The organism is Roseivivax sp. CAU 1761 (genome assembly GCF_054482755.1).
The window spans coordinates 1-40,905 of sequence record NZ_JBTLRM010000035.1; the positions used below are offsets into that span (position 1 = coordinate 1).

At 70.6% G+C, this 40,905-nt stretch carries 45 protein-coding genes and 1 pseudogene; 11 read left to right on the forward strand and 35 right to left on the reverse strand.

Translation table 11 applies throughout. The features are described from left to right. Positions 1 to 182 (forward strand): hypothetical protein (locus ACXYMW_RS16695; protein WP_459036467.1); only part of this gene is annotated, 182 nt, incomplete at its 5' end. Between the two features lie 99 nt (positions 183 to 281). Here the strand turns inward: ACXYMW_RS16695 and ACXYMW_RS16700 are convergent. Further along, positions 282 to 539, reverse strand: coding sequence for a BolA family protein (locus ACXYMW_RS16700; RefSeq protein WP_459036468.1), 258 nt, complete (start codon positions 537 to 539; stop codon positions 282 to 284). Positions 540 to 614: 75 nt separating this feature from the next. On the opposite strand from ACXYMW_RS16700, the gene ACXYMW_RS16705 reads away from it, so the two are divergent. After that, positions 615 to 1,244 (forward strand): J domain-containing protein, encoded by a 630-nt coding sequence (locus tag ACXYMW_RS16705; RefSeq protein ID WP_459036469.1) that lies wholly within the window; start codon positions 615 to 617, stop codon positions 1,242 to 1,244. 133 nt (positions 1,245 to 1,377) lie between these two features. On the opposite strand, the gene msrB is transcribed toward ACXYMW_RS16705, so the two are convergent. The 4 genes from msrB to ACXYMW_RS16725 all read right to left on the reverse strand — a co-directional run bounded on the left by msrB (position 1,378) and on the right by ACXYMW_RS16725 (position 3,886). Next, entirely contained in the window at positions 1,378 to 1,860 is a 483-nt protein-coding gene (gene msrB / locus ACXYMW_RS16710; RefSeq protein ID WP_459036470.1) for a peptide-methionine (R)-S-oxide reductase MsrB, read from the reverse strand. Between the two features lie 89 nt (positions 1,861 to 1,949). Beyond that, positions 1,950 to 2,435, reverse strand: a complete 486-nt coding sequence (locus ACXYMW_RS16715) for a fasciclin domain-containing protein (protein ID WP_459036509.1) — start codon at positions 2,433 to 2,435, stop codon at positions 1,950 to 1,952. 204 nt (positions 2,436 to 2,639) lie between these two features. Beyond that, complete coding sequence (locus tag ACXYMW_RS16720) at positions 2,640 to 3,344, reverse strand: anti-sigma factor (RefSeq protein WP_459036471.1); 705 nt, start codon at positions 3,342 to 3,344, stop codon at positions 2,640 to 2,642. Further along, complete coding sequence (locus tag ACXYMW_RS16725; protein WP_459036472.1) at positions 3,341 to 3,886, reverse strand: sigma-70 family RNA polymerase sigma factor; 546 nt, start codon at positions 3,884 to 3,886, stop codon at positions 3,341 to 3,343. Before ACXYMW_RS16725 ends, ACXYMW_RS16720 begins: the two co-directional genes overlap by 4 nt. Before the next feature lie 189 nt (positions 3,887 to 4,075). On the opposite strand from ACXYMW_RS16725, the gene cobS reads away from it, so the two are divergent. Together cobS and ACXYMW_RS16735 are read left to right on the forward strand one after the other, a co-directional pair. Next, positions 4,076 to 5,062 (forward strand): cobaltochelatase subunit CobS, encoded by a 987-nt coding sequence (gene cobS / locus ACXYMW_RS16730; RefSeq protein ID WP_459036510.1) that lies wholly within the window; start codon positions 4,076 to 4,078, stop codon positions 5,060 to 5,062. Position 5,063: 1 nt separating this feature from the next. Then, positions 5,064 to 5,402, forward strand: a complete 339-nt coding sequence (locus ACXYMW_RS16735; RefSeq protein WP_459036473.1) for a hypothetical protein — start codon at positions 5,064 to 5,066, stop codon at positions 5,400 to 5,402. A 21-nt stretch (positions 5,403 to 5,423) separates the two neighbouring features. Here ACXYMW_RS16735 and ACXYMW_RS16740 read toward each other — a convergent pair whose 3' ends face one another. From ACXYMW_RS16740 to mgtE, 3 genes are all read right to left on the reverse strand, one after another. Then, the gene (locus ACXYMW_RS16740) at positions 5,424 to 6,191 is read right to left on the reverse strand and encodes a M48 family metallopeptidase (protein WP_459036474.1); all 768 of its coding nucleotides are present in this window, start codon (positions 6,189 to 6,191) and stop codon (positions 5,424 to 5,426) included. 124 nt (positions 6,192 to 6,315) lie between these two features. Beyond that, positions 6,316 to 6,876, reverse strand: coding sequence for a 5-formyltetrahydrofolate cyclo-ligase (locus ACXYMW_RS16745; protein WP_459036475.1), 561 nt, complete (start codon positions 6,874 to 6,876; stop codon positions 6,316 to 6,318). After that, positions 6,873 to 8,270 (reverse strand): magnesium transporter, encoded by a 1,398-nt coding sequence (gene mgtE, locus ACXYMW_RS16750; protein WP_459036476.1) that lies wholly within the window; start codon positions 8,268 to 8,270, stop codon positions 6,873 to 6,875. The genes ACXYMW_RS16745 and mgtE overlap by 4 nt, the downstream gene beginning before the upstream one ends. 141 nt (positions 8,271 to 8,411) lie before the next feature. Between mgtE and guaD the strand changes: the two genes are divergently transcribed. Then, on the forward strand, positions 8,412 to 9,719 hold the full coding sequence (gene guaD / locus ACXYMW_RS16755) for a guanine deaminase (RefSeq protein ID WP_459036477.1): 1,308 nt from the start codon (positions 8,412 to 8,414) through the stop codon (positions 9,717 to 9,719). A gap of 5 nt (positions 9,720 to 9,724) precedes the next feature. Here guaD and ACXYMW_RS16760 read toward each other — a convergent pair whose 3' ends face one another. The 3 genes from ACXYMW_RS16760 to ACXYMW_RS16770 all read right to left on the reverse strand — a co-directional run bounded on the left by ACXYMW_RS16760 (position 9,725) and on the right by ACXYMW_RS16770 (position 12,503). Then, positions 9,725 to 11,059, reverse strand: a complete 1,335-nt coding sequence (locus ACXYMW_RS16760; protein ID WP_459036478.1) for an 8-oxoguanine deaminase — start codon at positions 11,057 to 11,059, stop codon at positions 9,725 to 9,727. Positions 11,060 to 11,152: 93 nt separating this feature from the next. Then, complete coding sequence (hisN, locus tag ACXYMW_RS16765; protein ID WP_459036479.1) at positions 11,153 to 11,983, reverse strand: histidinol-phosphatase; 831 nt, start codon at positions 11,981 to 11,983, stop codon at positions 11,153 to 11,155. A gap of 148 nt (positions 11,984 to 12,131) precedes the next feature. Further along, on the reverse strand, positions 12,132 to 12,503 hold the full coding sequence (locus ACXYMW_RS16770; RefSeq protein ID WP_459036480.1) for a helix-turn-helix domain-containing protein: 372 nt from the start codon (positions 12,501 to 12,503) through the stop codon (positions 12,132 to 12,134). Positions 12,504 to 12,849: 346 nt separating this feature from the next. Between ACXYMW_RS16770 and ACXYMW_RS16775 the strand changes: the two genes are divergently transcribed. Further along, on the forward strand, positions 12,850 to 13,812 hold the full coding sequence (locus ACXYMW_RS16775; protein ID WP_459036481.1) for an NADPH:quinone oxidoreductase family protein: 963 nt from the start codon (positions 12,850 to 12,852) through the stop codon (positions 13,810 to 13,812). Between the two features lie 40 nt (positions 13,813 to 13,852). On the opposite strand, the gene ACXYMW_RS16780 is transcribed toward ACXYMW_RS16775, so the two are convergent. After that, positions 13,853 to 14,749, reverse strand: a complete 897-nt coding sequence (locus ACXYMW_RS16780) for a LysR family transcriptional regulator (RefSeq protein ID WP_459036482.1) — start codon at positions 14,747 to 14,749, stop codon at positions 13,853 to 13,855. A 139-nt stretch (positions 14,750 to 14,888) separates the two neighbouring features. On the opposite strand from ACXYMW_RS16780, the gene ACXYMW_RS16785 reads away from it, so the two are divergent. Next, entirely contained in the window at positions 14,889 to 15,113 is a 225-nt protein-coding gene (locus ACXYMW_RS16785; protein ID WP_459036483.1) for a DUF1127 domain-containing protein, read from the forward strand. 104 nt (positions 15,114 to 15,217) lie between these two features. Then, positions 15,218 to 15,961: a Bax inhibitor-1/YccA family protein gene (locus ACXYMW_RS16790; protein WP_459036484.1), complete on the forward strand. Its 744-nt coding sequence runs from the start codon at positions 15,218 to 15,220 to the stop codon at positions 15,959 to 15,961. 167 nt (positions 15,962 to 16,128) lie between these two features. Here ACXYMW_RS16790 and ACXYMW_RS16795 read toward each other — a convergent pair whose 3' ends face one another. Continuing rightward, the gene (locus ACXYMW_RS16795) at positions 16,129 to 16,908 is read right to left on the reverse strand and encodes an SDR family oxidoreductase (protein WP_459036485.1); all 780 of its coding nucleotides are present in this window, start codon (positions 16,906 to 16,908) and stop codon (positions 16,129 to 16,131) included. 105 nt (positions 16,909 to 17,013) lie between these two features. On the opposite strand from ACXYMW_RS16795, the gene ACXYMW_RS16800 reads away from it, so the two are divergent. Beyond that, entirely contained in the window at positions 17,014 to 18,024 is a 1,011-nt protein-coding gene (locus tag ACXYMW_RS16800) for a Hint domain-containing protein (protein WP_459036486.1), read from the forward strand. A gap of 92 nt (positions 18,025 to 18,116) precedes the next feature. Here the strand turns inward: ACXYMW_RS16800 and ACXYMW_RS16805 are convergent, their stop codons facing one another. Further along, positions 18,117 to 18,491, reverse strand: a complete 375-nt coding sequence (locus ACXYMW_RS16805) for a SnoaL-like domain-containing protein (protein WP_459036487.1) — start codon at positions 18,489 to 18,491, stop codon at positions 18,117 to 18,119. Positions 18,492 to 18,581: 90 nt separating this feature from the next. Beyond that, the gene (locus tag ACXYMW_RS16810; RefSeq protein WP_459036488.1) at positions 18,582 to 18,833 is read right to left on the reverse strand and encodes a DUF7218 family protein; all 252 of its coding nucleotides are present in this window, start codon (positions 18,831 to 18,833) and stop codon (positions 18,582 to 18,584) included. A 134-nt stretch (positions 18,834 to 18,967) separates the two neighbouring features. Between ACXYMW_RS16810 and ACXYMW_RS16815 the strand changes: the two genes are divergently transcribed. Both ACXYMW_RS16815 and ACXYMW_RS16820 read left to right on the forward strand, forming a co-directional pair. After that, positions 18,968 to 20,590, forward strand: coding sequence for a peptide chain release factor 3 (locus ACXYMW_RS16815; RefSeq protein WP_459036489.1), 1,623 nt, complete (start codon positions 18,968 to 18,970; stop codon positions 20,588 to 20,590). A 224-nt stretch (positions 20,591 to 20,814) separates the two neighbouring features. Beyond that, a complete protein-coding gene (locus ACXYMW_RS16820; RefSeq protein WP_459036490.1) occupies positions 20,815 to 22,320 on the forward strand; it encodes a DEAD/DEAH box helicase in 1,506 nt (501 codons plus the stop codon). A gap of 479 nt (positions 22,321 to 22,799) precedes the next feature. Here ACXYMW_RS16820 and ACXYMW_RS16825 read toward each other — a convergent pair whose 3' ends face one another. The 20 genes and pseudogenes from ACXYMW_RS16825 to ACXYMW_RS16920 all read right to left on the reverse strand — a co-directional run. Next, complete coding sequence (locus tag ACXYMW_RS16825) at positions 22,800 to 23,084, reverse strand: hypothetical protein (protein WP_459036491.1); 285 nt, start codon at positions 23,082 to 23,084, stop codon at positions 22,800 to 22,802. Between the two features lie 327 nt (positions 23,085 to 23,411). Then, entirely contained in the window at positions 23,412 to 25,079 is a 1,668-nt protein-coding gene (locus ACXYMW_RS16830) for a ribonuclease J (protein ID WP_459036492.1), read from the reverse strand. Between the two features lie 4 nt (positions 25,080 to 25,083). Beyond that, positions 25,084 to 25,857, reverse strand: coding sequence for a type III pantothenate kinase (locus ACXYMW_RS16835; RefSeq protein ID WP_459036493.1), 774 nt, complete (start codon positions 25,855 to 25,857; stop codon positions 25,084 to 25,086). Positions 25,858 to 25,873: 16 nt separating this feature from the next. Beyond that, on the reverse strand, positions 25,874 to 26,629 hold the full coding sequence (locus ACXYMW_RS16840) for a biotin--[acetyl-CoA-carboxylase] ligase (RefSeq protein ID WP_459036494.1): 756 nt from the start codon (positions 26,627 to 26,629) through the stop codon (positions 25,874 to 25,876). 57 nt (positions 26,630 to 26,686) lie between these two features. Then, positions 26,687 to 28,129 carry an NADH-quinone oxidoreductase subunit NuoN gene (gene nuoN / locus ACXYMW_RS16845; protein WP_459036495.1) on the reverse strand — a complete coding sequence of 481 codons (1,443 nt, stop codon included), beginning with the start codon at positions 28,127 to 28,129 and terminating at the stop codon, positions 26,687 to 26,689. Between the two features lie 12 nt (positions 28,130 to 28,141). Next, positions 28,142 to 29,695 carry an NADH-quinone oxidoreductase subunit M gene (locus tag ACXYMW_RS16850; protein WP_459036496.1) on the reverse strand — a complete coding sequence of 518 codons (1,554 nt, stop codon included), beginning with the start codon at positions 29,693 to 29,695 and terminating at the stop codon, positions 28,142 to 28,144. Further along, positions 29,695 to 31,929, reverse strand: a complete 2,235-nt coding sequence (gene nuoL / locus ACXYMW_RS16855) for an NADH-quinone oxidoreductase subunit L (RefSeq protein ID WP_459036497.1) — start codon at positions 31,927 to 31,929, stop codon at positions 29,695 to 29,697. Before nuoL ends, ACXYMW_RS16850 begins: the two co-directional genes overlap by 1 nt. 4 nt (positions 31,930 to 31,933) lie before the next feature. Further along, complete coding sequence (gene nuoK / locus ACXYMW_RS16860; protein ID WP_459036498.1) at positions 31,934 to 32,239, reverse strand: NADH-quinone oxidoreductase subunit NuoK; 306 nt, start codon at positions 32,237 to 32,239, stop codon at positions 31,934 to 31,936. Positions 32,240 to 32,377: 138 nt separating this feature from the next. Next, positions 32,378 to 32,980, reverse strand: coding sequence for an NADH-quinone oxidoreductase subunit J (locus ACXYMW_RS16865; protein ID WP_459036499.1), 603 nt, complete (start codon positions 32,978 to 32,980; stop codon positions 32,378 to 32,380). Further along, complete coding sequence (locus ACXYMW_RS16870; protein WP_459036500.1) at positions 32,977 to 33,381, reverse strand: carboxymuconolactone decarboxylase family protein; 405 nt, start codon at positions 33,379 to 33,381, stop codon at positions 32,977 to 32,979. The genes ACXYMW_RS16865 and ACXYMW_RS16870 overlap by 4 nt, the downstream gene beginning before the upstream one ends. Before the next feature lie 154 nt (positions 33,382 to 33,535). Beyond that, the gene (gene nuoI, locus ACXYMW_RS16875; RefSeq protein WP_459036501.1) at positions 33,536 to 34,030 is read right to left on the reverse strand and encodes an NADH-quinone oxidoreductase subunit NuoI; all 495 of its coding nucleotides are present in this window, start codon (positions 34,028 to 34,030) and stop codon (positions 33,536 to 33,538) included. Positions 34,031 to 34,047: 17 nt separating this feature from the next. After that, on the reverse strand, positions 34,048 to 34,317 hold the full coding sequence (locus ACXYMW_RS16880; RefSeq protein ID WP_459036502.1) for a hypothetical protein: 270 nt from the start codon (positions 34,315 to 34,317) through the stop codon (positions 34,048 to 34,050). A 1-nt stretch (position 34,318) separates the two neighbouring features. Further along, positions 34,319 to 35,356, reverse strand: a complete 1,038-nt coding sequence (gene nuoH / locus ACXYMW_RS16885; protein WP_459036503.1) for an NADH-quinone oxidoreductase subunit NuoH — start codon at positions 35,354 to 35,356, stop codon at positions 34,319 to 34,321. A gap of 7 nt (positions 35,357 to 35,363) precedes the next feature. Continuing rightward, the gene (locus tag ACXYMW_RS16890; RefSeq protein WP_459036511.1) at positions 35,364 to 35,762 is read right to left on the reverse strand and encodes a hypothetical protein; all 399 of its coding nucleotides are present in this window, start codon (positions 35,760 to 35,762) and stop codon (positions 35,364 to 35,366) included. Between the two features lie 5 nt (positions 35,763 to 35,767). Further along, positions 35,768 to 37,792 carry an NADH-quinone oxidoreductase subunit NuoG gene (gene nuoG, locus ACXYMW_RS16895; RefSeq protein WP_459036504.1) on the reverse strand — a complete coding sequence of 675 codons (2,025 nt, stop codon included), beginning with the start codon at positions 37,790 to 37,792 and terminating at the stop codon, positions 35,768 to 35,770. Between the two features lie 280 nt (positions 37,793 to 38,072). After that, complete coding sequence (locus ACXYMW_RS16900; protein ID WP_459036505.1) at positions 38,073 to 38,495, reverse strand: DUF5333 domain-containing protein; 423 nt, start codon at positions 38,493 to 38,495, stop codon at positions 38,073 to 38,075. A gap of 82 nt (positions 38,496 to 38,577) precedes the next feature. Beyond that, positions 38,578 to 38,925 carry a hypothetical protein gene (locus ACXYMW_RS16905; protein WP_459036506.1) on the reverse strand — a complete coding sequence of 116 codons (348 nt, stop codon included), beginning with the start codon at positions 38,923 to 38,925 and terminating at the stop codon, positions 38,578 to 38,580. 145 nt (positions 38,926 to 39,070) lie between these two features. Further along, positions 39,071 to 40,354 carry an NADH-quinone oxidoreductase subunit NuoF gene (gene nuoF / locus ACXYMW_RS16910; RefSeq protein WP_459036507.1) on the reverse strand — a complete coding sequence of 428 codons (1,284 nt, stop codon included), beginning with the start codon at positions 40,352 to 40,354 and terminating at the stop codon, positions 39,071 to 39,073. Between the two features lie 4 nt (positions 40,355 to 40,358). Then, entirely contained in the window at positions 40,359 to 40,580 is a 222-nt protein-coding gene (locus ACXYMW_RS16915) for a DUF5337 domain-containing protein (protein ID WP_459036508.1), read from the reverse strand. Between the two features lie 16 nt (positions 40,581 to 40,596). Next, a pseudogene (locus tag ACXYMW_RS16920) lies at positions 40,597 to 40,905 on the reverse strand (hypothetical protein); the annotation flags it as partial.

The following is a 40,905-nucleotide window of genomic DNA, read 5'->3' on the forward strand; positions in this document are numbered from 1 at the left end:
CGGCCACGCCGCCGGCGCCGCGCGCCGATGAACCGGCGACCGGGGACGATGCCGCGCCGCTGCCCGGCGCGGCGCCGGACAAGCCCGCACCGCTGACCGCCGAGCGCGGCGATCAGGGGTCGGCGGTGCGCGACTTCACCCAGGCGCTGCGCGACCGGACGATCCGCGCCACCCGGGATTGAGGCGGCCGCCGGCCGCGCCGCCCCGGGGCGGCGCGCTGCCGGAGCGCGCGGGCGCGGCCCCGATTGCGGGCGCGGCCTCGTTCCCCGGGGCGCGCCGGGTCAGACGTCGAGGTCGAGCGACAGGGCGTGGATCGCCCCGACCAGATCGGCGCCCAGCGCCCGGTGCACCGCGCGGTGGCGGGCGATCCGCGACTGGCCCTCGAAGGCGGTGCTGCGCAGGGTGACGTGGAAATGCGATTCCCCGCCCTCCTGGTAGCCGGCATGGCCGCGATGGCGCTCGCTGTCGTCGCGCACCTCGATCAGGCGCGGCGCGAAGGCCGCCCGCAGGCGGGTCTCGATTTCATCCGTCCGTGACAATTTTCCGATCCTTCCCCCTACCGTCTGGGCGCGATTTGTCTAAACTCTGGCGTCCGAGTCGAAAAGAGGTGCCGTATGAGCAGACCAGACCCCTTCGGATTCGACATGTCCGTCTCCTCGGCGAAGAAGAAGAACCCCCGCGGCCGCCGGGGCATGTCGGGCGAATCCGAGACCTCGACGCGCATCTGCGATCACGAGGGCTGCAGGGAGGCGGGCAAGTTCCGGGCGCCCAAGGCGCCCGACGTGCTCGACGACTTCTACTGGTTCTGCAAGGACCACGTCCGCGAATACAATCTCAAATGGGACTTCTTCCACGGCAAAACCGAGGCCGAGATGAATGCCCAGGCCAGCGCCGACAAGGTCTGGGACCGCAAGACTAAGGACTGGCGCGACCCCGAGGCGCGGGCCTGGGCGCGGCTCGGCATCGAAGACCCGCACCAGGTGCTGGGCGACAATGCAACGCGCAATCCCGGCCGCAACGGCGGCGCCAGCGCCGGCCGGCGCCTGCCGCCCACCGAGAAACGCGCGGTGGAGATCCTGGAAGTTCCGGATACCAGCTCCAAGGCCGAGTTGCGCAAGGCCTACAAGGCGCTGATCAAGGTGCTGCACCCCGACATGAACGGCGGCGACCGCAGCCAGGAAGAGCAGCTGCAGCTGGTGGTCTGGGCCTGGGACCAGCTCAAGGACAGCCGCAACTTCAAGTGACCGCGCCGCGGCCGGCAGACGCCGGCGCGCGCCGCCGCTTCGGCGCCGCGGCCGGAGGCCCAGCGGTCCGGGCTTGAGGCGCGGCCCCCCGCGCAGGACGCGCGGGACCGCGCCGACCCGCGGGGCCGCCCGGTCAGGCGGCCTGGAAGGTCAGGCTCACCCCGTTGATGCAGTGCCGCAGGCCGGTCGGCGGCGGGCCGTCGTCGAAGACATGGCCGAGATGCGATCCGCAGCGCCGGCAATGCACCTCGGTGCGCAGCATGAAGAACGACCGGTCGCGCTTGGTGCCCACCGCATCCTCGGAGATCGGCTGCCAGAAGCTCGGCCAGCCGGTGCCGCTGTCGAACTTGTGCTCGGACGAGTAGAGCGGCAGGTCGCAGCCGCGGCACAGATAGCGGCCCGGCTCCTTGAGGTCGTTCAGCGGCGAGGTGAAGGCGCGCTCGGTGCCCTCCTCGCGCATCACGCGGTATTCCGCGTCGCTCAGCATGGCGCGCCATTCCGCCTCGCTGCGGGTGACCTCGAAATCGCCCTCGGCCGCGGCCCGCGCGGCGCCCGCGCCGAGCCCGGTCAAGCCCAGAACCGCCGCCCCGCGGCGCATGAAATCGCGTCTCATCATCTCGAACCCTCCTGTCTCGCCGGCGCGCCGGACGCGCCCGTCGCCGCTGAGGTGGGGGCGACGGACGCGTTTGCAAACCTGCCGGGCCGTCAGCCCGCCTGTCCAGCCGGCAACAGCACACGGTCGATCACGTGGATGACACCGTTCGACTGGCGCACGTCGGCGATCGTCACGGTGGCGCTGCGGCCGTTCTCGTCGGTCAGGGTGATGCGGTCGCCGTCGAGCCGCGCCTGCAGCGTGCAGCCGCCCACCGTGGCCACGGGGTGGGTGCCGCCGTCATCCGCGATCATCCCGGCGATGGCGTCCGACATGGCGCTGGCCGCGACCACGTGGCAGGTCAGGATCTGCGCAAGCTGGCCGCGGTTCTGGTCCATCATCAGCTGGCCGATGCTGTCCTTCGACAGCATCCCGAAGGCCGCGTCGGTCGGCGCGAAGACGGTGAACGGGCCGGCGCCGTTCAGCGTGTCGACGAGCTGGGCCTGCTGCACCGCCGCCACCAGCGTGGTGTGATCGGCCGAGTTCACGGCGTTCTCGACGATGGTGCGGTCGGCATACATGGCGGCGCCGCCGACCATCGGGTTGTCCTGCGCGGCGGCCGGGCCGGCCAGGGCGAGGCCCGCGGCGACGGCCAAGGGGCTCAGGGCGGCCAGGGGGGTCAGGGGGGTGCGGATCATCTTGTCGTCCTCCTCGTGGGTCACGATGCCGCCGGCTGTCGGCGGGATCATCGCAGTCACGAAGACCGGCGCGCCCCGGTTTCACGCCGCCCGCACGGGCCGCGTTCACGTTCCGGTGTAGGCCGTGACATCCGCGCGGCCCAGCACCGGACCGGTGGGCGCCCCGCCGGGCGCGCCGCCGGGCGGCTCGAGGCTGACCGCCACCACCGCGTCCGGCAGCAGCGCCGCGACGGCCGCGGGCAGCGCGCGGCGCACCGTCTCGGCGTCGCGCGGCACCAGCCCCAGCGACACCGGCGGCCCGTCCCCGGCGATCACCCAGAGTTCGAGGTCGCCCTCGGCGGGCGGGGCAAGGCCGCGGCGCCGGATCAGCAGCTCCCGCGTCTCGGGATAATACCCGGCATGCAGCCCGCCCTCTGCGAGCGCCAGCTCGGCCACCAGGGCGGGCCCCGGGGCCGCGGGCTGCAGCCAGCCCAGCCCCAGAGCCGCCCAGAGCAGCAGCGCCGCGGCGGCACCGCCAAGCCCGTAGGGCAGGATCTGCCGCCACAGGCCGGGCCGGGCCTCGCGGCCCCAGGCGGCATCCTCGATGCGCCGCCTGAGCGCCGCCGGCGGCACCACCGCGGGCACGTCGCGGCCGAGCAGCGCCAGGCTCTCGGTCCAGGCCACGACCCGCGCCTCGAGCGCGCGATCCTTCAGGATGCGGGCCTCGAAGGCGTCCGTCTCCTCGGGGGTGAGCAGGCCCAGCGCGTATTCCGCGGCCAGCGCGTCGTCGCCGCCGGGCAGGTCGTCCTCGCTGTCGCGGCCGGCATTCATCGGTCGAGGCAATCCCTGAGCTGGATCAGCGCCCGGCGCAGCCAGGTCCTGACGGTGTTGAGCTTGGCGCCGGTCATCGCGGCGAGTTCGGCGTAGCTGTGCCCCTCGAGATAGGCGCGCCGCACCAGCATGGCACGGTCGGGGGGCAATGTGCGCATGCAGGTCATGAGCAGCGCCGCCTCGGAGCGGTCGGCGGCCTGCTTCTCCGGACCCGGCCCCAGATCCGGCAGGGTCTCGGCCAGATCGATCCGCTCGGCCGGCCGGGCGGGGCGTTTGCGGCGCCGGTCGATGGCGATGTTGCGGGTCAGGGTGATCAGCCAGGTCATCGGCGAATAGCCGTTCACCCGGTAGAGCTCGGCGCGGTTCCAGACCCGGACATAGGCCTCCTGCAGCGCCTCCTCGGCCTCGGAGCGGTCGCCTAGCACGCGCAGGCAGATGCCGTAGAGCTTGGCCGAGGTCCGCTCGTAGAGCCGCGAGAACGCCTTGCGGTCGCCCAGCGCGATGCGCGCCAGCAGGTCCTCGATCTCCTGCTGCGGCGTCATGCGGTGCCCGTCATGCACTAGCGGTCATGCGTGTCGGCCTGCCTCTGTCGCGCGGCCCCCGGCCGCCGCCTCCCCGGGGCGGCAGGCCGCCGCCCTGGCGCCCTGTCCGGTCCCTTCCCCTTGCCCCCTCCCGCGATATGTTGCACCAGATGTCCGGTGCACGAACCCGACGAGAAAGGCGAAGACATCATGGCGGACGGCTCGATCGACATCAACGCCAAACCGACCGAGGAAATTTCGGTCCGCGAGGTCTTCGGCATCGACACCGACATGCATGTGCGCGCCTTCCCGGAGCGCACCGAACGGGTGCCGGATCTCGATTCGACCTACAAGTTCGACCCCGACACGACGCTCGCCATCCTGGCGGGCTTCAGCCACAACCGCCGGGTGATGATCCAGGGCTATCACGGAACCGGGAAATCGACCCATATCGAGCAGGTCGCGGCCCGGCTGAACTGGCCCTGCGTGCGAGTGAACCTCGACAGCCACATCTCCCGCATCGACCTGATCGGCAAGGACGCGATCAAGCTCAAGGACGGCGTGCAGGTCACCGAGTTCCAGGAGGGCATCCTGCCCTGGGCGCTGCGCAACCCGACCGCCATCGTCTTCGACGAATACGATGCCGGCCGCGCCGACGTGATGTTCGTGATCCAGCGGGTGCTCGAGGTCGACGGCAAGCTGACGCTGCTCGACCAGAACCAGGTGATCACCCCGCACAAGTATTTCCGCATCTTCGCCACCGCCAACACGGTTGGTCTGGGCGACACGACCGGGCTCTATCACGGCACCCAGCAGATCAACCAGGGCCAGATGGACCGCTGGTCGCTGGTCGCCACGCTGAACTACCTGTCGATCGACGCCGAGACCGCGATCGTGCTGTCGAAGTGCCCGCACTACAACACCGAGAAGGGCCGCCGCACGATCCGCCAGATGGTCACCGTGGCCGACCTGACGCGCACCGCCTTCATGAACGGCGACCTGTCGACGGTGATGTCGCCGCGCACGGTGATCGCCTGGGCGCAGAACGCCGAAATCTTCCACGACACCGGCTACGCCTTCCGGGTCTCGTTCCTCAACAAGTGCGACGAACTCGAGCGCCAGACCGTGGCCGAGTTCTACCAGCGCTGCTTCGACGAGGAACTGCCCGAGAGCGCCGCCCGGCTGGTCGCGCGCTGAGGTGAGCGCCCGGGCCGCAGCGCCGCTCCTCGTCCTCCTCGCGGGGACGGCGGCGGCCGACGGGGCCCGCGACGCCGCGACCTGCGCCGCGCTTTGGGAGGGCTATGCCCGGCAGGCCGCGCGCTCGGCGCATCTCGACGGCGCGGCGGAGGCGCGCGCCGACGCACAGTTCTGGACCGACCGCGCCGTGGCGCTTGGCGCCGACCCGGAGACGCTGGCGGCCGGGATCGCGCGCGAGGCGCCGGACATGCGGCTCATGGTCGAGGCCGCCATCGCCGGCGACCGGCAGAGCGCGGATCTGCTCGAGCGCGCGCTGGCGCGCTGCGACCGGCCGCGCTGAGCCGCTCGGCTTTCGCGGCTCTCAGCTTTCGCGGATTTCGGGCAGCATCTCGCGGATCTCGCGGATCCGCGAAGCCGGCGCCGGATGGGTGGCGAGGAATTCCGGCGGCCGGCCGGCCTGCGCCTCGGCCATGCGCTCCCAGAACGGGATGGCGGCGGCCGGGTCGAGCCCCGCCTGCCCGACAAGCGCCAGCCCCAGCCGGTCGGCCTCGAGCTCCTGGCCGCGTGAATAGGGCAGCGCCAGCCCGTAGCGCAGCCCCACGCCGAGCGCCGCCATGATCTCGGCGCCGAACTCGATCTCGGCGCTCTGCAGGAAGATCGCCGCGATGCGCTCCAGGATGCCCTGGGCGCGGGCGCTGCCCATCCGCTTGCGCGCATGATCGGCCTCCAGATGGCCGATCTCGTGGCCGATCACCGCCGCCAGCTCCGAGGCATTGCCGGCGAGGTCGTAGATGCCGCGAAACACCCCGATGCGGTTCCCCGGCAGCGCGAAGGCGTTGATCTCGGCGCTCTCGAAGGCCACCACCTCCCAGTCCGAGGGCTGCCCTCCGGCGGCGCGGATCAGCCGCTCCGAAAGCTCCGCCACCACGCCACTGAAGCGCGCATCGCGGCTCTCCGGCACCTCCGAGCGGATCTCGGCCCAGGCCGCCCGGCCCATCTCCGCGGCCTCCTCCTCGGAGACCAGCGCCGCGGCGCTGTCGCAGCCCGAGACGGCGCCGGCGAGCGGCAGCGTCGCGGTCCCGGCGAGGAAGCGGCGGCGGGAGAGATGGGTGGGACAGCAGCAGGGCATGGCAGTTCCTCGGGCCGGGGGCAGACGCAGGCAAAACCGGGGGCGCCCGGCCGGGTTCCGCCGCGATGCCGGTCAGCCCCTAGCGCCCTCCCTTAGCGCCCTCGCGGCGGCCGCAGTCCCGGCGTCAGGATGCCGGGGTCAGGCAGCCCGCCTCGGTGACGATGAGGTCGAGCGGCTGATCGGTGGGCTCGAGTGGCAGGTCCGGATCCTCCTGCGCCGCATAGGCGAAGCCGATGGCGAGCGTCGGCCGGGCGGCGCGCAGGCGCTCCAGCGTGCGGTCGTAGAAGCCGCCGCCATAGCCCAGCCGCGCCCCGCTCCGCGCAAAGGCCACCAGCGGCACGATCAGCAGCTCGGGCTCCAGCCATTCGGTCCGGGCCGGGATGCGGGCGCCGAACGGGCCTTCCACGAGCTCCGCGCCGGGCCACCAGCGGGCGAAGCGCAGCGGCCGGCCCTCGGCCTCGATCACCGGCACCGCGACCGGGCCGTGGCGCGCCGCCTCGGCCATTGCCGGCAGCGGGTCGATCTCGGTCCGGATCGGCATGTAGCCCGCCAGCGGCCGGCCGCGATGGCGCGCCAGCACCCCGGCCAGATGCGCCGCCGGGGCCTCGGGCCGCGCCGCATGCGCCGCCTTGCGCCGCGCGAAGGCGGCGCGCCGGGCGGCGTCCTTGCGCGCCGCCAGGGTCACAGCAGCACCAGGACGGCGAGCCCGAGGAAGGCGAAGAAGCCCACCACGTCGGTGACCGTGGTCACGAAGGCGCCGGAGGCCAGCGCCGGGTCGACGCCGACCTTCTCGAGCAGGATCGGGATGCCGATCCCGGCGAGCCCCGCCACCACGAGGTTGATCACCATCGCCGCGGCGATCACCCCGCCCAGCGCCGGCGAGCCGAACCAGACCATGCCGACCACCGCCATGATCAGCGCGAAGGCCAGCCCGTTGACCAGGCCGACGACGATCTCGCGCCGGATCACCCGCACCGCGTTCGACCCGGTGAGGTCGCGCGTCGCCAGGGCCCGGACCGCCACGGTCAGCGACTGCGTGCCGGCATTGCCGCCCATCGAGGCCACGATGGGCATCAGCACCGCCAGCGCGGTGATCTGCGCGATGGCGCTCTCGAACTGGGCGATCACCAGGCTGGCCAAGACCGCGGTCACCAGGTTCACCGCGAGCCAGGGAAAGCGCTGCTTGGTGGTCTCGAAGACGGTGTCGGAGAGCGAGCTTTCCTCGCCCACCCCGGCGAGGCGCAGGATGTCCTCCTCGTTCTCCTCGTCGAGCACCGCCATGGCGTCGTCGATGGTGATGACGCCGACCAGGCGGTCGTTCTCGTCCACCACCGGCGCCGAGATCAGGTGGTACTGGTTGAAGGCATAGGCGACGTCGCCCTCGTAGCGGGTCGCCGGGATGACGTGGAAGCTCTCGTCGGTGATGTCAGCGAGCCGGACCTCGCGGCGCGAGGCCATGACCTTGCCCAGCGCCACCTTGGCCACCGGCCGGAGCCGCGGATCGACCAGGATGACGTGGTAGAACTGGTCCGGCAGGTCGTCGGAATTGCGCATGAAGTCGATGGCCTCGCCCACCGTCCAGTGCTCGGGGGCCATCACCACCTCGCGCTGCATCAGGCGGCCGGCGGAATAGTCCGGATAGGTCAGCGATTGCTGCACCGCCACCCGGTCGGCATCCTCCAGCACGTCGAGGATGGTCTCGCGCTGCGGCTCCTCCAGATCCTCGAGCAGGTCGACCACGTCGTCGGAATCGAGCTCGCGCACCGCGTCGGCCAGGACCTGCGGCCGCAGGATGCCGATCACCTCCTCGCGGATGCCCTCCTCGAGCTCGGTGAGGATCTCGCCGTCGAATTCCTTGTCGTAGAGCCGGATCAGCTGCATCCGCTCGAAGGCGCTGATCTGTTCCAGCATGTCGGCGATGTCGGCGGCGTGCAGCGGCTCGAGCAGCGCCACCAGCGTGTCGCGGTCGCTGGCTTCCACCGCGGCGCGGATCGCGGCGATGGTGCGCGGGTCCAGCGTGTAGGCGTCGTCCTCGTCGCTTTCGGGTTCCGGGGCGATGTCGGTCTGGTGTTCGGTCATCCGCCTCTCGAGCCTCCTTCGCGCGCCGGTCCCGCCTGCGGCGGACCATATGGCAGGGCGAAACCGAAGCACAGGGGCGGCGGCGATTTACCTTCGCGCGGCAGCGACCTAGGCTCGCCGGGTCGGTGGAACGGGGGCAAAATGGGCGCGGAAACATTGCTGCTGGGGCGGGTCCTGATCTGGACCGGAGACGCCCTCCGCCACGGCCCGGAGGCGGCGCGCGTCCAAGAGGACGGCGGCGTGCTGCTGCGCGACGGCCTCATCGCCGGGGTCGGCGACGGCGCGACCCTGCGCGCCGGACATCCCGCGGCGGCGGTCCGGGACTTCGGCACCGCGCTGATCTGCCCGGGCTTCGTCGACGCCCATGTGCATTACCCGCAGACCGCGATCATCGCGAGCTGGGGCAAGCGGCTGATCGACTGGCTGAACACCTACACCTTTCCCGAGGAATCGCGGTTCCAAGACCCCGGCTACGCCGCCGCCATCGCGGCGCGCTATCTCGACCTCACCGCGGCGCAGGGCACCACCACCGTGGCGAGCTACTGCACCAGCCACCCCGAAAGCGCCGAGGCGCTCTTTGCCGAGGCCCGGCGGCGCGGCCAGCGGCTGCTCGCCGGCAAGACCTGCATGGACCGCAACGCGCCCGACGCGCTCTGCGACAGCGCCGCGCGGGCCTACGACGAATCGAAGGCGCTGATCGCGCGCTGGCACGGACGCGACCGGCTCTCCTACATCGTCACGCCGCGCTTCGCGCCGACCTCGACGCGGGCCCAGCTGGAAGCGCTCGGCGCGCTCTGGGCCGAGCATCCCGACTGCCTGATGCAGACCCATCTGAGCGAGCAGCCCGACGAGATCGCCTGGGTGGCCGAGCTGTTCCCCGAGGCGCGCGACTATCTCGACGTCTACGAGCGCGCCGGCCTTCTGGGACGGGGCGCGGTCTTCGGCCACGCCATCCACCTCGCGCCGAGGGAGCGCGCGCGGCTCCTCGAGGCGGGCGCGGCGGTGGCGCATTGCCCGACCTCGAACACCTTCATCGGCTCGGGTCTCTTCGACCTGCCCGGGCTCGCCGCCGAGGGGCTGCGGATCGGGCTGGCCACCGATACCGGCGGAGGCTCCTCCTTCTCGATGTTGCGCACCATGGCCGCGGCCTACGAGATCGCCCAGCTGCGCGGCACCGCGCTGCATCCCGCGGCGCTGCTCTGGCTGGCCACCGCGGGCTCGGCCGCGGCGCTGGGGCTCGGCGACCGGATCGGCGCGGTCGCCGAGGGCATGGAGGCCGATCTCTGCGTGCTCGACCTCGCCTCCACCCCGGCCATCGCGCAGCGCGCCGACCGCGCCGAGGACACTTGGGAGGCGGTGTTTCCCACCCTCATGATGGGCGACGACCGCGCCGTGGTCTCGGTCTGGATCGGCGGGCGCGAGGCGGCGGGCCGCGCCGCGGCGGCCTGACCTCCCTACCCGGCGAGCCGCCGCGCCAGCGCGCGGTGCCGCGCCAGGACGGCGCCGAGGTCGAGGCTGGAAAGATGGCCGTCGCGCACCACCTGGCGGCCCTCGACGAAGAGATGGCGCACCCGGGTCGGCCCGGCGAGGGGCAGCGCCGCCGGGTCCCAGCTGCCGGCGCTCTCCACCGCGTCGAGATCCCAGAGCGCCAGATCGGCGCGGAAGCCCACGGCAACCTGGCCGATATCGTCGCGCCCCAGCACCTCCGCCCCGCCCCGGGTCGCTAGGCGAAGCGCGGCGCGCGGGCTCATGGCGTCGGCACCCTGCGCCACCCGCTGCAAAAGCAGCGCCTGGCGCGCCTCGGCCGCGAGGTTGCCGCTGTCGTTCGAGGCCGAGCCGTCGACGCCGAGCCCCACCGGCACCCCGGCGGCCAGCATCGCCGCCACCGGGGCGATCCCCGATCCCAGCCGGCAATTCGAGCAGGGGCAATGCGCGACGCCGGTGCGGCTGCGGGCGAAGAGGTCGATCTCGCCCGCATCGAGCTGCACGCAATGGGCGTGCCAGACATCCGGGCCGGTCCAGCCCAGATCCTCGGCATATTGCCCGGGCCGGCAGCCGAAGGTGGCCAGCGAATAGGCCACGTCCTCTTCGTTCTCGGCCAGGTGGGTGTGCAGCCGCACGCCCTTGTCGCGGGCCAGCAGCGCGGCGTCGCGCATCAGCTCGCGGCTGACCGAGAAGGGCGAACAGGGCGCCACGCCGACGCGCACCATGGCGCCGGGCCGGGGATCGTGGAAGGCGTCGATGACGCGCAGGCAATCCTCGAGGATCGCCGCCTCTCCCTCGACCAGCGCGTCGGGCGGCAGGCCGCCGGCGCTCTCGCCGATCGACATGGCGCCCCGGGTCGGGTGGAAGCGCAGGCCGATCTCCGTGGCCGCGGCGATGGTGTCGTCGAGCCGGGCGCCGTTCGGGAACAGGTATAGATGGTCGGACGAGGTCGTGCAGCCCGACAGCGCCAGTTCCGCCAGCCCGGTCAGCGCCGAGACGCGCATCTCCTCGGGGCCGAAGCGCGCCCAGACGGGATAGAGCCGCCGCAGCCAGCCGAAGAGCAGCGCGTCCTGCGCCCCCGGCACCGCGCGGGTCAGCGTCTGGTAGAGGTGGTGATGGGTGTTCACGAGCCCCGGCGTGACCAGGCAGGAGGAGGCCTCGACGCTTTCCCCGGCGCTCTCGAGGTTGCGCCCGATGGCGGCGATGACGCCGTCGCGGATCAGGATGTCGGTCTCGGAAAACTCGCTATCGGCATCGTCCATGGTGACGATGGCACGCGCGTTGCGGATCAGGATTTCGGGCATGGGCCGCCTTCCGGTCAGGATCGCCCCTTTCGGTGACACACCGCGCGGCGCGACAGAAAGGGACCGGAAGGACTCGCGCCGCCGCCGCCCGTTCTAGCCCGTCGCGCCGGCGCTGTCAGCCCCGAGCAGCGCCAGCGCGGCGCGGTGGACCCCGGCATTGGCCGCCGCGATCACCCGGCCGCCGCGATGCGCGGGCCCGCCCTGCCAGTCGGTGACGATGCCGCCCGCCGCCTCGATCACCGCGATCGGGGCGTGGATGTCGTAGGGGTGCAGCCCGGCCTCGATCACCAGATCGACCTGGCCCAAGGCAAGCAGCGCGTAGGCGTAGCAGTCGCAGCCGTAGCGCACCAGCCCGGCGGCCTCCGCCACGCGGCCGAAGGCGGTGCGGTCGGCGGGCTCGCCGATCTCCGGGAAGGTGGTCATTAGCACCGCCTCGGAAAGCGGCCGCGCGGCCCGCGTTGCCAGCGCGCCGCCGCCATGCGGCCCGCGCCACTCGGCGCGGCCGAGCCCGCCGATGAAGCGTTCGCCGATATAGGGCTGGTCGATGAGGCCGAAGCGCGGCCCCGAGGCGTCGGAGGCGGCGATCAGCACCCCCCAGACCGGGGTGCCGGCGAGAAAGCCGCGGGTGCCGTCGATCGGGTCGAGCACCCAGGTCAGCCCGCTGCGGCCCGGCGCGTGGCCCTCCTCCTCGCCGAGGATGCCGTCCTCGGGACGGCGCTCGGCCAGCACCGCGCGCATCGCCGCCTCGGCGGCGCGGTCGGCGGCGGTCACCGGGTCGAAGCCGGTGCTAGCCTTGTTGGCGATGTCGAGGGAGGCGGTGCGGAAATGCGGCAGGATCGCGCGGCGGGCGGCATCGGCCAGCGCCTCGGCGGTGGCGGCGATCGCGTCGGCATCGGCAAAGGCATCGGCGGAGGTGTCGGTCATGTCCGGGCTTCCTTCGGGCTGCCGGCGCAGCGCTACAGGCTGCATCGCGGCGCCACAAGGGCCGGGACGGGGACGCGGCCGCGGCGGCCGGTCGGAGTGGCAGCCGGCCCGCCGCCGCCAGGGCGGCGGGGGGCCGGACGCGATGGTGTCAGGCCACGTCGGAGAGCACGCGCGCCAGTTCGAACAGGCGGCGGCGCTGGTTTTCCGGAATGGCGTAGTAGGAGCGGATCAGATCCAGGGCTTCCTTGTCGCCGAACAGATCGGCGGGAACGCTGCCCGAGGACGGGGCCTCTTCGGTCTCGGCATCGATGCCCTCGAAGAAGAAGCTGACCGAAACGTCGAGCGCATCGGCGATGTCCCAGAGACGGGAGGCACTGACGCGGTTGGCGCCGGTCTCGTATTTCTGGATTTGCTGAAACTTGATACCGACCCGTTCAGCGAGTTGCTGCTGGGTCATGCCCACCAGCCAACGGCGGTGACGAATGCGTTTGCCCACGTGGACATCGACAGGATGCGTCATTCAAACTTTCCTTGCGCTTCACTTTACCTTCACCCCAAAACCGACGCGTCCCGCCCCAAAATACGAGCCGGACAAACGTCAGCAGCAGCTGCGCACCCCTACAGCCTTCAGCGAACTTGCCCTAAAGCCGGGAATTGCGCAAGCGCAACCGTAGCGGAAACTCCGTTTGGGTCAAAACACGCATTCGTAGCCATGGATTGTTCGCGTAACGACAACAATCCTTGCCTGTCCGGGGACTTGGCAGGCTTGCGACCTCCGGTCCGGTTGACAGCGCCGCGCCGCGGCCCGCATCCATCCGGCGCCATGCGGGAAACCCGTCCCGCACCATCCGCAGCGGAGATCTGTCATGCGCGCCTTCCGAATTTCCTCCTCCGGGGCCGACCCCGCGCTCGAGGACATCCCCGCGCCGGAGCCCGGTCCGGGCGAGATCGGCGTGCGAATCGCCGCCTGCGGCCTGAACTTCGCCGATCTGCTGATGATCCGCGGCACCTACCAGGACATGCCGGAGCCGCCCTTCACCATGGGCATGGAGATCGCCGGCACCGTCGAGCGCGTGGGCGCGGATGTCGCGGGCTTCGCCCCGGGCGACCGGGTGGCGGTGTTCGGCGGCCAGGGCGGGCTGGCCGAGCAGGGCTGCTTCGAGGCGCGCCGCGCCGTGCGCCTGCCCGAGGGCATGCCGATGGTCGATGCCGCGGCCTTCCAGATCGCTTACGGCACCTCGCATCTCGCCCTCGATCACCGGGCCCGGCTGCAGCCCGGCGAGACGCTGCTGGTGCTGGGCGCCGGCGGCGGCGTCGGGCTGACCGCGGTCGAGGTGGGCAAGGTGATGGGCGCCACGGTGATCGCCGCGGCGCGCGGCGCCGACAAGCTCGAAGCCGCCCGGGCGGCGGGCGCGGATCACCTGATCGACCTCGCGCGCGAGGACCTGCGCGACGCGGTGCGCGGGCTCGGCGGCGCCGACGTGATCTACGACCCGGTGGGCGGCGAGCACTTCACCGCCGCCTTCCGCGCCTGCAAGCCCGAGGCGCGCATCCTCGCCATCGGCTTCGCCTCGGGCGAGGTGCCGCAGGTCAAGGCCAACCACCTGCTGGTCAAGAACGTGAGCCTCCTGGGCTTCTACTGGGGCGGCTACCTGGCCTTCCGGCCGGACCTTCTGACCGGCAGCCTGGCGACGCTGCTCGAATGGTACCGCGCGGGGCGCATCCGCCCGCATGTCAGCCACGTCCTGCCGCTCGACCGCGCCGCCGAGGGGCTGGAGCTGCTGCGCGACCGCAGCGCCACCGGCAAGGTGGTGATCACCGCCGAGTGACCGGCGGCCCGGGGGCCGCGGGCGCGCCCTGCCCCCGCGCTCAGACCGGGGCGGGCATTGCGGCCATCGCGGGCCGCGGCGCCGCCGCCGCCCCGGCCTGCGCCGCGAAGCCCTGCCGCACCATCGCCGCCAGCGCCTGCGCCGCGGTGCCGGTGGCGCGGTCGGCATAGAGGTGGATCTCCATGGCGCCCAGATCCGGCAGCGCGCCGCCGGGATCGATCGCCGCCAGTTGCGGCGGCGCGTGCCCCTCGAGCAGCGCCACCACCCCGAGATCGGCCGAGACCGCCGCCTCGATGGAGCGGTCGCTGTCGGAATCGATGACCTGGAACCACGGGATGCCGGCGGCGTCGAGGCGCCGGATCACCCCGGCCCGGAAGGCGCAGATCCGCGCCTGGGCATAGGGCAGCGGCCGCTGCCGCCAGGCCGTCCCGCCCGGCGCGCCGTACCAGCGCAGCGGCGCGCTGTGCAGCGCCTCGCCGGTCCCCGCCTCCTCGGTGGTCAGGATCAGGTCGAACTCGCCGTTGCCGTGGCGCTCGAGCAGGCTGAACGTGTGCGCGGTGATCAGCCGCACCTGCATGCGCGGATAGGCGGCGTGGAAGCTCTGCAGGATGCGCGGGATCACCGGGTAGAGAATGTCCTCGGGCACGCCGAAGCGAATCTCGCCCTCCAGCGCCTCGTCGGTCAGGCGGGCATAGATTTCGTCGTTGAGTGCCACCATGCGGCGGGCATAGGCCAGGAGCTGTTCGCCCGAGGAGGTCAGCGCGACGCCGCGGCCGGCCCGCTCCAGGAGCTTGAGATCGAGCATGTCCTCGAGCCGCTTGAGCTGCATCGAGACGGCGGATTGCGTGAGATTGAGAAGCCGTGCGGCGCGGGTCACGCCGCCGGTTTCGGCCACCGCGGCGAAGGAGCGCAGGGTGGCGAGATCGAGATTGCGCATTCATCATCCCCCGTGATGACAGTGCCCACAAGCATTCGTTTCACAAAATCCCTAAACGCGCAATACTCATCTTCAGACCGGATCGGACACGCCGCGGCCATCACGCGGACTGAACCGTCCCCCCGAAGGAGATACCGCCATGTTCCTCGCCACCCTCTCTCCCCTCGCCCGCCTCCGGCCACACCGCCTTGCGGGCTGGCAACCGCTGGCGCAGCTGCGCCGCTGGCGGGCCCTGCAGCGCAGCCGCGCGGCGCTGGCCGATCTCGACGATGCCCGGCTCGGCGATCTCGGCATCGACCGGCGCGCGGCGCAGCGCGAGGCGGCCCGCCCGTTCTGGGATGTCCCCGATCACTGGCGGCTGTGATCACGTCCACTCCGATCTTGAAAACCGCGGACTTCCTCCCGATATTCGTGCCAGAAAACCGGGTCCTTCAGCCCGGGACACTCGGGTTCAATTCGGAGGCTCAGATGGCAGAATACAGAACGATGCGGGCGGGGGCTGCGGCCGGCGTCCGCAGCGCGCAGATCGACGAGGGCCTGCGCGCCCACATGAACAAGGTCTATGGCACGATGTCGGTGGGCATGCTGCTCACCTTCCTCGTCGCCTGGGCGGTGGGCACCAGCCCGGAGCTTCTGTCGGTGTTCCGCGACCCGGCCACGCTGCAGCCCAACATCCTCGGCTGGATCGTCATGTTCGCGCCGCTGATCATGGTCTTCGCCTTCGGCGCCGCGATCAACCGGCTCTCCGCGGCCGGCGCGCAGACCTTCTTCTACGTCTTCGCGGCGGTGATGGGCCTGTCGCTGGCCTGGATCTTCGTGGCCTTCACCGGCTTCTCGATCGCCCAGGTCTTTCTCGTGACCTCGATCGCCTTCGCCGGCCTGTCGCTCTACGGCTACGTCACCAAGAAGGACCTGTCCGGCATGGGCACCTTCCTGATGATGGGCGTGATCGGCCTCGTCGTGGCGATGATCGTGAACATCTTCCTCGCCAGCCCGGCGATCCACTTCGCGATCACCATCCTCGGCGTGCTGATCTTCGCCGGCCTCACCGCCTACGACACGCAGTCGATCAAGAACGAGTACGTGGCCCATGCCCAGCACGGCGACCGCGAATGGCTCGGCAAGGCGGCGATCATGGGGGCGCTCCGGCTCTACCTCGACTTCATCAACATGTTCATGTTCCTGCTGCAGCTGATGGGCAACCGCGAGTAAGCGGCGCCCTCGCGCCCCGACCGGGCCGGGGCGCAGGACCAGAGGCAGAAGGGGCCGGCCGCGGGGCCGGCCCCTTTTTCGTGCCGGCGGGGAGTGCCGCCGAGGGCGGGCCGGGGGCGCTGCCCCCGGACCCCCGGGATATTTCCGCTCAGAAGAAGGGGCGGCGGTCAGAGCGTGGCGTTGACGGCGCCGCCATCGAGGAGCCAGTTCTGGCCCACCACGAAGCCGGCATGGGTCGAGCACAGGAAGGCGCAGGTGCGGCCGAACTCGTCGGCGGTGCCGTAGCGCCGGGCCGGGATCGTCGCCTCGCGGCGGCGCCGCGCCTCGGCGGCGGAGATGCCCTCGGCCTCGGCGACGCCGGCATCGAGCGCGGTGGCGCGGGCGGTGTCGTGGATGCCGGGCAGCAGGTTGTTGATGGTCACGCCGAAGGGCGCCACCTGCCGCGCGGTGCCGGCGACATAGCCGGTCAGCCCGCTGCGGGCGGCGTTCGAGAGACCCAGCGCCGGGATCGGCGCCTTCACCGATTGCGAGGTGATGTTGACCACCCGGCCCCAGCCGCGGTCGCACATGCCGGGCAGCAGCGCCGTCATCAGCGCGATCGGCGCCAGCATGTTGGCGTCGAGCGCGGCGATGAAATCCGCGCGCTGCCAGTCCGACCAGAGCCCCGGCGGCGGGCCGCCGGCATTGGTGACCAGGATGTCGACGGCGCCGGCGGCTTCGAGCACCCGGGCCCGGCCCTCGGCGCTGACGATGTCGGCGGCGACGGTGGTGACCGTCACGCCGTGGCGCGCCCGCAGCTCCTCCGAGGTGCGCTCCAGCGCCTCGGCGCCGCGCGCGTTCAGCACCAGTTCGGCGCCGGCCTCGGCCAGCGCCTCGGCGCAGCCCCGCCCCAGCCCCTTCGATGCCGCGCAGACCAGTGCGCGGCGTCCCGCGATCCCGAGATCCATGGCCGTCCCCTCCGTTCCGTGTTCCGTGTTCCGTGCCGTGTTCCTTTGCCGCCCCCACTCATGATAGGGTCCGGCATTCGGCACAAGCGCCCTTCCGGAGCCAGGATGCGACACGACCCCTCTCCCCGCCCCGGCCTCGAGGTGCTGGCCGCGGAGCAGCTGCGCGCGGTGCGCGGCGCCAATCTCGGCGATGGCGTGGGGCCGGCCCACGACCTCGTCCCCGACGATGTCTACCGCCTGACCGGGGCCGCGGCGCCGCGCCGGCTGGCGCTCGATCTTGGCACCGCGCCGCCCTTCCGCGTCGCCGCGGGCGGCACGGCGGGCCGGCCCGGCGCGCTTCTGCACTTCGATTGCCGGCTGACCTTCATGACCCCGGAGGGCGACATGGCCGAGGCGCTGGTGCTGGTCGAGACCGACCCGGAGGGCCGCGTCGGGGAGGTGCACCTGCACCCGCTGGGCGCGCTGGTGCCGCAGCGCGACTACACGCTGGTGGGCATCGACACCGAGACCGCGCTGCAGGCCTTCGCCGAGGCCGCCTGCACGTCGTTCGCGCGCGGCACGCGGATCACCCTGGCCTCGGGGGCGCAGCGGCGGATCGAGGATCTGCGCCCGGGCGAGCGAGTGCTGACCCGCGACGACGGCGCCCAGCCGATCCGCTGGCTCGGCCAGCGCATAATGCGCGCCGGCGGCGCCTTCGCCCCGGTGGTGATCCGCGCCGGCACCCTGCACAACAGCGGCGATCTGGTGGTCAGCCCCGATCACCGGCTCTTCGTCTACCAGCGCCGCGACCGGGTCGGCGCCGGGCGCGCCGAACTGATGGTGCGCGCCCGGCATCTCGTGAACGGGCGCAGCGTGATCCGCCGCCCCGGCGGCTATGTCGAGTATCACCAGATGCTCTTCGACCGGCACTGCATCGTCTATGCCGAGGGCATCGCGGCGGAATCCATGCGGCTCGATTCGCGCACCCGGGCGGTGCTGCCCGGGGAGCTCGACGCCGAGGCGGCGGACCTGCTGGCCCGGCACGGCGCGAGCGGCCACGACGCGTTCGAGGTCGAGGAGCGGCTGCTGGCGCGGGACGACGCGGCCGAGCTGCTGCGCCGCTCCTCGCTGGGCTGACCCCGGACGGGAAACGGCCCGGGGGCGCCGGCGAAGCCATCCGCGATGCGGCGCGGGGCCGCGCCGGGGCGGCGCCGCAATCAGCCGGGAGTTCAGCCGGGATTGTAGAAGAATTCCTCGCGCACGATGCGGTCATTGGCGACGTGGTAGACCGCCACCTCGCGCATCTGCCAGCGCTGGCCGGATCTGGTCTCGGTGGCATCGACGTCGAAGATCACCGCGAAGCGGTCCTCGCCGTGCAGGAAAGGCCCCTCCACCTGGGCGGAATGGACCTCGAAATTCTGCTCCCACCATTCGTGCTTGCCGCGGATCGCGTCGCGGCCCCGGGTCTCCCGGCCGGTGCCGTCGGGGCCCGCCGCCGCCTCCATCGAGACCGCGTCCTCGGCGTAGAGGGCGTCGAGATTCTGCTTGGCGCGGTCCTCCCGGCAGCCCTTCACCAATTCGTCCGCAATCGCCTTGAGCTGCATCACACCCTCCCACGTGTTCGCATTCCGTTCCAGCTTGCGGCAGAATCGGCACGACGGCAAGGATGCGGTGGGCGGCCGGTCCGACCGGGCTCAGTGATTGCGCAGCGCCGCGATCAGCGCATCCTTGGTCATCCCGGAGCGACCCTCGATGCCGATCTCCTGCGCCCGCGCGTAGAGGTCGTCCTTGGTCCACTCCTCGTAGGGCGGCGCCTTGCCGCCCTTCTGCGCCGGGTTCTGGCTGTCGTTGGCCTGGGCGTTGGAGATCCGCGCCGCCTTCTCCTTCGACATGCCGTCGTCGCGCAGGTCGCGATAGAGCTTTTCGTCCTTGATCGATTTCGCCATGGGAGCCTCCCGGTGCCGCGGCAAGATGCTGTCGGCAGAACCGGCCGCGCCGGGCGCCGGTTCCCGCCGGCGCCCGGCCCCCGGCGCGCCCGGCTTCCTTGCCAAGCGCCCGGCCCGCTTCTATACGCCCGGCCATGCAGGATGCCGCCCAGAACCGCCCCGAACTGCCGCCCGAGATCGCGCGGCGCCGCACCTTTGCGATCATCTCGCATCCGGATGCCGGCAAGACCACGCTGACCGAGAAGTTCCTGCTCTTCGGCGGCGCGATCCAGATGGCCGGCCAGGTCCGCGCCAAGGGCGAGGCGCGGCGCACCCGGTCGGACTTCATGCAGATGGAGAAGGACCGCGGCATCTCGGTCTCGGCCTCGGCGATGTCCTTCGACTACCACGGCGCCGGCGGCCGCGACTTCCGCTTCAACCTGGTCGACACGCCGGGCCATTCGGACTTCTCCGAGGACACCTACCGCACCCTGACCGCGGTCGATGCCGCGATCATGGTGATCGACGGTGCCAAGGGGGTGGAGAGCCAGACCCGCAAGCTCTTCGAGGTCTGCCGGCTGCGCGACCTGCCGATCCTGACCTTCTGCAACAAGATGGACCGCGAGAGCCGCGACGTCTTCGAGATCATCGACGAGATCCAGGAGAACCTCGCCATCGACGTGACCCCGGCCTCCTGGCCGATCGGCGTCGGGCGCGACTTCGTCGGCGCCTACGACATGCTGAACGACCGGCTCGAGATCATGGACCGCGCCGACCGCAACAAGGTCGCCGAGAGCGTGAAGATCTCGGGGCTCGACGACCCGAAGCTCGCCCAGCACGTGCCGGCGCATCTGCTCGAGCAGCTCCGCGAGGAGGTCGAGATGGCGCGCGAGCTCTTGCCGGCGCTCGACCCGCAGGCGGTGCTCGAGGGCCACATGACGCCGATCTGGTTCGGCTCGGCGATCAACTCCTTCGGTGTGCGCGAGCTGATGGAGGGCATCGGCGCCTTCGCCCCCGAGCCGCAGCCGGCCCGCGCCGAGCCGCGCCAGATCGCCCCCGAGGAGGGCAAGGTGGCGGGCTTCGTCTTCAAGGTGCAGGCCAACATGGATCCCAAGCACCGCGACCGGGTGGCCTTCGTGCGGCTGGCCTCGGGGCATTTCCAGCGCGGCATGAAGCTGACCCATGTGCGCACCAAGAAGCCGATGGCGGTGTCGAACCCGGTGCTGTTCCTGGCCTCCGACCGCGAACTGGCCGAGGAGGCCTGGGCCGGCGACATCATCGGCATCCCGAACCACGGCCAGCTCAGGATCGGCGACACGCTGACCGAGGGCGAGGCGCTGCGGGTCACCGGCATCCCGTCCTTCGCCCCGGAGCTTTTGCAGAATTGCCGCGCCGGCGATCCGATGAAGGCCAAGCACCTCGAGAAGGCGCTGATGCAGTTCGCCGAGGAGGGCGCGGCCAAGGTGTTCAAGCCGCAGCTCGGCGCGGGCTTCATCGTCGGCGTCGTGGGGGCGCTGCAATTCGAGGTTCTGGGCAGCCGGATCGAGCTGGAATACGGGCTGCCGGTGCGCTTCGAGGGCTCGCAATTCACCTCGGCGCGCTGGGTCGGCGGGCCCAAGGCCAAGGTCGAGGCCTTCGCCCAGGCCAACAAGCAGCACATGGCCACCGACAATGACGGCGATCTGGTCTACCTGACACGGATGCAATGGGACATCGACCGGGTCGGCCGCGACCACCCGGAGGTGACGCTGTCAGCGACCAAGGAAATGATGGTCTGAGCCGCCGCCGGCGCGCGGCGGGGGCGCTGCCCCCGCACCCCCGGGATATTTCGGCTCAGAAGAACCGGCAGCGGGGCGCATCCGGCGCGGTCGATTGACGGCGCCGGGCATTTCCGGTACACAGCGCCACGCAAGCGGCGGGTCTCGCCGCGGGCGCCCCTGGTGGTGCCCCCATGACGACAGATGCACGGGCCGCGATGTGTCCGTGAGATTTCCGGATACATATGACCAAGTTCACCGATCTGAACCTCAGCCCGAAAGTGCTGAAAGCCGTCGAAGAAGCCGGCTACACCATCCCGACGCCGATCCAGGCGGACGCCATTCCGCCGGCGCTCGAGGGCCGCGACGTGCTGGGCATCGCCCAGACCGGCACCGGCAAGACCGCGAGCTTCACGCTGCCGATGATCACCAAGCTGGCGCGCGGCCGCGCCCGGGCGCGGATGCCGCGCAGCCTGGTGCTCTGCCCGACCCGCGAGCTCGCCGCGCAGGTGGCGGAGAACTTCGACACCTATGCCAAGCACGTGAAGCTGACCAAGGCGCTGCTGATCGGCGGCGTCTCCTTCAAGGAGCAGGACCAGCTGATCGACAAGGGCGTCGACGTGCTGATCGCCACGCCGGGCCGCCTGCTCGACCATTTCGAGCGCGGCAAGCTGCTGCTCACCGGCATCGAGATCATGGTGGTCGACGAGGCCGACCGGATGCTCGACATGGGCTTCATCCCGGATATCGAGCGGATCTTCTCGCTGACGCCCTTCACCCGGCAGACGCTGTTCTTCTCGGCCACCATGGCGCCCGAGATCGAGCGCATCACCAACACCTTCCTGCAGGCCCCGGCCCGCGTCGAGGTGGCGCGTCAGGCCACCGCGTCGGAGACCATCGACCAGAGCGTGGTGATGTTCCAGCCGTCGCGCCGCGACCGCACCGACAGCGAGAAGCGCCGCACCCTGCGCAAGCTGATCGAGGCCGAGGGCGACAAGCTGACCAATGCCATCGTGTTCTGCAACCGCAAGGTCGATGTCGACATCGTCGCCAAGTCGCTGAAGAAATACGGCATCGATGCCGGCCCGATCCACGGCGATCTCGACCAGTCGGTGCGGACCCGCACGCTGGACGGCTTCCGCCGCGGCGAGCTGAAGATCCTCGTGGCCTCCGACGTCGCGGCCCGCGGGCTCGACGTGCCCTCGGTGAGCCACGTGATCAATTACGACGTGCCGAGCCATGCCGAGGATTACGTGCACCGGATCGGCCGCACCGGCCGCGCCGGGCGCGACGGCAAGGCGGTGACGATCTGCGCTCCGAAGGACGAGAAGAACCTCGAGGATGTCGAGCGGCTGATCCAGAAGGAGATCGCCCGCATCGAGGATCCGGGCCGCCCGGGCAAGGCCCGGGGCGACGCCGAGGAGGCCGCGCCCGAGGCCGAGATCGAGGCGGCGGCCCCTGCCGCGGCGCCGGAGGCCCCCGCCGCGGCGCCCGAGCCCGCCGCCGCCGCAGCCGAGGAGAAGCCGGCACGCCGCAGCCGCACCCGCGGCGGCCGCAAGGCCGCCGCCCGCAAGGACGAGGCGCCGAGGGACGAGCCGCGCAAGGACGCGCCGCGCGAGGCGGCCAAATCCGAAGGCGAGCGGCCGCGCGGCCGCGACCGGGGCGAGCGCGACGACCGCAAGGTCGTCGGGATGGGCGACCACATGCCCTCCTTCATCGCCATGAGCTTCGAGGAGCGGCGCGCCGGCTGACCGGCGGCGCCCTCCGCCCTCCCCCCGGGCCGGGCGCGGTCCCCCCTCCCTTTCGTTTCGCGCTGCCCGCTCCGGCGGGCCCGCTTCGGCGAGACCCCGCGCAGGGGCAGCGCTGCGCGGGGTTGTGATCGTTCCCCCCTTTTCGCCGCCGGGAATAGGTGCAGATTGTGCCGCCGTGACCTCAGCCACGGGATCCCCGCCATGCCTTCTTTCGCCCTGCCCGCGCTTGCCCTCGGCCTCGGCCTCGCTGCCGCGACGGCGGCCCAGGCCGCGCCCTGCCTGGCCCGCGTCAACCACCAGGACGTGGTCATCGACCCGGAGATGCTGGACAAGGAGGCCGGGCGGCCCGGGCTGCGGGAACGCCTGCTGGGCTGGCCCACGCGGTCCTGGAACCGGGCCTGGGGGCAGCCGGTGGCCTGCGACAGCGCCACGCTGATCGCCTATCTCGGGCAGAACCTGCCCGAGGCCGAACTGTCGGGCTATTGCCTGGCCGGCGACCCCGCCGCGGGCGGCGACCTGCTGGTGCCGGGCGCGCGGAACTGGCGCGGCCGCTGCACCCGCACCACCTGCGACGTGGTCAACATGGCCGCCGGCGGCGCCGCCGACATTGCCGGGCGCGCCACCGACATCGTCACCGGGCGCGACGCGGCCTCCGGGCAGACGCGCACCGATGCGGTGCTGCACGCCTCGGGGGCGGCGATCCTGACCGGCACGGCGGGCAGCCTCGCCTCCTCGCTGGGCGGCGTGGCGAGCGGCGTGGCCACCGCGCTCAGCGCCCCGGCTGTGGCCGGCGCGGCGGCGGTCAGCGTCGTCGCCGTGGGCGGTGCGGTCTATCTCTGCCGCGACACCGGCGCCGAGGCGGCGCCGGCCGGCGCTCCGGCTGCGCCTGCGGCCCCGGCGACCCCGCCCGGGGCGCTCGCGCCAATGAGCCCTGCGCCCGCCCCCGCTGCCCCCGCACCGGCGCCCGCCGCGGCGCCCCCGGGCACCGGAGGCGGCGCAGCCGGCCCCCGGACCGCAAGACGCGGCGCCCGGGAGCGCCGCGCCGGTCCCCGCACCCGCGCCGAATTGACGGTACGGGGCGGCCGCCGGGGTCAGCTCAGTCGGCTGACCACCACGGTGACCTCGGGCTTCTTGCCGATGGCGTTCTGCGCCGCGTTGCGCACCGCGCGGCGCAGCATCTCCTCGAGCGCGTCGTCGTCGCGCAGCACCTTGCGCCCGGCCCGCGATAGCGCCGTGGCGAGGTCCTCCTCGAGCGCCTCGGTCAGCGAGCGGCCGTGCGGCGTGGTCTCGGGCAGGCCCATCAGGTCGCACCACGGATCGCCCAGCGGCGCGTCCTCCTCGTCGATCACCAGGGTCACCGCGACGTGGCCGTTCAGCGCCATGCGGATGCGGTCGCGCACCACGCCGTCGAGCGCGCCGATCTTCACCGAGCCATCGAGATAGGTCCGCCCGGTCTCGACGTAGTCGACGACCCGCGGCCCCTCGGGCGCCAATTCCACCATGGTGCCGTTGACCGCCAGCACGCCCTTGCGGCCGCGCTCCTCGGCGAGCCGGGCATGTTCCCGCAGGTGCCGGTGCTCGCCATGCATCGGCACGACGATCTCGGGCTGGACGATGTCCTGCACGGCGAGGATGTCGGGCCGGTTGGCATGGCCCGAGACGTGGTAGCGGCCGCCGGAATCGTCGACCACGTCGACGCCCTTCTCGGAGAGCTGGTTCATGATCCGGATAACCCCGCGTTCGTTGCCGGGGATGGTCTTGGAGGAGAACAGGAACAGGTCGCCGTCGCCCAGCTCGATGCCGAAATGCTTGCCGCGCGCCAGCTGCGCCGAGGCGGCGCGCCGCTCGCCCTGGCTGCCGGTGACGATCAGCATCAGGTTCTCCCGCGGGATCTGCGTCGCCTCCTCGATCGGGATGGTCGAGGGGAAGTCGGTCAGCACGCCGGTCTCCACCGAGGCCTCGACCATGCGCCGCATCGCCCGGCCGAGCAGCGCCACCGAGCGGCCGGCATTGCGCCCGGCCTCGGCCAGCGATTTCAGCCGCGCCACGTTGGAGGCGAAGGTGGTGGCGACCACCATGCCCTTGGCGTCGCGGACCAGCTTCTCGATCTCGGGCGCCACCGAGGCCTCGGAGCGGCCCTCGTGCTCGGAGAAGACGTTGGTCGAATCGCACATCAGCGCCTTCACGCCGCCGGCCGAGACCTCGGCCCAGAGCGCGCGGTCGAAGGGTTCGCCGACCACCGGGGTAAGGTCGATCTTGAAGTCGCCGGTATGCACGATGCGGCCGGCGGGCGTGTCGATGACGAGGCCCGAGCTTTCCGGGATCGAATGCGACACCGGCAGGAAGGAGACGCCGAAGGCGCCGGCCTCGATGCGCGCCGGCCAGGGGTCGGCCACCTGCACCACCTCGGCGCCGTGGCCGTGCTCGTCGAGCTTGCGGCGGGCGATGTTGGCGGTGAAGGCGCGGGCATGGACCGGGGCGCCGAGCTCGGCCCAGTAATGGCCCACCGCGCCGACATGGTCCTCGTGGGCATGGGTGACGAAGATCGCCTTCAGCCGGTCGCGCCGCTCCTTCAGCCAGGCGATGTCGGGGAAGATCAGGTCGACGCCGGGCGTCGTGTCCATGTCCGGGAAGGTCACGCCCAGATCGACGAGGATCAGCTCCTCCTCGCCGGGCTTGCCGTAGCCGTAGACATAGGCGTTCATGCCGATTTCGCCCGCCCCGCCGAGGGGGAGGTAGATCAGTCGGTCGGCGCTCATATTCTTATCCTTGCGTCATGTTGTGGCGATGGATCACGGTCAGACCGTGCATCGTCAGGTCGTCCTTGAAGTCGTCGAACAGGTGTTCGGATTGCTGGAAGAGCGGCGCCAGCCCGCCGGTCGAGATGATTTTCATCGGCCGCTCCCGCTCGGCCCGGATTCTCGCGCAGATTTCGCGCACAACGCCGACATAGCCCCAGAAGATCCCGGACTGCATGCAGGCCACGGTGTTGGTGCCCACCACCTTTTCGGGATGAGAGATGTCGACATGCGGCAGCGCCGCGGCGGCCTCGTGCAGCGCCTGCAGGCTGAGATTGACCCCCGGCGCGATCACCCCGCCGACATAGGCGCCGTCGGTGTCGACCACGTCGAAGGTGGTGGCGGTGCCGAAATCCACCACGATCAGGTCGCCGCCATAGAGGTCGAAGCCGGCCACCGTGTTGACCAGCCGGTCCGGCCCGACCTGGGTGCCGGCATCGACGCGCACGTCCACCGGCAGCTTGCAATCCGGGCGGCCCACCACCAGGGGCCGCGTGTTGAAGTAGCGGTCGCCGAGGACCCGCAGGTTGAACACCACCCGCGGCACCGTCGAGGACACGATCATGTCGGTGATGTCGGCGGTGATGCCCTTGAGATGCAGCAGCGCGGAGAGCCAGACATAGTATTGGTCGGCGGTGCGCTGGTGGTCGGTGGCGGTGCGCCAGGTGGCGATGAAATGGTCGCCGTCCCAGATCGAGAAGACGGTGTTGGTGTTGCCGCAATCGATGGCCAGAAGCATCGGGACCGTCCGGGATTCAGAAGAAGACATCCGCCGCGGCGATCGCGGCGCGGCCCTTGGCCGTCTTTAGGACAAGTTGCCCCGAGGCGTCCACCGTCTCGAAGACGCCCTCGGTCTCGGTGGTGCCGGTGCGCGCGATGACGGTCTCGCCGAGGCGCGCGGCGGCGCCGAGCCAGGCGGTGCGGATCGGCGCGAAGCCGTAGGCGCGGAACTGCGCCTCGCGCCGGGCATAGGCCGCGGCCAGGGTGTCGAGGAATGTCTCCGGCGGCACCGCCGCGCCGGTCTCCGACAGCAGCGAGACCGGGTGCAGGGCGCCCGCCTCCACGCTGCCGGCGCCGGGCGCCGCGGCGAGGTTCACGCCGATGCCGATCACCAGATGCGAGGCCGCCCCGGCCCGCCGGCCGGCGCCGCCGGTCTCGAGCAGGATGCCGGCGACCTTGCCGCCGTTCAGCAGCACATCATTGGGCCATTTCAGGCTGAACGGCTCGGCCCGTCCGGTCAACGCCACGAAGGCGTCGAGCAGCGCCACCGCGGCGACGAAGCTGCGTAGCGCCGCCTGCGCCGGCGGCTCATCGACCGGCAGCACCAGGCTGGCGGCGAAATTGCCGGCGGGATCGGTCCAGGGGCGGCCGCGGCGGCCGCGCCCGGCGACCTGCCTGAGGCCGCAGATCCAGAGCGGGCCGGAAATGTCGGGCAGACGGCGCAGCGCCTCGGCGTTGGTGCTGTCGATCTCCGCCAGCACTTCGCGCCCGTATCCGGCCGGCCAGGTCACGAAACGGCCGAAGGCCGGGGCGTTGCCGCCCCGGCCCCCGTCCCGCCCCGAGGGCGATCAGTTGACAAGCGATGCCGCGGCGGCGGCGGCCGCGCCCTCGACGCCAAACAGGTTGACCACGCCGACCACCATGATCACCGCCGGCACCGCCAGGAGACCCCAGAGCAGCGCCGGGCCGCCGGCATCGAGCCCGTCCTCGCGCTCCTCGCCGAAATACATCAGGAAGACGATGCGCAGGTAGTAGTAGGCGCCGATGACGCTCGCCACCACGCCCGCCAGAGCGAGCCAGACCAGGCCGCCGTCATAGGCCGCCCGCAGCACGTAGAGCTTGCCGAAGAAGCCCACCAGCGGCGGCACCCCGGCGAGGCTGAAGAGCAGCACCAGCATGGCGAGCGCCCGGCCCGGCTCCTTGCGGGAATACATGTTGAGCGCGGCGATGTCGGTCACCGGGTGGCCGTCGCGGCTCATCGACAGGATGAAGGCGAAGGTGCCGACATTCATGGTGACGTAGATCGCCATGTAGATCAGCATCGCCTGCACGCCGAGCTCGGTGCCGGCGGCCAGACCCATCAGCGCGTAGCCCATATGGGCGATCGAGGAATAGGCCATCAGCCGCTTGATGTTGCTCTGCCCGATGGCGGCGACCGAGCCCAGGAACATCGACAGCAGCGACAGAACGGCGACGATCTGCTGCCAGTCGCCGGTGACGCCGCCGAAGGCGTCGAAGAGGAGCCGCGCGAAGAGCCCCATCGCTGCCACCTTGGGGGCGGTGGCGAAGAAGGCGGTGATCGGCGTCGGCGCGCCCTCGTAGACGTCCGGGGTCCACATGTGGAACGGCACCGCGGAGACCTTGAAGGCAAGGCCCGAGAGCAGGAAGACCAGCCCGAAGAGGAGGCCCAGCGAGACCTGCCCCTCGCCCGCGGCATCGATGATGCCGGAGAACAGCGTGGTGCCGGCATAGCCGTAGGTCAGCGAGGCGCCGTAGAGCAGCAGGCCCGAGCTCAGCGCGCCGAGCACGAAATACTTCAGGCCGGCCTCGGTGGACTTGGCGCTGTCGCGGCGCAGCGATGCCACCACGTAGAGCGCCAGCGATTGCAGCTCGAGCCCCATGTAGAGCGCGATCAGGTCGCCGGAGGAGACCATGACCATCATGCCGACCACGGCGAGGCTGACCAGGAGCGGGTATTCGAAGCGCAGGATGTCGCGGCGCTGCATGTATTCCTGCGACATGACCAGCACCGCAGCCGCCGAGAGCAGGATGGTGATCTTGGCGAAGCGCGCGAAGCCGTCATCGATGAAGCTGCCGGCAAAGGCATCGCGGGTGCCGCCTTCGTGGAAGCCGATCCAGATCGCCACCGCCACGAACAGCCCGGCAGTGATCCAGACCAGCTGCGGCGCGAAGCGGTCCTTGCCGCTGTAGACCGCGCCGATCAGGGCCAGCATGGCCCAGAGCGACAGCACGATCTCGGGCAGGATCACGGTGAGGTCAGCCTGAAGCATGGGTCTCGGTCCTCAATGCGCTTGTTCGACGACGATGCGCACGCCGCCCAGATCGGCGGCCGCCACCGCCGTCTCGTAGTTCTCGATCAGCGCCTCCACCGAGGGGCCGATGCGGTCGAGGATCGGCGCCGGATAGACCCCCATCCAGATCGTCATGACGACCAGCGGAGCAAAGATCGCCTTCTCGCGGCGGCTCATGTCCTTGATGGTGCGCAGGCTTTCCTTCACCAGTTCGCCCATCACCACCCGGCGGTAAAGCCAGAGCGCGTAGGCGGCCGAGAAGATCACCCCCGAAGTCGCCACCAACGCCACCCAGGTGTTGACCTGGAAGACCCCCATCAGGGTCAGGAATTCGCCGATGAACCCGGACGTGCCCGGCAGCCCGACATTGGCCATGGTGAACAGCATGAAGATCAGCGCGTAGGCCGGCATGCGGTTCACGAGGCCGCCATAGGCGTCGATGTCGCGGGTGTGCATGCGGTCGTAAATCACGCCGACGCAGAGGAAGAGCGCGCCGGAGATGAAGCCGTGGCTCAGCATCTGGAAGATCGCGCCGTCGATGCCCTGCTGGTTGGCGGCGAAGATGCCCATGGTGACGTAGCCCATATGGGCGACGGACGAATAGGCGATGAGCTTCTTCATGTCCTCCTGCACCAGCGCGACGAGGCTGGTGTAGACGATGGCGATGGCCGACAGCCACAGGATCAGCGGGCCGACGACCTCGGAGCCGACCGGGAACATCGGTAGGTTGAAGCGCAGGAAGCCGTAGCCGCCGAGCTTCAGCAGGATCGAGGCCAGCACCACCGACCCAGCGGTCGGCGCCTGGACGTGGGCGTCGGGCAGCCAGGTATGGACCGGCCACATCGGCATCTTCACCGCGAAGGAGGCGAAGAAGGCCACGAAGAGCATGGTCTGCAACCCGCCCACCACGTAGAGCCCGGCGATCTCGAAGCCCGCGGCGGAGAAGTCGTGCGCCAAGAGCGTCGGAATGTCGGTGGTCCCGGCCTCGGCATACATCGCCACCATCGCCACCAGCATCAGCACCGAGCCGAGGAAGGTGTAGAGGAAGAACTTGAAGGCCGCGTAGATGCGGTTCTTGCCGCCCCAGATGCCGATGATCAGGAACATCGGGATCAGGCCGCCCTCGAAGAACAGGTAGAAGAGCACCAGGTCGAGCGCCATGAAGACGCCCAGCATCAGCGTCTCGAGCACCAGGAAGGCGATCATGTATTCCTTGACCCGGACCTTCACCTCCCAGCTCGCGGCGATCACCAGCGGCATGATGAAGGTGGTCAGCAGCACGAACAGCACCGAGATGCCGTCGACGCCCAGCTTGTAGGTCAGGCCGAGCAGCCACTCGCCCTCTTCGACCATCTGGAACTCGGGATTGCGCGAGTCGAACTGCGCCAGGATGAACAGCGAGACGAGGAAGGTCGCGCTCGTGGCGATCAGCGCCAGCCACTTGGCGTTGCGGTCCGCCGCGACGTCGCCGCCGCGCAGGAAGACGCCGAGGATCAGCGCCGCCAGAGCCGGCAGGAAGGTGACGATGGAAAGGAGGTTGTCCATTATTCCGCCCCTCCGGTGATCGACATCCAGGTGACGAGGATCGCGATCCCCAGCACCATGGCGAAGGCGTAGGTGAAGATGTAGCCGGACTGCGCGCGGCCCGCGAGCCGGGTGAAGAAGGGCACCACGCCCATCGCCACGCCGTTGATCGACCCGTCGATCACGTTGCCATCGCCGCGGCGCCAGAACAGCCGGCCAAGCGCGAAGGCGGGCTTCACGAAGACGAACTGGTAGATCTCGTCGAAATACCACTTGTTCAGCAGGAACAGGTAGAGCGGGCGCTGGTTCTGCGCGAGCCGCTGCGGCAGCGTCGGGTTGACGATGTAGAACAGGTAGGCGGTGCCCAGCCCGATCAGCATGGCCACGAAGGGCGAGACCTTGACCCAGACCGGCGCGTGGTGGGCGTCGTCCATGACGTGGTTGTCGGGGTGCATGTAGATCGCCCCCGCGCCCGGCGCCGGGCCGGCCAGAACCTCGCCCGCCGGCGCCTCGGCGGTGCCGTGATCGTCCGCGCCGGCCTCGGCATGGCCCGGATCCTCGGTGATGTCCTCGGCCGCGCCGGCGACATCGCCCTCGGCCAGTTCCTCGGCGGCCGCGCCCGGTCCGTCGGCGGCGGCGGTCTCGCCCTGGTTCTCTGCGGCGGGCGCGTCGTGGCCGGCCTCGGCGGTCTCGCCGTGGGCCTCGGCGGCAGCCTCGGCATGGGCGTCCGGAATGCCGAAGAAGCGGTTCACCTGCTCGTGCGTGCCGAAGAAGCTGCCGTACCAGATCATGCCCGCGAAAACCGATCCCAGCGCCAGCACGCCCAGAGGCGCCAGCATCGTCATCGGGCTTTCATGGGCATGCTCGTGGGTGTGCTTGTCGCCGCGCGGCGTGCCGAAGAAGGTCATGAAGATCAGCCGCCAGGAATAGAAGCTGGTGAACAGCGCCGCGATGACCAGCATCCAGAAGGCGTAGCCCCCCGCGGTGCCGGCCCAGGCGCTCTCGATCACCGCGTCCTTCGACAGGAAACCGGCAAAGCCGATATGGGTGAGGGGGATGCCGACGCCGGTGATCGCCAGCGTGCCGATCAGCATCGCCCAGAAGGTGTAGGGCAGCTTCTTCCGCAGGCCGCCGTAATTCCGCATGTCCTGCTCGTGGTGCATGCCGTGGATGACGGAGCCCGCGCCGAGGAACAGCATCGCCTTGAAGAAGGCGTGGGTGAACAGGTGGAACATCGCCACCGAGTAGACGCCGACGCCGGCGGCCACGAACATGTAGCCGAGCTGCGAACAGGTCGAGTAGGCGATGACGCGCTTGATGTCGTTCTGCACCAGCCCCACGGTGGCGGCGAAGAAGGCGGTCGAGGCGCCGATGAAGGTCACGACGTTCATCGCCTCGGGGGCGAATTCCATCAGCGGCGACATCCGGCAGACCAGGAACACGCCGGCGGTCACCATGGTCGCGGCGTGGATCAGCGCCGAGACCGGGGTCGGGCCTTCCATCGCGTCCGGAAGCCAGGTGTGCAGGAAGAGCTGCGCGGATTTGCCCATGGCGCCCACGAAGAGCAGGAAGGCCACCAGGTTGGCGGCGTTCACGCTTTCCCAGAGGAAGGTGATCTGCGTGCTGGCGAGGTCCGGCGCGGCGGCGAAGATGTCGTCGAAGCGCACCGAATCGACGAGGAAGTAGAGCGCGAAGATCCCCAGCGCGAAGCCGAAATCGCCGACCCGGTTGACCACGAAGGCCTTGATCGCGGCGCCGTTGGCCGAGGGCTTGCGGTAGTAGAAGCCGATCAGCAGGTAGGAGGCAACGCCGACGCCCTCCCAGCCGAAGAACATCTGCACCAGGTTGTCCGAGGTCACCAGCATCAGCATCGCGAAGGTGAAGAAGGACAGGTAGGCGAAGAAGCGCGGGCGGTAGACCTCGCCGTCGCGGAAATTGGCGTCATGCGCCATGTAGCCGAACGAGTAGAGGTGCACGAGCGCCGAGACCGTGGTCACCACGATCAGCATCACCGAGGTCAGCCGGTCGAGCCGGATCGCCCAGTCGGTCGACAGCGACCCGCTCTCGATCCAGCGCAGCACCTGGATGTGCTGGGTCTCGGGGCCGTGGGTGAAGAAGACGATCCAGGAGAAGAAGCAGGCGAGAAACAGCAGGCCGGTCGAGACCCACATGGCGCCGCGCTCGCCGATCAGCTTCCAGCCGAAGCCCGCGACGATGGCGCCCACGAGGGGCGAGAAGAGGATCAGGCTCTCCATTCTCTCAGCCTTTCATCACGTTGATGTCTTCCACGGCGATGGTGCCGCGGTTGCGGAAGAAGCAGACGAGGATGGCGAGGCCGATGGCCGCCTCCGCCGCCGCCACGGTCAGCACGAACAGGGTGAAGACCTGGCCCACCAGGTCGCCCAGGTGCCAGGAGAAGGCGACGAGGTTGATGTTGACCGCGAGCAGGATGAGCTCGATCGACATCAGCAGGATGATGACGTTCTTCCGGTTCAGGAAGATGCCGAAGATGCCGATGACGAAAAGCGCCGCCGCCACCGTAAGATAATGCTCGATCCCGATCATCGTCGTCCCTCGTTGTCCTTGTCGAAACCGGCACGGCATCGGCCCTCCGGTCCGTCCCCCGCCGGCGCTTCCGCGCTGCGGGATCCGGCGCCCGGTCGGGACCGGGGCCGGAACCTTGTCTTGGTGCCGTGCCCGGCGTCAGAGCCCCTGGCCGGGCCGCACGTCTTTCAGTTCCATCGCCGTCTTGGGATCGCGGTACATCTGCGCCAGCACGTCCTGCCGCTTGACATGGGTGCGGTGGCGCAGCGTCAGCACGATCGCCCCGATCATCGCCACCAGCAGGATCAGCCCCGCCAGCTGGAACAGCAGGAAGTAGCGGTCGTAGAGGATGAGCCCCAGCGCCGCGGTGTTGTGGATGTCCTCGGGCGTCGCGGCGACCACCACCCGGCCGGCGCTCTCGGCGCTTTCCCAGGCCCCGAAGGCGATGCCGAACTGCATCAGGATGACCACCCCGATGAGCAGCGCCAGCGGCATGTACTTGGCCATCTGCGCCTTGAGCTCGGCGAAGTCGACGTCGAGCATCATCACCACGAAGAGGAAGAGCACCGCCACCGCGCCGACATAGACGATGATCAGCAGCATCGCCACGAACTCGGCCCCGGCCAGCACGAACAGGCCCGCCGCCGACAGGAAGGCGAGGATCAGCCAGAGCACCGAATGCACCGGCTGGCGGCTCACCACCGTCATCAGACCGCCGGTCAGGCAGCTGATCGCAAAGAGGTAGAAGGCGAACACGCTCATTGTCCCTCGTCCTTTCCGTCCTGCATGACCTCGCGCGCCAGTTCCATCGCGCGGGTCATGGCGGGGATGCCGGCGAACATCGACATCTGCGCGATGGTCTCGGCGATCTCGTCGCGGGTCGCCCCGGCCTCGAGCGCGTGGCGCACCGTCATCCGCACCTGGGTGTCCGCCTGCGCCCCTTGCATCGTCAGGCCCGCCAAGGTCAAGAGCAGCCGGGTCTTGGCGTCGAGCCCCTCCTTGGAGATGCCCTTGCCGAAGGTCATCTCCATGAAGTCCTTGGGCATGGTGGGCCAGAGCTTCTCGAAGCTGCGCGGGTCGAAGCTCTCCAGCGTCGGGTTGAAGGCCCGCGCCATTTCCTGCGCCTGCTGCATGAACAGCTCGAACGGGGTCTTGGCACTCATGCCGCACCTCCCGGGGCCTGGCCCCTGATCCCTGCCCGGCGCGCCCCGCGCGCGCCGCGCCGCTCCGTGCTCTGGGGGCGGCGCGATGGCGCTTCCCCGCGGGCCGGCGCATCCCGGTCCTGCAGCCCTGCCGCCGGATATGCGCCCCGCCCGGTCATCGGTACGGCGCGTCGATCTCGAGGTTGCGGGCGATCTCGGCCTCCCAGCGCTCGCCGTTGGCAAGCAGCTTGGCCTTGTCGTAGAACAGCTCCTCGCGGGTCTCGGCGGAGAACTCGAAATTCGGCCCCTCGACGATGGCATCGACCGGGCAGGCCTCCTGGCAGAAGCCGCAATAGATGCACTTCGTCATGTCGATGTCGTAGCGCGTGGTGCGCCGCGACCCGTCCTCGCGCGGCTCGGCGTCGATGGTGATCGCCTGGGCCGGGCAGATCGCCTCGCAGAGCTTGCAGGCGATGCAGCGCTCCTCGCCGTTCGGGTAGCGCCGCAGCGCGTGCTCGCCGCGGAAGCGGGGGCTCAGCGGCCCCTTCTCGTGCGGGTAGTTCACCGTCGCCTTGGGCCGGAAGAAGTACTTCAGCCCGAGCTTCATGCCGACCCAGAAATCCTGCAGCAGGAAATACTTCGCGGCGCGGCTGTAATCCATGGTCGCCATTGTCGACGTCCCTTTCCTCAATCCCCGGCAGGAGGCGTCCCGGCCCCGGCCTTGGCGGTCTCGTCCTTGTCACCGGCCTCCGGCCGCTTGCCGCGTCCGGGGGTCGGCGCGCCCAGCTCGGCCTCGGCGGCCCAGCGGAAGATCGCCGCGGCGATCTCGTTGGCCTGGGGCAGCATCTCGCCCCTCTCATCCATGTCCGGCAGCCCGCAATCGCGGACCACGAAATCCGCGAGCCCGATCATGTCGACGTATTTCGCGTCGAGGATCGCGCTCTTCAGGTCCGACATCTCAGCCCCCCGTGCTCCAGCGGGCGAACAGGCCCCAGAACCATTCGTAGCGCGCCGCGAAGGCGACGAACACGACCCAGACGAGGCTGAACGGCAGGAACACCTTCCACCCGAGCCGCATCAGCTGGTCGTAGCGGTAGCGCGGCGTGATCGCCTTCACCATCGCGAAGAGGAAGAAGAAGAACGCCATCTTCGCGACCATCCACAGCGCGCCGTCCGGCAGGCCCGGGATCGGCGACAGCCAGCCGCCGAAGAACAGCAATGTGGTCAGCGCGCACATCAGGAACATGGCGATGTATTCGCCGGCCATGAACAGCAGGAACGGCGTCGAGGAATATTCCACCTGGTAGCCGGCCACCAGCTCCGACTCGGCCTCGGGCAGGTCGAAGGGCGGGCGGTTGGTCTCGGCCAGGGCCGAGATGAAGAACAGGAAGACCATCGGGAAATGCGGCAGCCAGTACCAGCCGAAGATGTGCCAGCCGGTGTCCTGGGCATGCACGATGTCGCCGAAATTCATCGACCCGGACGAGATGATGACGCCGATGATGATCAGGCCCAGCGAGACCTCGTAGGAGATCATCTGCGCCGCCGAGCGCAGGCTGCCGAGGAACGGATACTTGGAGTTCGACGCCCAGCCGCCCATGATCACGCCGTAGACCTCGAGCGAGGAGATCGCGAAGACGTAGAGGATGGCGACGTTGATGTCGGACAGCACCCAGGTGTCGTTGAACGGGATCACCGCCCAGGCGACCATCGCCAGCACGAAGGAGGTGAGCGGCGCCATGATGAACACCACCCGGTCCGAGCCGGCCGGGATCACCACCTCCTTGACGACGTATTTCAGCGCGTCGGCCACCGTCTGCAGCAGGCCGAAGGCGCCGACCACGTTGGGCCCGCGGCGCATCTGCACCGCCGCCCAGACCTTGCGGTCGGCATAGACCAGGAAGAGCAGCGACAGCATCACGAAGCTGACGACGCCGAGCACCTGCGCGACGAGGATCAGGGCGGTTCCGGTGGTCGTGGTCAGAAACTCGGACATCTCATCCTCAAACCGTCGGTATTCCGTTCTCGACGCAGTCCAGGGCGACCACTTCGGCGTCGATGGTCCTGAGCCCCCGGGGCAGCGCCGGCGAGATCGTGTAAACCGCATCTCCGCGCCAGAGGCCACCCTCTTCGGAGACATTTGTGCGGATATGCCGCGCGAAGCCGTAGCCCCGGATCAGCGCATATTGGGCCGCCGCGCATTCCGCGTAATCGGCCAGATCCTGGCCGTCCCGGGCGCCGCGCATCGCCACCCGGAACTGCACCAGATCGCCGTCCAGCAGCCGCGTCTCGATGCCCCGGTAATCGGGCTCGAACGGCGCCGCGCCGCGCGGGCCGGGCGGGCCCTCGGCGCAGGCCGCGAGCCCCGCCAGAAGCGCCGGCGCCAGCCTCGCCGCCGACACCGCGCTCACTCCGCGGCGATCTTGGTCTCGCGGCGCGCCTTGGCCCGGGCCGAGAGGTCGGCCATCAGGGTGCTGGCGCGGGCGATCGGGTTGGTCAGGTAGAAATCCGTGACCGGCGAGACGAAGTCGCCGTCGCCGAGATCGCCCGAGACGGATTCGGCGCGCCAGGGATTCTCCGGCACCACGTCGAGTTCGGAGAGCTGCGGCGCATACTCGACCAGCGCCTGGCGCAGCTCGGCGATGCTGTCATAGGGCAGCTGCTGCCCGGCCTCGGCCGAGAGCGCGCGCAGGATCGCCCAGTTCTCCTTGGCCTCGCCCGGCGGGAAGCTGGCCCGCAGCGCGAGCTGCGGCCGGCCCTCGGTGTTGACGAAGAGGCCCTGCTCCTCGGTATAGGCGGCGCCGGGCAGGATGACGTCGGCGCGGTGGGCGCCGCGGTCGCCGTGGCTGCCCTGGTAGATGACGAAGGCGCCGGGGGCGACGTCGATCTCGTCGGCGCCGAGATTGTAGACCACGTCGGCGCCGTCGAGCGCCGCGGCGATGCCGCCCTCGGTGGCGCAGCCGGCATCGAGCGCGCCGACCCGCCCGGCAGCGGAATGCAGCACCAAGAGCTTGGCGCCGAGCGCCTCGGCGCGCGCCATCACCCGGCCCAGCACGGCGGCGCCGTCGGGCCCGGTCAGGGCGCCCTGCCCCAGCACGATCACCGTCTCGCCCTCGACGCCCTCGCCCCAGCGCCCCAGCCGGGCGTCGAGCGCCGCCCGGTCTGCGCCCAGGTGGTCGTAGGCATAGGTCAGGTCGCAGGCCGCGCCGATCAGGCTGACATCGGCGCCGAAGGTCCAGGCCTTGCGGATGCGGGCGTTCAACACCGGCGCCTCGCGCCGCGGATCGGTACCGATCAGCAGGATCGCCCGGGCATGGTCGAGATCCTCGACCGCCGCATTGCCGACATAGCCCGACCGGTTGCCGGCGGGCAGCGCCGCGCCGTCGGTGCGGCACTCGGTGGTGCCGCCGCAGGCGGCGATCAGCTCGCGCAGCGCGAAGGCGGCCTCGACCGGGGCAAGGTCGCCGACCAGGCCCGCGGGCTTCGCCGCGCCTTTCAGCGCAGCGCCGGCGGCGGCCAGCGCCTCGGGCCAGCTGGCCGGGCGGAGCCGGCCGTTCTCGCGGATGTAGGGCTTGTCGAGCCGCTGCCGCCGCAGGCCGTCCCAGACGAAGCGGCTCTTGTCGGAAATCCATTCCTCGTTGGTGCCGTCGTGGTTGCGCGGCAGGATGCGCATGACCTCGCGGCCCTTGGCGTCGACCCGGATCGAGGCCCCGAGCGCGTCCATCACGTCGATGGTCTCGGTCTTGGTCAGCTCCCAGGGCCGGGCGGTATAGGCATAGGGCTTGGAGGTCAGGGCGCCGACCGGGCAGAGGTCGATGATGTTGCCCTGCATCTCCGATTCGAGCGTCTGGCCGAGATAGGCGGTGATCTCGGCATCCTCGCCGCGCCCGGTCTGGCCGAGCTCCGGCATGCCGGCGACCTCGGTGATGAAGCGCACGCAGCGGGTGCAGGAGATGCAGCGGGTCATCTGCGTGCCGACCAGGGGCCCGAGATCCATGTCGACCACGGCGCGCTTGGGCTCGCGGTAGCGCGAGAAGTCGACGCCGTAGGCCATCGCCTGATCCTGCAGGTCGCATTCGCCGCCCTGGTCGCAGATCGGGCAGTCGAGCGGGTGGTTGATGAGCAGGAACTCCATCACCCCCTCGCGGGCCTTCTTGACCATCGGCGAATTGGTGCGGACCTGCGGCGCCTGGCCCTCGGGGCCGGGGCGCAGGTCGCGCACCTGCATGGCGCAGGAGGCGGCGGGCTTCGGCGGGCCGCCCACCACCTCGACCAGGCACATGCGGCAATTGCCGGCGATCGACAGACGCTCGTGGTAGCAGAAGCGCGGGATCTCGATCCCCGCCGCCGCCTCGCAGGCCTGGAGGATGGTCATGGCGCCATCCACCTCGTATTCCGTGCCGTCGATGTTAATCTTGCGCGTGTCGGACATGCCGGAGCCCTTCGTTACCCATGGCTGACGCCGCCCGGGCAAGCGGGGGCGCGGCGCTCTCGGGCGGGTTCTAACGCGGGCTGGCGCAACATGCCAGATGGCAGGGCGCCCCAGCCGGGCCGAAAAGTCGCGGAGCGCGCCCGGCCCGGTCTGGGGAAGATGCTTTCCGCGCCGGAGCGCGGCGATCCGGCCCCCCGGAAGCGCGGCGCCCGGCCGGACCGCGCCGCGACCCGAATCCCGGTCGCGGCGCGGTCAGTTGCGGCGGCGCCGGGCCGTCGGATCAGCGCAGCAGCGAGCCGATGGCGCTGTCAGCGGCGATCTCCGCCCGGCCGAAGCGGCACAGGGCATCGGTCCTGCCGGACTCGACGCCGCGCCGGGCGAGATAGGCCTCGGCCTTGGCGCGCATCCGGCGCTTCTCGTCCTTCGAGGTCACGTAATCGTCGATCTCGTCGTCGCTGTAGCCCAGCTCCTGGGCCTTGGATTTCAGCGAGGACAGGCGGGCATAGGCGCGGATCATGCGGGCACTGATGCCGTCGCAGCTCTTGCGGATCTCGTCGGCGATGGCGACCGCCATCAGCCCGTCGTCGATCTCGGCCACCTCGCGCAGCGGCGGCTTGGCCTCGGCCGGGGCCGGGACCGCGAGACCCAGCGTCAGGCCGGCGGTGAGCGCGGCGGCGGTCAGGGGCGCGGCAAAACGGAACATCACTGTCTCCTCGAACCTTGTCGTTCGCGGATAGGTGGGCGGGGCGCGCGGTTATGCAATATCGCCGGCGGCGCGCCGCCGATCACATTCCCGGGCGCGGCGCCTCCAGGCAGAGCCCCGAGGACGCCAGCCGCCCGCCCTCGCGGGACAGCGCCGACAGCGGCGCGGTCAGCGGCTCGGCGCTCCAGGCGATGTCGGAGGTGCCGAGATGGGCCACGCAATGCCGCGTCGCCTCGTAATGCAGCGCCTTGCGCGCGCCCTCGACGCCGCGGCTCACCGGACCGGTGGAGACGCTGAAACTGGCCTTGTCGAGGGCCGGCGCGCTGACCCGGCTGCGGTAATATTCGCCGTTGAACGGCACCCGGCCGCCGGTCTCGGCGCAGGCGGCCAAGGCCAGAACCGGAAGCAATGCCCAGTGGATCGCGCGCATCTCGTCCCTTCCCCGTCGCTGCTGCCCCGTTCTGCCCCAGCCCGGGGCCAGCGTCCAGCCCGCCCGCAGCATCGCCGTAGCGCGCCGCCGCGCGGGCGGGCGCCCGGGACCGTCCCGGGATGCGCCCGGACGCGGTCCGCGGCCCTTACTCGGCGGCGATGGCGCCGCTGCGGCCGCGGATGCGGTCCTCGATCTCGTCGCGGAAATTGCGGATCAGGCCCTGGATCGGCCAGGCCGCGGCGTCGCCCAGCGCGCAGATCGTGTGGCCCTCGATCTGCTTGGAGACGTCGAACAGCATGTCGATCTCCTCGATCTCGGCCTCGCCGCGGACCAGCCGCTCCATCACCCGCATCATCCAGCCCGAGCCCTCGCGGCACGGCGTGCACTGGCCGCAGCTCTCGTGCTTGTAGAACTTCGCCAGCCGCCAGATCGCCTTGATCATGTCGGTCTGCTTGTCCATCACGATGACCGCGGCGGTGCCGAGCCCCGAGCGCTGCTCCTTGAGCCAGTCGAAATCCATGATCGCGTCGCGCATGTTCTCGCCGCGGATGCAGGGCACCGAGGAGCCGCCCGGGATCACCGCCTTGAGGTTGTCCCAGCCGCCGCGGATGCCGCCGCAATGGCGCTCGATCAGCTCCTCGAAGGAGATCGACATCGCCTCCTCGACGACGCAGGGCCGGTTGACGTGGCCGGAAATGGCAAAGACCTTGGTGCCGGCATTGTTGGGCCGCCCGAAGGACGAGAACCACTCCGCGCCGCGGCGCAGGATGGTCGGCACCACGGCGATCGATTCGACGTTGTTCACCGTGGTCGGGCAGCCGTAGAGCCCGGCGCCCGCCGGGAAGGGCGGCTTCATCCGCGGCATGCCCTTCTTGCCCTCGAGGCTTTCCAGCAGCGCGGTTTCCTCGCCGCAGATATAGGCGCCGGCGCCGTGGGCGATGTAGATGTCGAAATCCCAGCCCGACCCGGCGGCGTTCTTGCCCACCAGACCGTCGTCATAGGCCGCGTCGATGGCCGCCTGCAGCGCCTCGCGCTCGCGGATGTATTCGCCGCGGATGTAGATGTAGCAGACATGCGCGTTCATCGCGAAGGAGGCGATCAGGCAGCCCTCGATCAGCGTGTGCGGATCGTGGCGCATGATCTCCCGGTCCTTGCAGGTGCCGGGCTCGGATTCGTCGGCATTGACCACCAGGTAGGCCGGCCGGCCGTCGCTTTCCTTCGGCATGAAGGACCATTTCAGGCCGGTGGGGAAGCCGGCGCCGCCGCGCCCGCGCAGGCCCGAATCCTTCATCTCCTGCACGATCCAGTCGCGGCCCTTCTTGATCAGGTCGGCGGTGCCGTCCCAATGGCCGCGCTGCTTGGCGCCGGCGAGGCTGCGGTCGTGCATCCCGTAGAGGTTGGTGAAGATGCGGTCTTCGTCCTTCAGCATTGGCTCAGTCCTCGTCCTTCCGGCGCGCGCGCCAGAGCTGATAGATCATGAAAATCGCCGTTCCGAAACCCGCGAGCGCCGCGAGGTCGAAGAAGGCGCGCGTGCGCTGGCTCCAGTCCAGCGCCGATCCGAGGGCCGTCGCCGCGATCCAGGCAAGGCCGATCCCGGCGATCACGAGCGCGATGATGCGCCCCTGCCGCGCTGTCCGATCGTCCTTGCCTGGCATCCGCTTCGTCTCCCTCTCAGTCCTTGCGCTCGTAGCGCCAGCTGCCCTTGCGGCCGGCCAGGTCGTCCTGCCCCGGCAGCGTCCGCGACGGCTTCACCCGGCCTTCCGGCTGCGCCTCGACGGAGGCTGCGCCACCGCTGCCCGGCTGCGGCGCCTTGCGCGGCGTGTCGGCATCGGTGCCGGGCCGCGCCTCGACCTCGGAGGCGCCGCGCGCCACGCCGCCCGTCGCGGGGCGCTCGGCGGCGCCCGCCTCTGCCGCCGGGGCCTCCACCTGGCTGGTGCGCGCCGCGCCGCCGGAACCGGGCCGCTCCGGGCCCGGCGCGGC

Excerpts from the sequence above, each read along its gene's own strand:
- ACXYMW_RS16705 (WP_459036469.1), top strand. The coding sequence starts at position 615 with ATGAGCAGACCAGACCCCTTCGGATTCGACATGTCCGTCTCCTCGGCG.
- msrB (WP_459036470.1), bottom strand. The coding sequence starts at position 1,860 with ATGATGAGACGCGATTTCATGCGCCGCGGGGCGGCGGTTCTGGGCTTG.
- ACXYMW_RS16715 (WP_459036509.1), bottom strand. The coding sequence starts at position 2,435 with ATGGTCGGCGGCGCCGCCATGTATGCCGACCGCACCATCGTCGAGAAC.
- ACXYMW_RS16720 (WP_459036471.1), bottom strand. The coding sequence starts at position 3,344 with ATGAATGCCGGCCGCGACAGCGAGGACGACCTGCCCGGCGGCGACGAC.
- ACXYMW_RS16725 (WP_459036472.1), bottom strand. The coding sequence starts at position 3,886 with ATGACGCCGCAGCAGGAGATCGAGGACCTGCTGGCGCGCATCGCGCTG.
- cobS (WP_459036510.1), top strand. The coding sequence starts at position 4,076 with ATGGCGGACGGCTCGATCGACATCAACGCCAAACCGACCGAGGAAATT.
- ACXYMW_RS16740 (WP_459036474.1), bottom strand. The coding sequence starts at position 6,191 with ATGCCCTGCTGCTGTCCCACCCATCTCTCCCGCCGCCGCTTCCTCGCC.
- mgtE (WP_459036476.1), bottom strand. The coding sequence starts at position 8,270 with ATGACCGAACACCAGACCGACATCGCCCCGGAACCCGAAAGCGACGAG.
- guaD (WP_459036477.1), top strand. The coding sequence starts at position 8,412 with ATGGGCGCGGAAACATTGCTGCTGGGGCGGGTCCTGATCTGGACCGGA.
- ACXYMW_RS16760 (WP_459036478.1), bottom strand. The coding sequence starts at position 11,059 with ATGCCCGAAATCCTGATCCGCAACGCGCGTGCCATCGTCACCATGGAC.
- hisN (WP_459036479.1), bottom strand. The coding sequence starts at position 11,983 with ATGACCGACACCTCCGCCGATGCCTTTGCCGATGCCGACGCGATCGCC.
- ACXYMW_RS16770 (WP_459036480.1), bottom strand. The coding sequence starts at position 12,503 with ATGACGCATCCTGTCGATGTCCACGTGGGCAAACGCATTCGTCACCGC.
- ACXYMW_RS16775 (WP_459036481.1), top strand. The coding sequence starts at position 12,850 with ATGCGCGCCTTCCGAATTTCCTCCTCCGGGGCCGACCCCGCGCTCGAG.
- ACXYMW_RS16780 (WP_459036482.1), bottom strand. The coding sequence starts at position 14,749 with ATGCGCAATCTCGATCTCGCCACCCTGCGCTCCTTCGCCGCGGTGGCC.
- ACXYMW_RS16785 (WP_459036483.1), top strand. The coding sequence starts at position 14,889 with ATGTTCCTCGCCACCCTCTCTCCCCTCGCCCGCCTCCGGCCACACCGC.
- ACXYMW_RS16790 (WP_459036484.1), top strand. The coding sequence starts at position 15,218 with ATGGCAGAATACAGAACGATGCGGGCGGGGGCTGCGGCCGGCGTCCGC.
- ACXYMW_RS16795 (WP_459036485.1), bottom strand. The coding sequence starts at position 16,908 with ATGGATCTCGGGATCGCGGGACGCCGCGCACTGGTCTGCGCGGCATCG.
- ACXYMW_RS16800 (WP_459036486.1), top strand. The coding sequence starts at position 17,014 with ATGCGACACGACCCCTCTCCCCGCCCCGGCCTCGAGGTGCTGGCCGCG.
- ACXYMW_RS16805 (WP_459036487.1), bottom strand. The coding sequence starts at position 18,491 with ATGCAGCTCAAGGCGATTGCGGACGAATTGGTGAAGGGCTGCCGGGAG.
- ACXYMW_RS16810 (WP_459036488.1), bottom strand. The coding sequence starts at position 18,833 with ATGGCGAAATCGATCAAGGACGAAAAGCTCTATCGCGACCTGCGCGAC.
- ACXYMW_RS16815 (WP_459036489.1), top strand. The coding sequence starts at position 18,968 with ATGCAGGATGCCGCCCAGAACCGCCCCGAACTGCCGCCCGAGATCGCG.
- ACXYMW_RS16820 (WP_459036490.1), top strand. The coding sequence starts at position 20,815 with ATGACCAAGTTCACCGATCTGAACCTCAGCCCGAAAGTGCTGAAAGCC.
- ACXYMW_RS16830 (WP_459036492.1), bottom strand. The coding sequence starts at position 25,079 with ATGAGCGCCGACCGACTGATCTACCTCCCCCTCGGCGGGGCGGGCGAA.
- ACXYMW_RS16835 (WP_459036493.1), bottom strand. The coding sequence starts at position 25,857 with ATGCTTCTGGCCATCGATTGCGGCAACACCAACACCGTCTTCTCGATC.
- nuoN (WP_459036495.1), bottom strand. The coding sequence starts at position 28,129 with ATGCTTCAGGCTGACCTCACCGTGATCCTGCCCGAGATCGTGCTGTCG.
- ACXYMW_RS16850 (WP_459036496.1), bottom strand. The coding sequence starts at position 29,695 with ATGGACAACCTCCTTTCCATCGTCACCTTCCTGCCGGCTCTGGCGGCG.
- nuoL (WP_459036497.1), bottom strand. The coding sequence starts at position 31,929 with ATGGAGAGCCTGATCCTCTTCTCGCCCCTCGTGGGCGCCATCGTCGCG.
- nuoK (WP_459036498.1), bottom strand. The coding sequence starts at position 32,239 with ATGATCGGGATCGAGCATTATCTTACGGTGGCGGCGGCGCTTTTCGTC.
- ACXYMW_RS16865 (WP_459036499.1), bottom strand. The coding sequence starts at position 32,980 with ATGAGCGTGTTCGCCTTCTACCTCTTTGCGATCAGCTGCCTGACCGGC.
- ACXYMW_RS16870 (WP_459036500.1), bottom strand. The coding sequence starts at position 33,381 with ATGAGTGCCAAGACCCCGTTCGAGCTGTTCATGCAGCAGGCGCAGGAA.
- nuoI (WP_459036501.1), bottom strand. The coding sequence starts at position 34,030 with ATGGCGACCATGGATTACAGCCGCGCCGCGAAGTATTTCCTGCTGCAG.
- ACXYMW_RS16880 (WP_459036502.1), bottom strand. The coding sequence starts at position 34,317 with ATGTCGGACCTGAAGAGCGCGATCCTCGACGCGAAATACGTCGACATG.
- nuoH (WP_459036503.1), bottom strand. The coding sequence starts at position 35,356 with ATGTCCGAGTTTCTGACCACGACCACCGGAACCGCCCTGATCCTCGTC.
- nuoG (WP_459036504.1), bottom strand. The coding sequence starts at position 37,792 with ATGTCCGACACGCGCAAGATTAACATCGACGGCACGGAATACGAGGTG.
- ACXYMW_RS16900 (WP_459036505.1), bottom strand. The coding sequence starts at position 38,495 with ATGTTCCGTTTTGCCGCGCCCCTGACCGCCGCCGCGCTCACCGCCGGC.
- ACXYMW_RS16905 (WP_459036506.1), bottom strand. The coding sequence starts at position 38,925 with ATGCGCGCGATCCACTGGGCATTGCTTCCGGTTCTGGCCTTGGCCGCC.
- nuoF (WP_459036507.1), bottom strand. The coding sequence starts at position 40,354 with ATGCTGAAGGACGAAGACCGCATCTTCACCAACCTCTACGGGATGCAC.
- ACXYMW_RS16915 (WP_459036508.1), bottom strand. The coding sequence starts at position 40,580 with ATGCCAGGCAAGGACGATCGGACAGCGCGGCAGGGGCGCATCATCGCG.